The following is a 57671-nucleotide window of genomic DNA, read 5'->3' on the forward strand; positions in this document are numbered from 1 at the left end:
AATCAAATTCTCGCCCTTCTGACGACGCTTTCGAGCTACCGATCAGATGAAGACGCGTTCCATATGACAGATCGATTTTTTGAGGCGCTGCTAGCGTTCAACGAAGCGCCGGAGAGTGCCCGCGATTACACGGAATGGCATTTCGATAATTTTAAGTTCTTCAGCCACGAATTGTTTCTGTCCTTTGTGGCGTTCTTGGTGAGACGCGAGAATTTCGAGTTTGCGGCTCACCTTCTGTCGAATCGATACTATCACCCAAGCCGTCACGGCGGGCCCAAAAGCGCTTCCTTTGCTCATTTCTGGGCGGGTATGCCTTCGCTCAACGGAGGCCGAAATAAGCGATTGGAGTTACGACGAGTGTCTGTGCATGCCGATCTGTTGAAAGAAAGGTGCGTCGGGAAACCGTTCTCTTTTGAGCAGATGATGCAGGCCGATTTCATCCTTTATCTCCGCGACCAGATAGATCGCGCACGGGCAAAGAACGATGGCGGGCGTCGAATGTGGTGGCCGACAACTCTACTCTACCGGCACGATTATGATGGAGCCTTTGAGGTGTTCGCCCGCAGCGAATCGAGCGCCTATTTCGACAGGGCGAAGATGCTACTTGGCGTCCAAAGCAAGGGAGAGTTGGAGCGGTTTATCACTGATCTTCCGGAATCGAGATTGCCTAGGTGGGACTATACAACGCTTGATATTCCGGCTGCTTTTGGCTTGGAGTTGCTCGCCTCGCGGCCTTAGCCGGATCGGTACTACTCCCCTCCGCTTCGCGTATCAAGAGTCCCGCCAGTTTCGGCGCCGGTGCGCGCCAGTCGGCGACGCATCGCCGCCCTGGTCGGCATTTATCGACCGATTGAATTCCGTCGCGCTGCCGATGGCGTTTTCGAGTTCAGCAGTGTTGCGCATAATAGACCCACTGCGCGACGCACTAGAGGTCATTCGACATACAAAATACTGTCTGCTACGTTCGCGCGATGGGGATTCTCATAACGCTCATCCTGATCTGCATCGTCGGAAACGTGCTGTACTTCCTGTTCGGGCCGCTGGCTGAGAGCATCCGTGATCACTGGCGAGTGAAGCGGATGCGCCGCAATCTCAGTGCCTCTGCCCGGCTGGATCGAAAATAGTCCCACCGCTCTCGAGCGCAGATCGCAGCAACGCTTCCGACACGCTGATCTGCGGGCTCCGCTGCGTGGCGGCGCGGATCATCTCCACTGAGCTCGGGCCGGTGAACATGTCCGCCAACGTCTTCAAGTTGCCGTGCCATGCCGCACGCCGTGTAGCATCGCCCGCCCGCGTCAAGTAGCTGGCGCCAAGCGATCTGGCCATATCAAACAAGGCCACCGACGGCGATGCTGTCCCGAGAGATTCCTTAATCGAGTGATTGAACGCCGTGGCACTGCCGACTTGCTCTCGGCGGCCCGTCGCCTGAAGCACGTCAAGAAGTTCCGGCATCGACAGAGATGCCTGCTTGTTCGGCAACTCGCGCAGCACCGCGTCGAGTACTGCCGCGCGTGTGTCGTTGCCGCCGCAAGTTCTACGAACTGCATGCCGCAGGCTCCTCCGTTATCGCCTCGCAGACGGTGGCGCAGATGGCCCCACTGTGGGCCGCCGAGGAGGCCGTACGCGGCCAGGACCCGGCAGTACGGATAACTGCGCGTCAGGAGAAATCCGCCGCCGTCGTTGCCGCTCTCTTTGCGCTGTGGGAAAAGGAGCTGCCGAAGCTGTCGGGAAAATCGAAGCCCGCCGAGGCGATCCGCTATGCGCTCGGCCGGCGTGCCGCGCTCGAGCGCTTCCTCACCGACGGCCGCATCGAAATCGACTCCAACACCGTCGAGCGTGCCAGCCTCTTCGCTGGCAGCGACGGCGGCGGACGGACATGGGCCACCATCGCCACGCTGCTGACCACCGCCAAGATGAACCAGGTCGATCCGCACGCCTGGCTCACCCAGACCCTCGAGCGCATCGCCAATGGCTGGCCAAACAGGGTATCGAGGCGCTCATGCCTTGGAACTACCATCGCTGAACGGCATCAGCTACCCGCTTACGGTAGACGCAGCCGCCTATGAGCATAGGTTCTACGATCACGTGCACCGGGCACACCACCCCGCCCACACCCCCGTGCCTGGTGAACGACTGATCGCCCGCCGTGCCGAAAGGTGCGGCGGGCGGTTCCCGATCGCCGGGTTTTGTCGGCGCTCAGACCAGAGGCACGTCGCAGCGCGAGCGCAGTTTCTACCTAATGGAAGTCAATCTTTTTTGACGACTGCGAGGTGTGTCTTTGGAGACTGATGAGCGCAGGCGTGTCGATCTTCGACGCTATGCGCCTAGCGAGTTCCCGCAATTCGAAAAAGCCGTCAATACTCATTAGGCTCAACGGTTGGCCTGACGAAGTGTCCCACCGCAAAGGTGCTTTGTCTTGCCTGTACGAAGATCCGTTCATCTCGCAAATGGCATCGTAAATCGCCTGTGCGATCGACATTTCGGCGAGGATACGCTCTGCATCTTTTTGGCTATTCACGAAAAGTTCCCCCAAATCCGCGCTCCCCTTAGCCGGTTTCATTAGAAGCCGCTAGATTACCCGGATGTGACACCTCGGATAAAATCGATTGATATGGCGGAGGGAGCACGCCGGGCTTTTTGTCTGGCCGTATGTACGCGATGAAAAATCGACGTTTTTGTTGCTGCAGCCCGGCGCCCGCCGGCTCGAGTTCATCCGCCGATGGAGCCAAAGCTGGTCGCCAAGCCGCCCGGTGGCGAGTGACCTTGCCCCCAGTTTTCTATCCAGTTTTGAGTTCGTTTCCGGCGTGGGTTGTGCCCTGCTGGGCGGGTGAAGCGGCGGGCGCTGGCGCGGAGCCTTTGGCATAGCGCAGCGCGAGCGACCGTCGCAGATTGAAGGTGGTGGCGAACTCGGCCGGTGTCTGCCAGGCGATTTGGGAATGCGGCCGCGCGGTGGTGTACAACACGACGACAGTACACCCACGGGACGGAGGTTCGCGAGCTTTTATATCCGTGGCATCCTTGGTGCGGTCAGCTCGTGCATGTCCATGCCCAGGTGCTCGACTATGTCGGGCGCTATACGTCGATCCGTCGCTGGCGGCTTGCTGGCCTGCCAACCTTCCTGCCACCACAGAAGGTTCAGTTGGTTCTCGATGCCTGCCATCGGACCACGGCAATGGGGCTTCGCGACTATGCGGTTCTGATGGCGCTGGCCAAGCTGGGCTTGCGCGCCAGCGAGGTTGCGGCGCTCAGTCTTGACGATATCGATTGGCAGTCGGGCAGTGTCCTCGTCCATGGCAAGGGACGGCGGCAAGCGATGATGCCACTACGCCACGACGTCGGTGCAGCTATCGTCGCCTACATCCGGCATGGGCGACCGGCTTCAGCGTGTCGCCGGTTATTTCTGCGAATGCTTGCTCCGCACGTCGGCTTTGCCTCAGGCTGCGCCATCACGATGATCGCGAAGGAGGCCCTCGAGCGGGCGGGTATTCACGGCTATGCGCACCACGGCGCGCACCTCTTCCGCCACAGCCTTGCGACCGACCTGCTGCGGTCGGGGGCCAGCTTTGCTGAGATCGGCCAGTTGCTTCGTCACCGGAGCATCGACAGCACGAGGATCTATGCCAAGCTCGACATCGAGAAGCTGCGCGAACTAGCCTGCCCTGGCCGGGAGGTGTCCAATGAGCCGTCTTCGAACAGCGCTCGAGCGCTATGTGGGCATGCGCCAAGGATTGGGATACAAGTATCATGGCCCCGCTCGACGGTTCTCGGATTTCGTCACCTTCATGGAGGCTCGCGGCGCCGAGACCATCACCACGGCGCTGGCAATGAAGTGGGTGACGTTGATCGGCCGACAAGCGAGTTGGTCCATCCGCCTGACCGATGTGCGCTGCTTCGCTCAGCACCTCGCTCATTTCGACCCGATGACGGAAGTGCCACCTCAAGGCGCTGTGCCGCCGGCGCGGCGGGCCAAGCCCTCATCTATACCGATGAGATCACGGCGCTTTTGGCGGCGGCACTGTCGCTGCCGCCGGCCAACGCCCTGCGTCGCTGGACATATCATTGTCTGTTCGGATTGATAGCGGTCGCCGGGCTACGCCATTCCGAAGCGCTCGACCTGCGCCGGGACGACGTCGATCTGGACCAAGGTATCCTCACCATTCGGGAGACGAAGTTCGGCAAGTCGCGGCTGGTCCCGCTCCATGCCACGACGGTCGCCGTGCTGTCGGACTACGCCGCGCGACGCGACGCGCATCTCGTCGCGCCTCGTAGCCCCTATTTCTTTGTCGCCGAGCAGGGCGGCAGATTGCTGCACCAATACGTGCACCGGGTGTTCTGGCAGCTGTCGCGACAGATCGGTCTGCGGCAGCGGGGACAGCGCAATGGTCCGCGGGTTCACGATCTTCGTCACCGTTTCGCCGTCCAGGCCCTGACCAACTGGTATCGTGCGGGCGAAGATGTCGAGCGGGAACTGCCGGTCCTCTCGACCTTTCTCGGCCACGCCAATGTTCGCGACACCTACTGGTATCTATCCGCCGCGCCGGAGCTAATGACCCATGCTGCGCGACTGCTGGATGAGCGGTGGGAGGTTCGCGCATGAGCGCCTCGAACGATTTAGCCGTGCTGATCGAGCGGTGGTTCACCGATCGGCTCATGCGACATCGAGGTGTAAGCTCCAACACCATCGCCTCCTATCGCGACACCTTCCGGCTCCTGTTTGCATTCGCGCAGACACGCCTTGGCAGGTCTCCGACGCAGTTGACACTGCGGGATTTGGGCGCGCCTTTCATCGGCGCATTTCTGGAGGACCTCGAGACACTGCGGTCCGCCTCAGTGAGGACCCGGACCTCCGCCTCACAGCCATTCGGTCTTTCTTCAGATATGCGTCGTTCGAGGAGCCGGCCCATAGCGCTCAGATTCAACGCGTGCTCGCGATCCCGAGCAAGCGATGCGACAAGCGACAGCTTCAGTTTCTCACCAGGCCCGAGATTGAAGCGATCCTGGCCTGTCCGGATCGCAGCACATGGCTGGGACGGCGTGATCACACTCTGCTGTTGCTGGCCGCGCAAACAGGCCTGTGGGTCTCGGGGATCATCGATCTCAACCGGGACTCGGTCATGCTGGGGCACGGTGCCCACGTGCGATGCGTTGGCAAGGGCCGCAAGGAGCGAAGTACGCCGCTCACCAAGGTTGCACAGCAAGCCCTTCGGGGCTGGCTCAACGAGCCCAGGAACGGGGCGCAACGGCTCTCTTTCCGAACATGCACCGCGGCAGGCTGAGCGCCGACGGCGTGCAGGCGCTGCTGAACAAACATGTCGCCAAGGCTCGCGAACACTGCGTCATCCTCCGCTCGAAGCGGGTGTCGCCTCATATTTTGAGGCACAGCGCTGCCATGGAGCTGCTGCAGGCGGGCGTCGATTGTTCGGTCATCGCCCTATGGCTGGGCCATGAGGCGATGGAAACGACGCTGACCTATCTTCACGCACATCTTGAGCAGAAGGAATCCGCACTTGGCAAGTTGAAGCCATACGAACGCGCAAAGGCCGAACGATTTCGGCCAAACGACCGACTTCTTGAATTCCTGAACGCCCTTTGAGCATGAGAACTATGCCGAGTGTCAACGACCGGTTCTCGGTCGAAATGGCGGGCAAAGCGCTTCATACCGCCATGGATCGGAAGAGGCGCTCGGCATAGTTTGGCGGTCGGCATAAACGGCGAAGCTCAACGACGTCGATCCGCAGGCCTGGCTGGCCGACGTCCTCACCCGCGTCGCCGATACGCCGCAGAACCGGCTTCATGAACTGCTTCCGTGGAATTGGCAGCCCCGCCAGATGCTTATGGCCTCGGCCGCGTGAACACGCGCGCGGAACAGTTCCTCCGACCGCTGACCTTCGTCCGTCAGGACCAAGGACTTGGCCTTGTTCGCAGGGTCTGTAATCAGCCCCTTCCGATGCAGCCGATCCGTCACATCCCAATCAAAGCTCTTCCAGGCGCATCGTCCAGGCGGTCTAGGTTTCGCGCTTCGGGCCGAGCAGGAACACTGTCAGGGCGGCGAGGAACGTGGCAACAGCACTGTAGGCAATGGCACTGGCAATCCCAATATTGTCCACCAATAGTCCGCCGAAAATCGCGCCCGCTGCGATTGCCACTTGGAACGCTACGACCATCAGCACACCGGCGCTTTCGGCCTGCTCGGGAGCGGCGCGCCGCACCATCCACGTCTGCAATCCCACTGGCACTGCGCCGAAGGCAAAGCCCCAGGCGGCAATCGCAATCGCCGAGGCCGAGGCCGATGCTCCCGCCGTCAGCAGCGAAACAGCGGCTATCGCTATGAGCAGCGGGGCAAGGGCCGCGACTGCCTTGAGACTGTACTCGGCCAGAAGCCCGCCGGCCAAATTGCCGAAGAATCCGCCGATGCCAAAAGCAAGCAACACAAGCGGGATCATGTCGACATCCAGCGCGGGAATCTTCTCGAGGAAGGCGCGGATATAGGTGATTCCGGCGAAGTGGCCGGAAGCGACCAGCAGGACGACCAAAAGCGCGACCTTGACCATCGGAATCTTGGCCACATCCAGCAGGCTGCGGAAGCTAGCCACTCCGACCGGAGGCAGCCTCGGAATGGTTATGAGTTGCACCAGCAGTGTAGCGGCGCCGAAGACTGCGGCGAGCATGAAAGCGCTTCGCCACCCCCAAATATCGCCGACATAAGCGCCGATTGGAGCTGCGCAAACGGTAGCGACGGAAACGCCGGTGAGGATGATCGACATGGCGCGCGGCAGGAGGTGGCTTGGAACGAGCCGCATCGCCAGTGATGCCGACATCGACCAGAAGCCGCCGAGCGCTATGCCGAGCACGACCCGTGCAGTCAGGAGAACCGCGAGCGACCACGCGCCGGCCGCCAGAACGTCCGACAGGATCAGCAGCAGCGTCATCGCCCACATGACTATCCTGCGGTCCAGGCGCTTTGTGGTGATGGCCACCGTCGGCGCCGAGATCGCCCCGACGATAGCGGTCGCCGTCATCGCCTGTCCAGCCGCACCCTCGGTGATACCGAGATCATGCGCAAGCGGCGTGAGCAGGCTGACAGGCAGAAACTCTGCCGTCACCAGCCCGAAGGTGCCCAAGGAAAGCGAAATAACCGCACCCCATGCGGGACCAGACGGTTGGTCGGGCTTTTCTGGGTCGTGCAGAACAGCGTCCATGTCCTCTGCCGCGGATCGGGTCATGAACGAAGTCTCCACTTTGGAGGCACTGCAACATGGGGTTGGCTGCCTTGACCCACATTAAAGACACAAGCGCATTTCCCGGCGGCGTTGCACGGAGGAGGGGATGTTCATTGCTTCGCGATATTTTGTGACGGTGCGGCGCGCAACATCCATGCCGGTTTCCTTCAGCCGGACAGCGATGTCATCGTCGGAAAGCACGTCGCCGGGAGATTCTGCGGCAATTATCGCTTTGATCCGATGGCGGACAGCTTCGGCGGAGTGCGCATCGCCGCCTTGGCAGGACGCGATCGCGACGGTGAAAAAATACTTGAGTTCGAAGACTCCGCGCGGGGTAAGCATGTACTTGTTCGAGGTCACCCGGCTTACTGTCGACTCGTGCACGCCGATCGCGTCAGCGACGGTTCTGAGATTGAGAGGCCGCAGGTGGGCGACGCCATGTTCCAAAAAGGCATCCTGCTGGCGCACGATTTCAGCCGCAACCTTAACAATCGTCTTGGCGCGCTGATCGAGGCTGCGGATTAGCCAGTTCGCGTTTTGCAAGCATTCGTTGAGAAATGCTTGATCTTTCGAATTTTGGACAGTTTGACGCGACACTTCGGCATAGTAGGTTTGGTTGATCAGCAGCTTGGGCAGTGTGGCCGGATCAAGTTCGATCTGCCACCCGCCTTCCGGCGAGGGCGTGACCCAGACGTCGGGTATGATTGATTCAGACGCACCGGATTGGAACCGGTTTCCAGGCTTGGGATCGAGCGCCCGAATCTCATGCATCATGTCGAGAAGGTCGTCTTCATCGACGCCGCAATGCTGCTTCAGTGCCTGAAAATCGCGTCGCGCAAGCATTTCAAGATTGGCAACCAAAGCTGCCATTGCCGGGTCGAACCGGTCTCGCTGGCGTAACTGGATTTCGAGGCATTCTCCGAGAGTTCGCGCAAAAATTCCCGGTGGATCAAAGTGCTGCAAGGTTCCGAGAACCCGTTCCACATCAGCCTCCCGGACATTCAGGCTCTCGGCCAGCTCCAAAAGGTTTGCCCGAAGATAGCCAGTGTCTTCCAGATCGGCGGCAAGCTGGCCAGCGATCAGCCGCTCCTGTGGTGTGAACGCAGTGAGGGCGATCTGACGAGCGACATGGTCGTGCAATGTCTCGGCGAGGCTGGCAAACTCGTCGAGGGAAGGGCCATTACCCGGCGGGTTGTTGGTCGTGTTGCGAAGTGATTTCCATTGCCCGAGCCGTTCAGGCGAGCCGGCCCCGGTCGGTCCGTCAACGGCGTTTGCGCGTGGACCGACACGCTGATCCGCTCCCGAAATCGAAACATCGCCAAAAGGCCCGCCATCGTTTGACGCAGATTCCAAGAGCGGGTTCTTCTCGATTTCCCGCTCCACGAACTGATGCAGTTCAGTATGCGCCAGTTGCAGCAAGCGAATCGACTCAATGAGTTGAGGCGATGCGACCATGGATTGCTTCTGGCGCTGAAGCAGGCTTGCTGAGGATTGCATGGTGAGCGCGATAGTCCTGTCGAGGAGCCTCTTGGGGCGGGCAATGGCATCAGTGAGACGTTTTCTAGGTCATGCGGCGGCTTTCAGCGTTTCGAGAACGTTTTGCGGGGATGAGACGCCATAGGGGTCGGCCTCGCAGTTGTCGGAGAAACCTTCCTCCTCGAACCACTGCTCAACCACGCCATTGTTGATCAGGGCGGCGTAGCGCCAGGAGCGCATCCCGAAGCCGAGATTGTCCTTGGCGACCAGCATGCCCATCTTGCGTGTGAACTCGCCTGAGCCATCGGGGATGAGCTCGACCTTCTGCAGGCCCAAGGACTTCCCCCATGCATTCATGACGAAGGCATCGTTGACGGAGACGCAGTAAATCGCGTCAATTCCCTCCTTCTCAAACTCATCATAGAGCTCTTCGAACTTGGGCAGTTGGTAGGTCGAGCAAGTCGGGGTGAAGGCGCCAGGCAGCGAGAACAGGATGACGCGCTTGCCGGCAAAGTAGTCCTCAGATGTCTTTTCTTCCCAGCGATATGGATTTGGCCCCTGGACTGACTCATCGCGAACACGCGTGAGAAAGGTGACGAAGGGAACTTTCTTTTGAACGGTCATCAAGTTGCTCCTAAAGAAAAAAACTGGCGCGCTGGATTCTGGCAGAGGCTGGCGCAATACCGAGCAAAGGCTCGTATGCCGGGCATGGAATGAGGACCTCGCGGCTCGCAACCTCCTTTTTCCATCCCGATGTATGGGAACGTCTTGGCTGCTTGTCTTCGCCACCCGAACGCAATCGATCTGAGCGAGCTGGACACCGTCGAGCCGCTTGGGCAACTTTCCACGGCTATGGCGCCGCAAGCGGCATCGATCACTCGCGCTCGTGTCCGGGAAAAAGTGATAGCGGCCGGAAGTAGCCAATGTCGGAAGCGTGTGGAGGCCTCAAATGTGACTTCACGCAACAGACCCGCGTCACTGAACTGGTTCAGCTTATTGTCGATGTTTGCCAGTGGCCCGCTGACCTTGGCTTGGGTGACCCTTTGATGGGGCTCTTGGGCACTCACATGCTGAACAGAACCGGTAAACGGCAATTGCGCGAGCGACACGTGTTGGCGTGCGGGCATCGGACCAGCCATGCGCAAAGCGGCTGCCGAGCACGGACCTCCGGAGGAGACGATGTCCCGATGTTCAGCGGGAACGGGCACCGTCTCCTCAGGCCACGGTCTAGAGCTTCGCGTGTCGGGCATGGTGCAAGTTGCTTTCATCGTGATTTGATGGGCTCTAACCAGGAGCAGCAAGCGGCATGCCATTTCAAATAGGAGATGCTTTTGGACCGCCCCCTTTCTCTCGGAGGCCGTGTCTTCGCCGAGATCGGGCGCGCGCTATAACTGCCTCGTCACCACACTTGACGACGGTGCTGTATGGTGCGGAGATTCGGCGCTTCCGCACCGGCTGGGCGAAAACGAACCGGAAGCCGAGCCGATGCACTACTCACACCGGCGGGGACTGCAGCGATTGCGTAGCGTCTGCCCGCTAGCGTGTTCTTGGGTGCGCAGGCTCGACTTTCGCGAACACGCGCCTGTCGCAGCAACCATGAGCGTGCGGTCTTGGGCAAGCGCCCTGGTTCCGAGAGGGTCGCATTCCCCAAGCGTGTCTATTTGCAACCCTCTATGTTCGAAACTGGACCAGAATGTCGCAAGCCCGACCGAAAGGTCCCCAGGCGCGTACTATCCGATACTGTTCTGTCGCCTTTGTTGGTCCGCGACACCGGCCTATTTCGCCGAGCTCTTGCCCGGCCTCAGGCTAACCCACTGAAAAGCAATCATAATTCTTTTTCTTCTGCTGGTTCGGCCAAATTGGCACGAGTTTTGATGCTCCTTCGTTGCGGGCCGGGAGCTGCCGACCGACCTTCATTTCGTGGATGACACCGCGATCGATGGAACGAAGAAAGAAAAGCAAATTGTCAAATCCGCATCAGATAGCCTTCTATGGGAAGGGGTCCCTCGGCGAAACCGCCCCTACCAAACAGCTTGCCGCCCTTGTCGACCTTTGCGCAGGAAATGTTGATGGCCGGCTGCGACTCAAAGGCCCACCACACCCACCTTATCCTGAACTCGAAGGCGCTGGATAAAGTTCTGCATCTCGCCGCGCGGTATGCCTAGACAGTTACACGTTGGCCGATCTTGATAATCGGGTCGGCCTTCGGAGGACGTCGTCTACATGCCGTCTTGGTCATTCGCTGCCCGCAGCGCCCGCCGGTCACTTTTCGCCCTTCCACCGCTAGAGAGTGAAGTGCCACCATGTCCGAACAACCCTTGCCGACGCTGCCGATGTGGCGCGTCGATCACATCGAGCCCTCGCCCGAGATGTTGGCGCTACGCGCCAACGGTCCGATCCACCGCGTGCGCTTCCCGTCCGGGCACGAAGGCTGGTGGGTCACAGGCTACGACGAGGCCAAGGCGGTGTTGTCCGACGCGGCGTTCCGGCCCTCCGGAATGCCGCCGGCGGCATTCACCCCGGATTCGGTGATTCTCGGTTCGCCGGGGTGGCTGGTCTCGCACGAGGGGGGCGAGCATGCGCGGTTACGCACGATCGTGGCGCCGGCCTTCAGCAACCGCAGGGTGAAGCTGCTCGCGCAGCAAGTCGAGGTGATCGCCGCGCAGTTGTTCGAGACACTGGCGGCCCAGCCCCAGCCCGCCGACCTGCGGCGCCACCTCTCCTTTCCACTTCCGGCCATGGTCATCAGCGCGCTGATGGGCGTGCTCTACGAGGATCACGCCTTTTTCGCCGGGCTGTCCGACGAGGTGATGACGCACCAGCATGAAAGCGGCCCGCGCAGCGCGTCGCGCTTGGCCTGGGAAGAACTGCGCGCCTACATTCGCGGCAAGATGCGGGACAAGCGCCAGGATCCTGGCGACAACCTGCTGACGGATCTGCTCGCGGCGGTCGACCAGGGCAAGGCGACCGAGGAAGAGGCGATCGGCCTGGCGACGGGCATGCTGGTGGCGGGGCACGAGAGCACCGTCGCGCAGATCGAATTCGGCCTGCTGGCCATGTTCCGCCATCCGCAACAGCGCGAACGCCTGGTCGGCGATCCATCCCTGGTGGACAAGGCGGTGGAGGAAATCCTGCGCATGTACCCGCCGGGCGCGGGCTGGGACGGCATCATGCGCTATCCGAGGACCGACGTGACCATCGCGGGCGTGGATATTCCCGCGGAGAGCAAGGTGCTTGTCGGCCTGCCGGCGACGTCGTTCGATGCGCGCCATTTCGACGACCCGGAAATCTTCGACATCGGACGCGACGAAAACCCGCACCTGGCGTTCTCCCATGGGCCGCACTACTGCATCGGCGCGGCGCTGGCCAGGCTGGAACTCAAGGTGGTGTTCGGTTCGATCTTCCAGCGCTTTCCCGCGCTGCGCCTGGCCGTGGCGCCCGAAGAACTGAAGTTGCGCAAGGAGATCATCACTGGCGGGTTCGAGGAGTTCCCGGTGCTCTGGTGATGCGCCGACGCCGCCGGGAATCGCGATCTTCTCCGCAATTTGCCGGCGCGCCTGGCGCGCGCCGGTCAGATCAGCCAGCCAACAGGTAACCAAGATGGACGTGCAAGAAACCACGGCAGCATGCCGGGACGCCTTCGCCGAACTGGCGTCGCCAGCGTGCATCCACGACCCGTATCCGTTCATGCGGTGGTTGCGCGAGCACGATCCGGTGCATCGCGCGGCGTCGGGCCTCTTTCTGTTGAGCCGCCACGCCGACATCTACTGGGCGCTCAAGGCCACGGGCGATGCTTTTCGGGGACCGGCGCCGGGCGAACTGGCGCGCTATTTCCCGCGTGCGGCGACCAGCCTGTCACTCAATCTGCTGGCGTCCACGCTAGCGATGAAGGAACCACCGACGCATACGCGTCTGCGCCGGCTGATCTCGCGCGATTTCACCATCGGCCAGATCGACAACCTGAGGCCGACCATCGCTCGCATTGTCGCAGCGCGCCTGGACGGCATGGCGCCCGCGCTGGAGCGCGGGGAGGCGGTGGACCTGCATCAGGAATTCGCGCTGGCCTTGCCCATGCTGGTTTTCGGCGAACTGTTCGGCATGCCCCAGGACGACACGTTCGGGCTCGTCGCCGGCATCAGCGCCATTCTGGAAGGCCTGAGCCCGCACGCCAGCGATCCCCAGCTCGCCGCGGCGGACGCGGCCAGCGCCAGGGTGCAGGCCTACTTCGGCGACCTCATACAGCGCAAGCGCACCGATCCCCGCCACGACATCGTGTCAATGCTGGTCGGCGCACACGACGACGATGCCGACATGCTGTCGGATGCGGAATTGATCAGCATGCTCTGGGGCATGCTGCTGGGCGGCTTCGCCACCACTGCCGCGGCCATCGGCCATGCGGTCCTGGCGATGCTGGCGTATCCCGAACAGCGGCACTGGCTGAAGGGAGATGCCGTGGGGGTGAAGGCATTCGTCGAAGAAGCCCTGCGCTACGACGCGCCCGCCATGTTCAGCTCCATTCCGCGTATCGCCCAGCGCGACATCGAACTGGGCGGCGTGGTGATCCCGAAGAACGCGGACGTGCGCGTGCTGATCGCGGCCGGCAATCGCGACCCGGACGCCTTCGCCGATCCCGACCGCTTCGATCCCGTGCGGTTCTACGGCACCAGTCCTGGCATGTCGATCGACGGGAAGATCATGCTGACCTTCGGCCACGGCATCCACTTCTGCCTGGGTGCGCAACTGGCCCGAGTGCAGTTGGCCGAGAGCCTGCCGCGGATCCAGGCGCGCTTCCCCACGCTGGCATTGGCCGAGCAGCCGACCCGGGAGCCCTCCGCGTTCCTTAGGACGTTCCGCGCGCTGCCGGTGCGGCTGCATGGGCAGGAGGGCTGAGATGCGCGTCCTGGTCGATCAGGATCTGTGCGGAACTACCGGGCAGTGCGTGCTGACGCTGCCGGGCATCTTTCGCCAGCGCGAACCGGACGGCGTGGCCGAAGTGTGCGTGGCGACGGTCCCGCAGGCGCTGCACGCCGCCGTGCGGCTTGCGGCCAACCAGTGCCCGGTCGCCGCCATTCGGGTGATCGAAAGCGACGCTGGCCATGACGAGCGCGCCAGCGCCGACCCTGCGCCTTCTCCGGCGGAGGCCGAGCGGCATGCTGCGAAAGACCAATGCAATTCAGGAGACACGATGGGACGGTTTGAAGGCAAGGTGGCCGTGGTGACCGGCGCCGGCGCCGGCATCGGCCAGGCATGCGCTCTCGCCATCGCGCGCGGGGGCGGCAGAGTGGTGGTGGCCGACATTGATGGCTCGGCGGCCATCGCCTGCACCGCGCAGATCGCGGCCGAAGCAGGCCACGCGCTGCCCATAGCCATGGATATCGCCGATGGCCAGGCGGTGGCAGGGCTGTTCGAGACGGCGGAGCGGCACTTCGGGGGGGTCGACCTGCTGGTGAACAATGCGAGCGCCATGCATCTGACCCAGCGCGACCGCGCGATCCTCGACCTGGACCTGGCAGTCTGGGACCAGACCATGGCGACCAATCTGCGCGGCACGCTGCTCTGCTGCCGGCAGGCCATCCCACGGATGATCGCCCGCGGCGGTGGCGCGATCGTCAACATGTCGTCGTGCCAGGGGCTCAGCGGTGACACGGCGCAGACGTCCTACGCCGCGTCGAAGGCGGCGATGAACATGCTGTCGGCTTCGCTCGCCACCCAATACGGTCATGCGCAGATCCGCTGCAACGCCGTTGCGCCGGGTCTCGTCATGACCGAGCGTCTCCTCGCCAAGCTGGACGAGTGCATGCAACGGCATCTGCGCCGGCACCAGCTCCTGCAGCGCGTCGGCCGCCCCGAGGACGTGGCCGCGCTCGTGGCGTTCCTGCTCTCCGACGATGCTGCGTTTATCACAGGCCAGGTCGTGTGCATCGATGGCGGCATGCTGGCGCATGTGCCGACATACGCCGACGGTGGCAACAGCTGCGCCGCGCGCCCTGCCGGCGACACCGAATCGGCGGCGGCGGCGCGCTGCTGATGGACATGCTGCTCAACCCACTCAACCGTCGGCACCGGCTGCGATGCGACATCCCGGTCATGCCTGGCGCTTTCCCCCTGGTCGGGCATCTTCCCGCCATTGTCTGCGACCTGCCGCGCCTGCTGCAGCGCGCAGAACGGACGCTGGGCAGCCACTTCTGGCTGGATTTCGGCCCTGCCGGACACCTGATGACCTGCGTGCATCCGGATGCGTTCGCACTGCTCCGGCACAAGGACGTGTCCTCGGCGCTGATCGAAGAGATCGCGCCCGAATTGCTTGGCGGAACGTTGGTTGCCCAGGACGGCGGCGCGCACCGGCAGGCGCGCGATGCGATTAAGGCGGCGTTCCTGCCCAAGGGGCTGACCCAGGCCGGCATCGGCGACCTGTTCGCGCCCGTCATCTGGGCGCGGGTGCAGGCGTGGCGCGAGCGCGGCGACATAACCATCCTGCGCGAAACCGGCGACCTGATGCTCAAGCTCATCTTCAGCCTCATGGGAATCCCCGCGCAGGACCTGCCGGGATGGCATCGCAAATACCGGCAACTGCTGCAGTTGATCGTCGCGCCCCCGGTCGACCTGCCCGGACTGCCCTTGCGGCGAGGCCGCGCCGCCCGCGACTGGATCGACGCGCAGTTGCGCCAGTTCGTCCGCGACGCGCGCGCACACGCCGCGCGCACCGGGTTGATCAACGACATGGTGAGCGCCTTCGACCGCAGCGACGATGGGCTCTCCGATGACGTCCTAGTCGCCAATATCCGATTGCTGCTGCTTGCCGGTCACGACACCACTGCCTCGACGATGGCCTGGATGGTGATCGAGCTGGCGCGGCAGCCTGTTCTGTGGGACGCCCTGGTCGAGGAGGCGCAACGCGTGGGCGCGGTGCCGACCCGGCACGCGGACCTGGCGCAGTGTCCGGTCGCCGAGGCACTGTTCCGGGAGACGCTGCGCCTGCATCCGGCGACCACGCTCCTGCCGCGTCGCGCGCTGCAGGAATTGCAACTCGGCCAACGGCGCATTCCCGCGGGCACCCATCTGTGCATCCCGCTGCTGCATTTCTCGACCTCGGCGCTGCTGCACGAGGCGCCTGATCAGTTCCGCCTGGCGCGGTGGCTGCAACGCACGGAGCCGATCCGGCCGGTGGACATGCTGCAGTTCGGTACCGGCCCACACGTCTGCATCGGCTACCACCTGGTATGGCTGGAAATGGTGCAGTTCTGCATCGCGTTGGCGCTGACCATGCACCAGGCCGGGGTGCGGCCGCGGTTGCTGAGCGGCGTCGAAAAAGGCCGGCGCTATTACCCGACTGCACATCCGTCCATGGCAATCCGCATAGGCTTCTCATGAGCTGGCATCGCATGCCCCGTGTGGCGAGGCAGCGGCGCCGGCGAGGCGCGGCATTGCTGCACTCAGCGCACGCGCTCGGTGCGACGCCGGCAACACCGCGGCGGCTTGGCGCTCGCCGTGGCCATCTCGTGTCAGGTACAAGGACATGAAAAACATGCAGACCGGTTCCACGCTACACGACGACCGAACTGGCGTTTCCGCCCTCGGCGGATTGGGTGCGCCGGAGATCTGGATGCAGGACGGCGCAAAACGGGTCGAACAGGCGCTGGCGCGTCTTCTCTGCGCCGAAGACGACGGTGAGACCGAGCTGATGGCGGCGATGCGCTACGCCACCTTGCATGGCGGGAAGCGCACCCGCGCCTTGCTCTGTCTGGCTGCCGGCGCACTGGCCGACACGCCGGCGCACATGCTCGACGACGTCGGCGCCGCCATCGAGATGATGCACGCCTGTACCCTGGTCCACGACGACCTGCCCGCGATGGACGACGACGTGCTTCGCCGCGGCCTTCCGACCGTGCACGTCAAGTTCGGCGAAGCCACTGCGATCCTGGTCGGCGATGCGCTGCAGGCGCACGCCTTCCTGACCCTGGCGAGCCTGGATGCGCCGGGCGACAACCGTATCGCGCTCGTGCGCGAACTGGCGCAGGCCGTATCCGCCGAGGGTGCCGCAGGCGGGCAGGCCATGGATCTGTCGCTGGTCGGAAAGCACGCCGAGCTGGACAGGATCGTGGCGATGCACCGGATGAAGAGCGGAGCGCTAGTGCGCGCGTCCGTTCGCATGGGCGCGCTATGCTCCATCGCGGAGGATGCCGCGCACGCTGCGCTGTACTGTGCGCTCGATCGGTACACCGCCTGTTTCGGGCTGGCGTTGCAGGTGATCGACGACATTCTCGACGCGACAGCGGATACCGCGACGCTGGGCAAGACCCCCGGTAAGGACGCGGCGGCGCAGAAGCCGACCTGCGCGTCGATCATGGGGCTGCAGGCAGCGCGCCAGTTCGCGCTGGATTTGTTGCGCGACGCCGGGGAGGCCATCGTCCCGCTGGGGCCGCGTGCGGAACGGTTGGCGCAGATGCTGCAGCGGGCCAACGCGTATCTGTTCAAGCACGCGCCATGCGCATGAGCACGCCCGTCCGCATGGAGTCGCCCCTGTGCCGCTTCGATCGGCCGGCGGCAGCGGTGCATGCTGCACTGTGTCCGAGTCCGCGGCGCCGATCGCAGCGATTGCCCGATCCTGGTCCTCGTCAACCGTCTGCAGAAGGAACATCCCGCGTGAACGCGCTGTCCGAACAGATCCTTTCCGAATTGCGCCACCTGCTGAGCGAGATGAGCGACGGCGGCAGCGTCGGTCCGTCCGTCTACGACACGGCGCGAGCTCTGCAGTTCCACGGCAACGTCTCCGGTCGGCAGGACGCATACGCGTGGCTCATCCGGCAGCAACAGGCCGATGGCGGATGGGGAAGTGCGGACTTCCCGCTGTTCCGCCATGCGCCCACGTGGGCGGCGTTGCTGGCATTGCAGCGTGCCGATCCGCTTCCCGGCGCTGCCGACGCAGTCCAGGCTGCAACCCGGTTCCTCGAGCGCCAGCCCGATCCCTACGCGCATGCGGTGCCGGAAGACGCGCCGATCGGCGCGGAGCTGATCCTGCCGCAGTTGTGCGGCGAGGCCGCATCCTTGCTGGGCGGCGTGGCGTTTCCGCGCCACCCGGCGCTGTTGCCGTTGCGGCAAGCGTGCCTGGTCAAGCTGGGGGCGGTGGCGACGTTGCCGAGCGGCCATCCGTTGCTGCACTCCTGGGAAGCCTGGGGGACGTCGCCGACCACCGCATGCCCGGATCACGACGGCAGCATCGGCATCAGTCCGGCGGCCACCGCCGCGTGGCGTGCGCACGCCGTGACACAGGGGAGCACGCCGCAGGTCGGGCGCGCCGACGCGTATCTGCAGGCGGCATCGCGGGCGACGCGCAGCGGCACCGAAGGTGTCTTTCCCAACGTCTGGCCGATCAATGTATTCGAGCCATGCTGGTCGCTGTACACCCTGCATCTGGCCGGTCTGTTCGCGCATCCCGCGCTCGCGGAGGCGGTGCTAGTGATCGTCGCGCAGCTCGACGCGCGCCTGGGCGAGCGCGGTCTGGGCCCGGCCTTGCACTTCGCGGCCGATGCGGACGACACCGCCGTTGCGTTATGCGTCCTGCGCCTTGCAGGCCGCGACCCATCGGTCGATGCGTTGCGCCATTTCGAAATCGGCGAGCTGTTCGTCACCTTCCCCGGCGAGCGCAATGCCTCGGTGTCGACCAACATCCATGCCCTGCATGCGTTGCGAATGTTGGGAAAGCCCGCCACCGGCACCAGCGCCTACGTCGAGGCCAATCGCAACCCGCACGGTCTATGGGACAACGAAAAATGGCACGTTTCGTGGCTGTATCCCACCGCGCATGCGGTCGCTGCGCTGGCGCAAGGCAAGCCCCAGTGGCGCGACGAGCGCGCGCTGGCGGCGCTGCTGCAGGCGCAGCGCGACGACGGCGGCTGGGGCGCCGGTCGCGCGTCCACATTCGAGGAAAGCGCCTATGCGCTGTTCGCGTTGCACGTGATGGACGGGAGCGAAGAGCCGACAGGGCGCCGGCGCATCGCGCAGGCGGTGGCGCGTGCGCGGGAGTGGATGCTCGCCCGCCATGCGGCGCATGCATTGCCGCAGACGCCGCTGTGGATCGGCAAGGAACTGTATTGCCCCACCCGGGTGGTGCGCGTGGCCGAACTCGCCGGGTTGTGGCTGGCGCTTCGTTGGGGGCGGCGCGTCCTGGCCGAGGGAGCAGGAGCGGCGCCATGATCCAGACCGAACGCGCGCTGCAGCAGGTGCTGGAGTGGGGGCGTTCCCTGACCGGGTTCGCCGACGAGCATGCCGTGGAAGCGGTCAGGGGCGGCCAGTACATCCTGCAGCGCATCCACCCGAGCCTGCGCGACACCAGCGCCCGCACCGGCCGCGATCCGCAGGACGAAACGCTGATCGTGGCCTTCTATCGCGAACTGGCGCTGCTGTTCTGGCTCGACGATTGCAACGACCTTGGCCTGATCGCGCCGGAGCAGCTCGCCGCGGTGGAGCAGGCGCTGGGGCAGGGCGTGCCGTGCGCGCTCCCCGGATTCGAGGGCTGTGATGTGCTGCGCGCTTCACTCGCCGCGCTCGCCTACGATTGTCGCGACTATGCTCAGCTTCTCGACGATACCCGGTGCTACTGCGCGGCGCTGCGCGCCGGACGCGCGCAGGCGGCAGGGGCGGAACGCTGGTCCTACGCCGAGTACCTGCACAACGGCATCGATTCGATCGCCTACACGAACGTGTTCTGTTGCCTGTCCTTGCTGTGGGGACTGGACATGGCGACCTTGCGCGCGCGTCCGGCGTTTCGCCAGGTCCTGCGGCTCATCTCCGCGATAGGGCGCCTGCAGAACGATCTGCATGGACGCGACAAGGACAGGTCGGCCGGCGAGGCCGACAACGCGGCAATCCTGCTGCTGCAGCGCTATCCGGCTATGCCTGTGGAGGAGTTCCTCAACGACGAGCTGGCCGGCCATATGCGCATGCTGCACCGGATGATGGAGGAAGAACGCTTTCCCGCGCCGTGGAGACCGTTGATCGAGGCCATGGCGGCCATCCGCGCGCAGTACTACCAGACCTCGACCAGCCGCTACCGCAGCGACGCTGCGGGAGGAGGCCAGCGTGCGCCGGCCTGAACGCACGGGAGGCGGCGGCGTGCGAGCGCTGCCGTCGGTCCGATCCGACGCAACGCCGTCGCCTCATGCGACCGATGGAGCGAGCATGAGCGACACCGCCCTGAGCCGGCGCAAGGACGACCATCTGGACATCGTGCTGGATCGGCGAACGGCGTCGGCCACGGTCGCCGCCGGCTGGGAGTACATCCGTTTCGAACACTGCGCATTGCCCGAGTTGGACCTGACGCAGATCGACCTGCGCGCCTCGCTGCTGGGCAAGACCATGCGCGCGCCGCTGCTGATCAGCTCCATGACCGGCGGCATGCCACGCGCCGAGGCCATCAACCGGCATCTGAGCGAGGCAGCGCAAGCCTTGGGGATCGCCATGTGCGTCGGTTCGCAGCGCGTGAGCCTGCAATCCCGCAACTCCCAGGGGCTGACGCGCGCGCTGCGCCGCCTGGCCCCAGACATTCCCTTGCTGGCCAATATCGGCGCCGCGCAACTGCGCGAGGCCGACGGCCTGGACTCGGCGCGCCGGGCGGTGGATGCGCTGGAGGCCGATGGACTCATCGTCCATCTCAATCCGCTGCAGGAAGCGGTACAGCCGGAGGGCGACCGCGACTGGCGCGGCGTCCTGGCACAGATTGCTCGCGCCGCGCGCAGCGTGGGCGTGCCGATCGTGGCCAAGGAAGTGGGGTCGGGCCTGTCCGCCTCGGTGGCCTGTGCGCTCGTCGAAGCGGGCGTGGCGGTGATCGATGTCGCCGGTGCCGGCGGCACCAGTTGGGCCGCGGTGGAGGGCGAGCGCGCCCGCGATGCCGCCGACCGTGCAGTGGCGATGGCGTTCGCCGATTGGGGGATTCCGACCCCGGCCAGCGTGCAGGCGGTACGTCGGGCGCTGCCAACGGTTAAGCTGATCGCGTCGGGCGGGATCCGCGACGGCGTCGACGTGGCCAAGGCCATCCGCCTAGGCGCGGACATCGCCGGGCAGGCGGCCGGCGTGCTGCGCGCGGCTACGATATCCACCGAGGCGGTTGTCGCGCATTTCGAGATCGTCATCCGCCAGTTGGCCGTCGCCTGCTTCTGCACCGGCTCGGCTGATCTGGCGGCGTTGCGTCAGGCGCGCTTGTTGCCCTCGGCGCATCTGCCCGCCGGTTGATGCCGGCGTCGCCCGCACGTGGCGGCGGGCGCCTAGAACTGGAGAAGCGAAAAAGTGCATTACGACATCATCATCATCGGCGGAGCCATCGTCGGCTCCTCGGTCGCTTATTATCTGCGCGAGGAAGGGTTTTCGGGCTCGATCGCGCTTGTAGAGCGCGACCCGCAGTTTTCCTGCGCCGCGACCACGCTGTCCTGCGCCTCCATCCGCCAGCAGTTCTCGATCCCGGAAAACATCCGGCTGTCGCAATTCACGCTGAAACTGTTCCGGCGGCTCAGGGAAGAGTTTGGCGCGGACGCCGATATCGGCTTTCGCGAAGGCGGCTACCTCATCCTTGCCGGCGAGAACGGGCTGCCGATCCTGCGGGCCAACCACGAGGCGCAGATGGCCGAGGGCGCCGACATCGTGATCGAGGATGCCGAGGCGCTTGTTCGTCGGTTTCCGTGGCTGTCGGTCGAGGGCATTTCCGCCGGCGCCTATGGCCGCAGCGGCGAAGGCTGGTTCGACGCGCATGCGATGCTGATGCTGTTCCGCAAGGCACTGCGAAGCAAGAACATCGATTTCATCACAGCGTCGGTGACCGGTATCGAGCGGCAGGGGAAGCGCGTCGCCGGTGTGACCCTCGACAATGGCGAGCGGCTCGAGGCCGGCACCGTCGTTAACGCCGCCGGGCCGAATGCCGGCAAGGTGGCAGCAATGGCCGGGCTGGCGCTGCCGGTGGAGCCGCGCAAGCGCAATGTCTTCGTCTTCGAGGCGCGCGAAAAATATGACGACATGCCGCTGCTGGTCGACCCGAGCGGCATCTATGTCCGGCCGGAGGGCTCGGTCTACATCACCGGCGGCGCCGAGCCGGAAGAGGGCGAAGGACCGGCCGACCCCGCCGACTTCGACCCCGACTGGCCGCTGTTCGAAGAGGTGATCTGGCCGGTGCTGGCGACCCGCATTCCGGCCTTCGAGGCGATCAAGCCGACGCGCGCCTGGGTCGGCCATTACGACTACAATACGCTCGACCAGAACGCGGTGATCGGCCCGCATCCCGAGGTCGGTAATTTCCTCTTCGCCAACGGTTTTTCCGGTCACGGCCTGCAGCAGGCGCCGGCGGTCGGCAAGGCGCTGGCCGAACTGATCGTCCATGGCGGCTATCGGACGGTGGATTGCTCGGCGTTCGGGTATAGCCGGATCGCCGATGGGCGGCCGTTTCGGGAACTGAATGTGATTTGAGCAGGAAGGGCGGGTGCGCCGCGACGGTCCTTTTGATGCTGGAGGGACAGAGGGGCGCGAAGGAACGCGACAGGCGGTCGATGGCCCAAAGCTGGCGAAAACAGCCGGCCAGGGCCTGCCGCGAACGGAATGATTTTTGTGATGATCGTGGCGCTCGATCCGCCGCATTTCCGGACGATCAGCGACTTCCCCAAGCGGCATTTGAAGGCGCTCGAGGCGCTGTTCGTGCAGGTTCTGAAGCTGTGTGAGACGGCAGGATTGGTCAAACTCGGCCATGTCGCGCTGGATGGCAAGAAGATCAAGGCGAACGCGTCGAAACACAAGGCGATGAGTTATAAGCGCATGAAGAAGCGCGAGCTGGAATTGAAAGCCGAGGTCGCTCGCAGGCTGACGGCGGCCGAGGCCGCGGATGCCGAGGAGGACGTAACTTTGGGCAAGGACAAGCGCGGCGACGCGATGCCGGATTGGGCCGGCGACAAGCAGAACCGGCTGGCCAAGATCCAGCAGGCGATGGCGTCGCTGGAAGCCGAGGCCAAGCTGGTGGCGGCAAGAAGAGCGCCGGACCCAGGCCGAAAAAGAAGAGCAGCGCCAGGCCGCAGGCCGCAAGAAGCCGGGCAAACCGGCGGCAGCGCCATCAGAGGAGCCCGGTGGCCATAGCAGCTGGTCTCGGAGGAACGCCGTTCGCTGTGCGGCGCTAAAGCCTGAGAGATCCTCGAAGAAGGATTGATCTCTTTGCATATCATTATCTTCATATATGATACGCGAACAGATCATAAAAGTTTTGACTTGCTCGCTGGATGAGATACCTTTGCGTATCATCGCGCATTGGAAAAGATCGTATAGGTATCATGATCGACTCTGAGTCGGAAATTCTGCGCGAAATCGGTGGGCTTTTCAGGCAGGCGAGGCTGGCCGCTGCCATGACGCAGGAGCAGGTCGCTGATTTGGCGGGTATATCCCGTCCCCGCTATCGCGACATCGAAAAGGGAGCCGCAGCGGCGCGTGCGACGACGCTCATGAATATCGCTCGCGCGCTCGGTCTGGAAATGATGCTGGTTCCGCAAGTCATGGTGCCGGCTGTCCAGGCTCTATTGCGTCCGCATGATGATGACGATCGACCCGCCTTTGTTTCTCAACCTGACGATGACGATCTTGGCTCCAGTCTTTCGCGCACCTAAGACGATCCCGTCGCTGGACGTGCTCTTGAACGCATTGAAACAATCGTTAGGACGCCGGGCGATTTCAATGCATTCAACTTCGATGAGGCCTACCGCGCGACGGGCGGCTTTCCGGTTTTCAGCCTGTCGTTCCGGGCAGCGACGGGAGGATTGCGGAAAGATCCGAAGCCTCTGGCGGGCGCCTTGCCCGCTTTCTTCGCGAACCTCCTACCGGAGGAGAAATTGCGCGAGGCGATGGAAAAGCGCCACGAAGGCAATGTGCGGCCAGGCCATGATTTCGATCTTTTAGCGGCGCTGGGCGCCGATCTGCCGGGAGCCGTACGGGCGTTGCCCAGTGACAGCGCGATAGCGGTTTCGCAGGATGCTTCAAAGGATAAGCCCAAGGCACGGTTCTCACTTGCCGGCGTGCAGATGAAGCTGTCGGTCATGAAGAACACTGGAAAAGGCGGCGGCCTTACCTTGCCGATGGACGACGAGCAGGGCCGGTACATCGGCAAGTTCCCTTCGACGGCGTTTCCGGGCGTTTCCGAGAATGAATTCGCCAACCTGGCGCTGGCTGCAGCAATCGGCATGGAGGTTCCTGAATGCGAACTGGTCGAGAAGTCCGATTTTGAGGGCGTTCCCGAAGAATTCAACACGCTGTCGGAGGGCAAGGTCCTTCTCGTCAAACGCTTCGATCGCGGCGCCGATGGCGAGAGGATACACATCGAGGATTTCGCTCAGGTCTTCGGTGTCTATCCCTCGCGCAAATATGAGGGCGCCGCTTATCACGACATAGCCTCGGCCCTTGGCGCGGCCGTCTCGCCTACGGCGGCTCTCGAATTCGTCCGCCGCCTGGCGCTGACGGTCATCACTGGCAATGGCGACATGCACCTCAAGAACTGGTCTCTGATTTATCCCGGCAACGGCGACAAGCCGGTGCTTTCACCAATCTACGACGTCCTGTCGACCGTGCCATATATTCCCGCCGACGCCATGGCGCTGTCGCTTGGAGGGGAGCGCTCGTTCAAGGCGCTAGCAGCACAGCGATGGAAAGCATTTGCGAACCGTGCAAGGCTTCCGGAGCCGGCAGTCCTGAACGCAGTGGTCGAGACCGTCGAACTCGTCAACGAGCACTGGTGGCATCTGCCTGAGCGCGACGTTGTCGCAGCGAAAGTGCTCGAGCGGATCGATGAACATGTGAAGGCGATGACGCCGATACTGAACTCCTGCGCCGATAAGTGAGCCGAGTCCCCTTGGGTCGGTGATATGGCGGAATTATCCGCCCGTGGCCCCGGATGGATGGCCGTGGATCGATGGTATGGCAGCGTGGCGCGCAAGTTTCCGCGCAGTGTCGATGAGGACACGCGAGACCAAGCACGTCAGCTCGCCGGAACAGAAGAGTTCGTCCATCCCGCAATTAACGTTAGAGGGTCGAGAAGCTGTTCGCCCACCTCAACACAACGATGCGGTTCGAACGAATGCGGTGACTGAGGATCGCGATCCGACGCTTTGTGTCGCCATTGTCGGATCCGCTACACGGCTTGTGCCGAGGATCCTTTCTTTGGCCTCAAGCTAAATCCCTGAAAAGCAACCATGAAATTATTCTTCGGTTCGATCAGCCAAATTGGCACGAGTCTTGAGATCCTTGGGTGCGAGGCGGCGACAGCTGCCCGACCGGCATTCATGTCGCGGCAGCCGCGATGAATGGAACGAAGGAAGGAAAGCTACATGTCAGGTTTGCGTCAGATCGCCTTTTACGGCAAGGGCGGCATCGGCAAGTCCACCACCTCCCAAAATACGCTCGCCGCCCTTGTCGACCTCGGGCAGAGAATCCTCATCGTCGGCTGCGACCCCAAAGCCGACTCCACCCGCCTGATCCTGAACGCGAAGGCGCAGGATACGGTCCTGCACCTCGCGGCAGAGGAAGGTTCGGTGGAAGACCTGGAACTCGCGGACGTGCTCAAGGTCGGCTACAAAGGCATCAAATGCGTGGAGTCGGGCGGCCCTGAGCCGGGTGTCGGCTGCGCCGGCCGCGGCGTGATCACCTCGATCAACTTCCTCGAGGAGAACGGTGCCTACGACGATGTCGACTATGTCTCCTACGACGTGCTCGGGGATGTGGTGTGCGGCGGTTTCGCGATGCCGATCCGCGAGAACAAGGCCCAGGAAATCTATATCGTCATGTCCGGCGAGATGATGGCGCTCTATGCCGCCAACAACATCGCCAAGGGCATCCTGAAATACGCCCATTCGGGTGGCGTGCGGCTGGGCGGCCTGATCTGCAACGAGCGCCAAACCGACCGCGAGCTCGACCTCGCCGAAGCGCTGGCTTCCAGGCTCAATTCCAAGCTCATCCACTTCGTGCCGCGCGACAACATCGTACAGCACGCCGAGCTCAGGAAGATGTCTGTGATCCAGTATGCGCCAGACTCCAAGCAGGCCGGGGAATACAGGGCGCTGGCCGAAAAGATCCATAACAATTCGGGCCAGGGCACCATTCCCACCCCGATCACCATGGAGGAGCTCGAGGACATGCTGCTCGACTTCGGCATAATGAAGACGGATGAGCAGATGCTTGCCGAGCTTCAGGGCAAGGAAGCGGCGAAGGCAGCCGCACAGTAACGACCGCTACTGACTGGGGCGCGGCCTGACGTGGCGCGCCTTTCAAAGAACGGCGCCTCGTTGGTGAGGCGTCACCCTGAACCTTGAAAGGGGTCCCATGAACCTGGAATACGAGAATGACGGCGCCCTCCATGCGAAGCTTATCGAGGAGGTGCTGTCGCAATATCCTGACAAGGCGGCGAAGCGCCGCAAAAAGCACCTCAGCGTCGCCAAGAGCGGCGACGAGGCTGGCGAGGAAAGCGAGGTCCTTTCCGAATGCGAGGTCAAATCGAACATCAAGTCCATCCCCGGAGTGATGACGATTCGCGGCTGCGCCTATGCCGGCTCGAAAGGCGTGGTCTGGGGTCCAGTCAAGGATATGGTCCATATCTCGCACGGCCCGGTCGGCTGCGGGCAATATTCCTGGTCGCAACGCCGCAACTACTACGTCGGCACCACCGGCATCGACACGTTCGTCACGATGCAGTTCACCTCCGATTTCCAGGAGAAGGACATTGTTTTTGGCGGCGACAAGAAGCTGGAACGGATCATCGACGAGATCGAGGAACTGTTTCCGCTGAACAAGGGCATGAGTGTGCAATCCGAATGCCCGATCGGCTTGATTGGTGACGACACCGAAGCGGTGTCCCGCAACAAGGCAAAGGAGCACGAAAAGACGATCGTGCCGGTACGCTGTGAGGGCTTCCGCGGCGTCTCGCAATCGCTCGGCCACCACATCGCCAACGACGCGATCCGCGACTGGGTGTTCGAAAAGAAGGACGTCGAGTTCGAGGCCGGCCCATACGATGTCAATGTGATCGGCGACTACAATATCGGCGGCGACGCCTGGGCTTCGCGCATCCTGCTGGAGGAGATGGGCCTGCGGGTGGTCGGCAACTGGTCGGGCGACGCTACGCTGGCCGAAATAGAGCGAGCGCCAAAGGCCAAGCTCAATCTCATCCATTGCTATAGGTCGATGAACTACATCTGCCGGCATATGGAGGAAAAGTATGGCATCGCCTGGATGGAGTACAATTTCTTCGGCCCCTCCCAGACGGAAGCCTCTCTGCGCAAGATAGCCAAGCATTTCGGACCGGAAATCGAGGCCAATGCCGAGGCGGTCATCGCCAAATACCGGCCGTTGGTAGATGCCGTCATCGCCAAATACCGGCCGCGCCTCGAAGGCAGGACGGTGATGCTCTATGTCGGCGGGCTGCGCCCCCGTCACGTCGTAACGGCATATGAGGATCTGGGCATGGTGATCGTCGGCACTGGCTATGAATTTGGCCATAACGACGACTATCAGCGCACCGGCCATTACGTGAAGAAGGGCACGCTGATCTATGACGACGTGACTGGTTACGAGCTGGAGAAGTTCATCGAGGGGATCCGTCCTGATCTCGTTGGTTCCGGCATCAAAGAAAAGTACCCGGTCCAGAAGATGGGCATACCGTTCCGTCAGATGCATTCCTGGGATTATTCCGGCCCGTATCACGGCTACGACGGCTTCGCCATCTTCGCCCGCGACATGGATCTGGCCATCAACAACCCGGTCTGGAACCTCTACGACGCCCCTTGGAAGAAAAAAGCCGAGCCGTCGGCGGCGATCGCAGCCGAATGAAAACCTGGCCTCCCGGAAGCCGGGAGGCCGTTGAACGCCTGTGGCCCTTCTGTCCGCGGGAGACCTGAAACGTTTCGACGTCCCTGTGCCGCCGTATGGCGGGCCAGATGGAAAAGAGGTAACCACCCATGCCGCAGTCGGCTGAAAAAGTTCTCGACCACGCGCCCCTGTTCCGCGAGCCGGAATACAGGCAGATGCTCGCCGAGAAGAGGCTGAATTTCGAATGTCCTCACCCGGACCAGGTCGTTACCGACCAACGCGAATTCACCAAGACGTGGGAATACCGCGAAAAGAACCTCGCTCGCGAAGCGCTTGTCGTAAACCCCGCCAAGGCCTGCCAGCCGCTTGGCGCGGTGTTCGCGGCCGCAGGGTTCGAGCGAACCATGTCCTTCGTCCACGGCAGCCAGGGCTGCGTGGCCTATTACCGCTCGCACCTGTCGCGCCATTTCAAGGAGCCTGCTTCGGCAGTTTCCTCCTCGATGACCGAGGACGCGGCAGTGTTCGGTGGCCTGAAGAACATGGTCGACGGGCTCGCCAACACGTACAAACTCTACGACCCGAAGATGATCGCCGTCTCGACCACTTGTATGGCGGAGGTCATTGGCGACGACCTGCACAGCTTCATCGAGAACGCCAAGGACGAAGGCTCGGTCCCGCGCGACTTCGACGTGCCCTTCGCCCACACGCCGGCCTTCGTCGGCAGCCATGTCGACGGCTATGACGTTACGGTCAAGGGCATTTTGGAGCATTTCTGGAAAGGCGAGGAGCGCACGGAAGCCGAGGGAACCATCAACATCATTCCGGGTTTTGACGGCTTCTGTGTTGGCAACAACCGGGAACTTAAGCGCCTGCTCGATCTGCTGGGCGTGTCCTATACCTTCATCCAAGACGCCTCTGACCAGTTCGACACGCCGTCGGACGGCGAATACCGCATGTATGACGGCGGCACGAAGATCGAAGACGTGAGGAAGGCACTCAACGCCGAGGCGACACTTTCGCTACAGCATTACAACACCCGAAAAACACTGGAGTATTGCGAGGCAGTCGGGCAGGCGACGGCCTCGTTCCATTACCCGCTCGGCGTCCAGGCGACCGACGAATTCCTGGTGGAGGTCTCGGCGATTTCCGGCAAGCAAATCCCCGAGGCAATACGCCTGGAGCGCGGCCGACTTGTCGACGCCATGGCGGACAGCCAATCCTGGCTGCACGGTAAGAAATACGCCATCTACGGCGATCCGGACTTTGTCTACGCCATGGCCCGCTTCATCATGGAGACGGGCGGCGAGCCGACCCATTGCCTCGCCACCAACGGCACCTCGGCATGGGAAGCGGAGTTGAAGGAACTGCTTGCATCATCGCCCTTCGGCAAGGATGCTCAAGTCTGGGCGGGCAAGGACCTCTGGGCGATGCGCTCGCTGCTCTTCACCGAGCCGGTGGACCTGCTGATCGGCAACTCCTATGGCAAGTATCTGGAGCGCGACACCGGCACGCCGCTGATCCGGCTGACGTTTCCGATCTTCGACCGCCACCATCACCATCGGTTTGCGCTTATGGGCTACCAAGGCGGGTTGCGCGTCCTGACGACGATCCTCGACAAGATCTTCGACAAGCTCGATCGCGAGACAAGCGAGACGGGCGTGACGGACTATTCGTATGACCTCACCCGCTAAGGGTGCCGGCCGGCTCATCGTGAGGCCGGTCGTCTTCCCGAGGGACTTTGGAGACCGACGCAATGTCCTCGCTCAGAGCCAAAATCCAGGATGTCTTGAACGAGCCCGCCTGCGAGCAGAACCGCGGCAAGGATGCCAAGGCGCGCAAAAAGGGCTGTTCGAAGCCACTGACCCCCGGGGCGGCTGCCGGCGGCTGCGCCTTCGACGGCGCCAAGATCGTGCTGCAGCCGATCACCGACGTCGCGCATTTGATCCATGCGCCGCTCGCCTGCGAAGGCAATTCCTGGGACAACCGCGGTGCGGCTTCGTCCGGGCCAACATTGTTCCGCACGAGCTTCACGACCGACCTCACTGAACTCGACGTGGTGATGGGGCAGGGCGAGCGGAAGCTTTTCAAAGCGATCCGCGAGATCAAGGAAGCGTATGGGCCGCCGGCGATCTTCGTCTATCCGACCTGTGTTACGGCGCTGATCGGCGACGACATCAACGCCATCTGCAAGCGCGCGGCGGAAAAGTTCGGCCTTCCGGTGCTGCCGGTCAATGCGCCGGGCTTCGTCGGCTCCAAAAATCTCGGCAACAAGCTTGCCGGCGAGGCGCTGCTTGATCATGTCATCGGCACGGTGGAGCCCGACGATGCCGGCCCTTACGACATCAATGTCCTAGGCGAGTTCAACCTCTCGGGCGAATTTTGGCTGGTGAAGCCGCTGCTGGATCGACTCGGCATCCGGGTGCGCGCCTGCATTCCGGGCGACGCGCGTTACTTCGACATTGCCTGCGCGCACCGCGCCCGGGCGGCTATGATGGTGTGCTCGACCGCGCTCATCAATCTCGCCCGCAAGATGGAGCAGCGCTGGGACATCCCGTTTTTTGAGGGCTCCTTCTACGGCATAACCGACACCTCGGAAGCGCTCCGACAGATCTCTCAGCTGCTCGTGAAGAAGGGTGCCGATCCGGAGATCCTCGGCCGCACCGAGGCATTGATTGCAGAGGAGGAGTCGATCGCTTGGAAGAAGCTCGCGGCCTACCGGCCGAGGCTCGAAGGCAAGCGCGTGCTGCTCAACACCGGCGGTGTGAAGTCCTGGTCGGTCGTCCATGCGCTGATGGAGATCGGCATCGAGATCGTCGGCACCTCTGTCAAGAAGTCGACCGTCGAAGACAAGGAGCGCATCAAGCAGATCCTCAAGGACGACAACCACATATTCGAGCAGATGGCGCCGCGCGAGCTTTACGCCATGCTCTCAGAACACAAGGCCGATATCATGCTGTCGGGCGGGCGCACGCAGTTCGTCGCGCTGAAGGCCAAGACACCCTGGCTCGATATCAACCAGGAGCGCCAACATCCTTACGCCGGCTATGACGGCATGGTGGAACTCGTACGCCAGATCGACCTCGCCATTCATAACCCGATCTGGCGCCAGGTGCGGCAGCCGGCACCATGGGATCGCCAGCCTGCGGTGAGGCAGGAACTGCCGAGCACGAAAACCGAGACCGCGACCTTGCATGTTGTCCAGGAATTCGCCGGCACAACGACCGACGATTTCGGCGAGTGTTGAGGAAAGCCGATGGTCCGCATCCTTCCCAAGACCAAAGCGGCGGCGGTCAATCCGCTGAAGTCATCGCAGCCGCTGGGTGCCGCCTTGGCCTTTCTTGGCGTCGACGGCGCGATGCCGTTGTTCCACGGCAGCCAGGGGTGCACCAGCTTTGCGCTCGTGTTGTTCGTGCGGCATTTCAAGGAAGCCATTCCATTGCAGACAACGGCGATGGACGAGGTGGCGACGATCCTCGGCGGGGCGGACCATCTGGAAGAGGCGATCCTCAACCTGAAAGCCCGCACAAAGCCAACGCTGATCGGGGTCTGCACGACGGCGTTGGTGGAAACCCGGGGCGAAGACTGCGCAGGAGACATCGCCAATATCAGGCTGAAGCGCACGGAAGAACTCGCGGGTACGGAGGTGGTGCTAGCCAACACACCGGATTTCGACGGCGCGATCGAAGAGGGCTGGGCCAAGGCTGTCACCGCGATGATCGAAAGGATTACACGGCCCGGCGAGCAGGCGCGGCAGTCGAAGAAGATCGTGATCCTGCCTGGCTGGAACCTCACTGTGGCTGATATCGAGCATTTGCGTGAGATGGTTGAAAGCTTTGGACTGAAGCCCGTGATTCTGCCGGACGTCTCCGGCTCGCTCGACGGTACGGTGCCCGACCGCTGGGTCACGACCACTTATGGCGGCACCAGTGTCGAGGATATCCGTGAGCTTGGCACGGCCGAGCAATGCATCGTCATCGGTGAGCATATGCGCCGCCCGGCCGAGCTGCTGCAGAGGTTAACCAGCGTGCCTTACGTGCTGTTCCGGTCGCTGACTGGATTGAAGGACGCCGACCGGTTCGTCTCGCTGCTGTCCGCGGTTTCGGGCGCGGCGGCGCCGGCTGGGGTGCGCCGTCGCCGCGCGCAGTTGCAGGACGCGTTGCTCGACGGACATTTCCACTTTGGAGGCAAGAAAATTGCGATCGCTGCTGAACCAGACCAACTCTACCAACTCGCGAGCTTCTTCATCGGAATGGGCTCCGAAATCGCGGCGGCGGTCACCACGACCGACATGTCGAAAATTTTGGAGGAAGTACCGGCGCAGTCGGTTCAAATCGGCGATCTCGGCGATTTGGAAGCTCTTGGCGCCGGCGCTGATCTTCTCGTCACCCATTCCCACGGCCGCCAGGCGGCGCAGCGCCTCGGCATTCCGCTCATGCGGGTCGGCTTCCCGATCTTCGACCGGCTCGGCAGCCAGCACAAGCTCACAATCCTCTACCAGGGGATCCGCGACCTGATCTTCGAGGTTGCCAACATTTTTGAAGCCAACCGGCACGCGCCGACGCCTGAGGCGCTTGATCCACTCCGTAAGCGAGAAATGCCAGATGAGCTCCGTTCGTCGCCTCTCGCTCGTCACTGACGAGGTCCACGCACTGACACCGAAACGCCAAGCCGGCGCATTGCGCGTGGCGATCGCCACGCAGGACATGAAGAACCTAAACGCCCATTTCGGTTCGGCCAGGCGCTTTGCTGTCTACGATGTGATGCGCGAGGAGTGGAATCTCGTGGAAGCCGTGGCCTTCGATGACGTTTCCGACGAGAGCGGGAAGCATCGGACTGAGGGCGACGACCGCATCACCCCGAAGGTGGAGGCGCTGAAGGGCTGTCATCTGCTGTTTTGTCTGGCTATCGGGGGGCCTTCGGCAGCCAAGGTTGTTTCGGCAAAAATTCATCCGATCAAAGTGCCGCACCCCCAAACCATCCAAGAGGTGCTGTTGCGCACGCAGATGATGCTCAGGACGTGTCCTCCCCCTTGGCTGCGCAAGGTGCTGGCGCAGGCAGGTGTCGCCGAACAGAAACCGTCCTTCGAGGACGAGGACTAAAATGAGGAATGGGCGAAATGTCTGACGCCGTCGTTAGCCCTGCTGTCGCCGAAGACGAGGCGGCCCTTGCCACCCCGTTCATGAAATGCCTCGTGCGGCTGGTCCGGGCTCATGATTCCCACGGGTCTTGGGAAGGCAAATCGGACGCCGAGCTGCTGGCCGACTTCATCATCACCAAGGAACAGCGCCGCGCGATCCCGATCATCGGCGATCCCGATCCGGACGTACTGTGGAGGCTCGAGATTTTTTACGCCGCCGTCGGGCTTGCGATCGAGGAACGCTCCGGCCTGATGGCATCGCCGATGATGGAGGTGAGCCATGAGGGCTTCGGGCGCGTGCTTCTCACAGCCGGGCGGTTGGTCGTTCTGTCGAAGACCCTGCGCGACGTCCACCGGTTCGGCTTTGAGACGTTCCGGAAACTCGCCGCGGCCGGTACCAAACTGGCCGGCGATGCGACCGCAGCCATTGAGGCTCATCCCGAGGTGGCGCGGGCATGATGGAACCGATTTTCGATCAAGGGGATCATGTCAGGCCTTGAGGACATGCGATGGCCAGCCCTCTCAATCGAGGCTGTCGAGGCCGATGTGGTTCTTGGGGTAGCGCTGATGAAGCCACTGGTCCTGATCTGTTCGCAGGATCCGGAGTTCTATCTGGTCCACAGCCACATTCTGGAGGTGGACGGCTTCACGATTCAACTGGCCGGCGGCGTGGAGGAGGCACTTGCATTGGCCAGTGAACGGGAGCCGAAGGCCGTGGTGCTGGACTGCCAGCCAACAAGCGCGACAGGCTCCACAATCTGCGCCCGGTTCAAGGGGGAGCTCCGGACCGGCGGCCTGCCCGTAATTGCGCTGATCGCGCCCGGCGCCGAGAACCAGCACCTGGATCTCTTGAGGGCTGGTATTGACGAGAGCTTTGTGCGGCCCTTCGCGCCGGCCAAGCTGCTCGACTGTCTACGGACGAAGCTGGCGCTGCCGAAACCGGGTTCAAACGGGATTGAAAACGGCGGCTGGATCTCCTGTGGCGACCTTGAGATAAGGCTCGATGCCCACCGGGTTCGGGGTAATGGCCACGAAGTCCACCTTGGGCCGATCGAGTTCAACCTGCTGCGGCTTTTGCTTGAGACTCCCGGCAAGGTCTTCACCAGAGACGAGCTGATCAGCGCGGCCTGGCCGGCCAATATCCATGTCGGTGTACGCACCGTTGATGTCCATATCAGCCGGCTCAGAAGGGCGCTGAAGGCGGCCTCCCCCTCCAGCGTCATTCGTACCGTCAGGTCGGCCGGCTACTCGCTCGAGTGGCCGGACGGCTGAATAGATAACCGATGTGGTGCCACTCCGCATTTCCGCCGTGCTGAGGGCAAGTCTTGCGGCTTCGAAACGCGCCGGCAGGTACGACATATTCAGAAAGAAGCAGTCAAATGGCTTTCAGAAGCGTACTCAGTGTGACCGGAGCTGAGCACTCCGATCAGGATGTCAGAACAGCTGCCAGCTTGTGTGCCGAAGTCGGCGCGTATCTTTCCGTACTGGTGATTTCGCCTCCGCCGATCGTTATGCCGTCTCCGCTGCTCGGCGATGGCATCCCCGAGTGGCCTGGACAACGCGCACAGGCCATCGCCAGACTGGACAAACGGTTTAGGCAGATCGAGAGATTTTCACAGGACATGGCCAGACTGGAAACAACATCCAGGGAAATTCACAAACTGCTGAGAGCCACGTGGCGGTGCTATGATGTCGATATTGCCAACTGCGATCAGGCCAGCATCGGTGACGCGGTGCGACAGCGGGCGCTCTGCAACGACCTGACAATCGTCGGCCCCGCACTTCTCAACGACATTAACGTCGGTCCCCTTGTTATCAACGGCAGCCTGTTCGACACCGGAAAGCCGGTGCTTGTCGTGCCGGAGGGCGCTGAGGCGACTCTGTCTCCACGGCGCGTGCTGGTCGGCTGGGATTCGCGAGTCGAGGCGTCCCGTTCGGTTCGGGAAGCGCTGGATCTGCTAGCCGGTGCTGAGGAAGTTCGTGTCGCACTAGTCGATCCGGAGGCGACCTGCACCGGAAACGGCGCCGAGCCGGGAGCCGACATCGCTGCCTATCTCACTCGGCACGGTGCTCGGGTGTCGGTTGACCGGCTGGCGAGCGCCGGCAAACCGGTGGCTATGGTGCTCGCGCAGCACGCAATCGACACGTCTGCCGACATGATAGTCATGGGCGCTTATGGCAACCGCAGGCTACGTGAGCGACTCTTCGGCGGCGTGACGAGATGGATAGTTGGGAAGCCGTCATTGCCCTTGTTTTTGGCTCGCTGACGGGTTCCAAAGTAGCACCGACGCTGTCCGAAGCTCTACTCCCCTGGGTCACCTATCCCGATGCCAAGTTAGAGAAAGGTCGCGGCAAACGCGCCCAGTTTCGCGCGCCTCCTCGAGCCAATCTGCAATCGCCGTCGCCGAGAAAATCGCGGACGTCTCGCGTTCGGGGTTCTGCTCGCCCGAGATGATCCATAACGCGGAGACCAACACCGGGCAGAGATATGGGCAGTCCTCAATGCAGTGAAGATCACGGCTCGCAGGTCGGCGTCAGGTCAAAGAGAGTCGTTCAGCGCGGCTGGCCGAGTTCCGATCCGTAGCGGCATCGTACGGGCGGTATCATGATCTCTCCTGACTACTGGCCGGGAGCTGAACACCGCGATGACCGGGCCGAGGCCGACGCCCCTCAATTTCGAGTCGGGACGGTCGGGCTCTTGCCGGGTTCGGCAGGAATCGATCGTATCAATCACATTGTCATCATGTGGGATGGTAGCCGGGTTAGCGGCGAGGACGGCCGCGTCCTCAGTGTTTCAGTCGGTCCGGCCGGACCCGCGTGACGACCGAGCGGTCTTTGGGGCTGGTCAAATTCCGACAACGCTCAAATTCGAACCAGGCGGTCCCTGTAGCGCCTGAGCACAGGGAATACAGAAAATATCGGCACAAAGCAGGAATGCCGGAGAGTTCAACGGCCGGCACATGCCGGCACTCGGCTTGGCGTTTTTCGCCACGACATCATCGCGATCTGACGATGGCGGTATTGGCGAGCTACAGCTGGACCGGCTTCGGTCGTGAAGAACTCCCATGAAGCCAGCTAGGAATTCAATCGCAACGCGCAAGGGGGCAGGGCGCAGGCGGCGCTTGGTCGGGATGGAGCGCCTCCCTGCAATCGCAAATGACGAGATCCGCTACCGCCCGAAGGACTGGAACGGCAAAACGCTCAAGCCGGTGGCGTGAGGCGAACGATGGTGACGGGCCTGACGATAGCCAACGCTGTCATGATGTCCATCAGCCTCGTCCCTCGGCCCGAATGCATATTGAGTCGTCCGGGCCACGCTTTTCTGCCGCCGCGAAGCGCGTGATGGTTGTCGAAACCTGACAGCGGCAGAAAACATGTCGGCTTCAATACAACCGGCCATCTTGCCTTTTGGAGGTTTTTCTAGCGATTCATGCGCTTACTGCCCGCTGAGCGCGGTGGCACGGCCTTTGCGAATTGAGATTCAGCAACACTGAGTGAAGGCTGACTGCACGCAGATGCGCAAGACGAGCGATGCTCTCCCTTCGTTGAACCCTAGTGCCCCGTCTCAAAGGGGGAACAAGCTTGCGCATAAGGTCACGCAACCTTTGGCAACAGCTTTGGAGAGCAAAATGATGTTGCGGATGGGGTCACCGGCTCCTTCGATCAAAGTGGAAGACTGGCTGCGTGGCGAGCCCCTTGCGAACTTCCAGCCCGGCAAAGTCTATATTGTCGAATTTTGGGCAACTTGGTGCGAACTATGTGCGGCGGAGATGCTCGATCTGATGCGGCTACAGGAGAAATACAGGGACAGCGGACTTGAGGTCGTCGCAGTCGCGGCTAATGAAGACGCTCCAACGGCCGTTGAGGCTCGCACCAAGTTAAAAGCTTGGTTGACCGAAAAGTGCTCGCATCTGAACTATCGGATCGCGTTCGACCACACAGGTGAAATGAACAAGCTTTGGAGGGACCCCAGCTTTTCTGTTGGGATTCCGACCTCGTTCGTGGTCGACCGAGACGGCCACATCGCCTTTATCGGTCATCCCAGCCAACTCAATGAGGTTTTGCCGAAAGTGCTCAACGGCAGCTGGCGCCTAAGCGATAAAGCTAAAGCCGCCGATACGGAGCGGATCGCCACAAGCGAACCCATGGCGCGCGAACAAGCGTTGAAGCAGCCGATCGATGACAGATTCTGGGCGGCGGTGAAGCTAGAAGATTGGAAGACGGCGCTCTGGGCGATCGAAGAGGGCATCGCCTTGATGCCCGACGACATCAATTTCCGCCTGGCTCATGCGCACCTGTTGCTTCACAAAATACAAGACATGTGGACCGGCTTGCCCGTGATGCGCCAATTGGTCCGCGACGCGATCGACAAGAACTCCCAGGATTGGATGGTTTCGGCGCTAGACCAGCTTTTCCATCCGGCCAATGACCATTCGCGCCTTCCCCCCGCTGAGCGCTTCGCGATGGGCAAGGAGCTGTCCGAACACATTCTGGCACTGAATCCCCCACAAGGCGACAGCCCTAAGTTCCGGTCTTATCCCGCGGTCGCCCGGTACTATTACGAGAACGGCAACAACGATTGCGCGATCGAGTTGGTCGAATTGACACTGAAGTCGCTGGACGGTCCGGAGCCTATCCCGGACGAACTGAAAGAGCACCTTCTACCGGATTTGCTGCAGGCCCTGGCCAACTACAGAGGCGGGAAGGTTTGTTACGGCGCTCTCTGTGCGGCTCCGCAAAACAAGCTTCCCGGAGGTGGCAAAGCGCGGCCGGGCGAGAAGAATACTTAAGAAGGGGGTGGTCGGAATGTTTACTGGGCGGTTCATCCATTTCCCTGGCCTGGCCGCAGCAAGCAGGCCCCATGCAGCACAGGGCGGATCGTTTGCAGCAGGTTCGAGGTTCGTCTCTTGCGATGACCTGCGGCCGCATCGCGGCGGAAGTGATGTTCGACGCGAATTGGGGCCGCAGTGGAAGACCTCGCAGTCGAGGACGTCTTTAAAGTCAACCACAGGGACATCAATTGCGTGGAATCGGCCGCCCCGAGCCGGACGTCGGCCGCGCAAGTGTGCCCGGAGTAGGCGTCCCCGAAAACAGACATCGTGCTTCGAGGAAGAGGACTGAAATGAGGAGAAGGCGAAATGTCTGATGCCGCGGTCAGGCGGCTGTCAACGAGGACGAGGCGGCCATGCCTTTTGTCAGATGCCTTGTGCGGCTGATCCGTGCTCAGGATGCCTCCGGGTCACCGGAAGGCAAATCGGACCCGAACTGCTGGGCGACTTCATCATCACCAGAAAACAGCGCCGTGCGATCCCCATCATCGGCGATCCCGATCCGGACGTGCTGTGGAGGCTCGATATGTTCTACACGGCCGTCGGGCTTTGGATGGAGGAACGCTCCGGCCTGATGACATCGCCGATGATGGAGATGAAATTCACGAGGACTTGGGGCCGCATGCCTTCCATGGCCGGGCAGTTGGTCGTTCTGGCAAGACGTTCATCGGTTCGGCTTCGAGATGCTCCGGAAACTGGCTGAGGCCGGTGCGAAACTGATCGACGATGCGACCGCAGCCACTGAAGCCGGTCCGGGTGTGGCGCCGGCGTGATGAAACCGATTTCGAGGAAGGGTCTATGTCAAAGCTAGATGAAATGGGGAAGAAAGTCCGAAAGCTTCAGCTGCGCGCAGCAGTCGCCAAGATGAAATTGCGCGACCTTGCAGAGGATCTCCCGGGAAAATGGACGGAGATAGAGGACGTCGCCAAGGAAACGTCCGCCGTTTTTGCCGAGTTGGATGGTGCCAAGAGAGAGCTCGCTGCAATGAAGAAGTTACGATGAGGAGCACATTCACCACCCGCGACGGCTCCGGATGGATGCCGGAATATCTCACCGCTATAGACGGCACGACGTGCATCGGCTGCGGCCGCTGTTTCAAAGTCTGCTCGCGCGAGGTCATGCATCTTTACGGCGTCGATGACGCGGGTGAAATCCTCGGCGCCTGCGACGGCGAAGACGAGGATTTCGATGGCGAGCTCAATCGCATGATCATGGTCGTCGACCATCCCGGCCGCTGCATTGGCTGCGGAGCCTGCGCCCGCGTCTGCCCGAAGAACTGCCAGACCCATGTTGCGGCCGACAATGTCGCTGCATGATCTGGTGGACATCCAGGAGAACGGCATTGCCCTTCAGAATCTTCTGCCGCGTCCTGGGAATGGTCCTTTGCAGCACAGCTCTGACCGCCTATTTCGCTTCTCATTCCATCGGCACAGCAATCGTCACGACGCTGGCTTGTTCGCTGCTCCTTCAGCTGGCGTATTTCGCAAGCGTGCTCTTTCTGATCTGGCGGTCTGGCCACGTTAGCCGAGCTGGCCAAAGGGCCGAGCATTTCGACAGTTGCAAGGAAGTTGGATCCGAGCCGCCAGACCTTGATGAGGTAAAGAATGAATCCGCAGAGTTGCTCCAGCGCGGTCAAATGCTGGCCACATCGCTGCTGCTGCCTTGAGGCAACATGACAAGATCAGTGCTCAAGCTGGCGTAAACTTTGGACCAACCCATAAACATTGAGTAGATATTAAAAGGAATACCGTGCTTGAGAAGTTGATGGTGACCGCAACACCGTCATTTCTAATTATCCAGGAGATGCAGTTTTTCATGAAATACGCATTCGTAACCTCTCGCGGTACGCCGGCGTGCGGTTGCAACTCTCAAAGACGAACGAGCTGTGGAAATCGTAATGGGACTCTTCTGGCGCCGGAAATGCAGATGACGTCAAATCAAAGACGCCTCTAGATGAATCGTGAATGGCTCATTCAGCTCCATCGCGTGTTGCCCGAGAGAAAATGCTGCAAGAGTTCGAACGCTATCCGCTCACATTTGGACCTACGCCCATCGAGAAGCTCGACCGCCTCTCCAAGCATCTGGGGGGCAAGGTGGAAATCTACGCCAAACGCGAGGACTGCAACTCCGGTCTCGCGTTCGGCGGAAACAAGCTCCGCAAGCTCGAATACATCATCCCCGACGCGATAGCGTCAAATGCTGATACGCTCGTCACCGTCGGCGGCGTGCAGTCCAACCATACGCGGATGGTCGCCGCGGTCGCCGCCAAGATCGGCATGAAATGTCTCCTGGTTGAGGAGAGCTGGGGACCCTATGAGGATGCCGTCTACGACCGGGTCGGCAACATTCTCTTGAGCCGGATTATGGGAGCAGAAGTACGCCTCGTCGACAAGGGCTTCGATATCGGCATCCGCCGCAGTTGGGAACAGGCGCTCGATGAGGTCCAGTCAAGGGGGCGGCAGGCCCTACCCGATACCGGCCGGGGCCTCAGTTCACAAATATGGCGGGCTTGGATACGTGGGGTTCGCGGAGGAGGTGCGCGCCCAGGAGAAACAGCTTGGGTTTGGCTTCGACTACATCGTCGTTTGCACGGTCACGGGCTCGACACATGCCGGCATGCTCGTCGGGTTCGCCAAGGACGGTCGACAGCGCAACGTGCTCGGAATGGATGCCTCCGCCATCCCCGCCCAAACCAAGGCGCAGGTACTAAAGATTGCCCAACATACATCGGCGCTCGTCGATCTCGGAATGGAACCGGTCGAAGATGATGTGGTGTTGCTCGAGGACTATGCATACCCGTGTTATGGCATCCCGTCCGAGGAAACGATGGAGGTCATCCGCATGTGCGCGCGGCTCGAGGGTATGATTACCGATCCCGTCTACGAGGGCAAATCGATCCAAGGGATGATCGACCTCGTCCAGAAAGGCTTCTTTCCAGAGGGATCGAGGGTGCTCTACGCGCATCTCGGCGGCGGGCCGGCCATCAACGGTTATGGCTACACCTTTCGCAATGGCTGACGCTCGGCAGATTGCGATTGCGCCGCCCTGCCGTGCCAGCGATGCGCTCCAAGTTCGTTCGGGGGCCTACCCGGCAAACCGGGGACTGTTAACTTCCGCCCAACGCGAAGGTGTCCGGGTTCATTCGGAATGTCTTAATTGTGGCTATCTCGATGCAATTCGCTCGGCCCGCTTGCATGACACGCCACCGAGGGAGGCGCGCGCAGGATACCGCGGAATGGGCGACGCAGCTCATCCGTGCTTGGAACGCGGCACGAGTCAACGCCGCATCCCACCAGTCGGCGGCGTCGCGCCCGAGCTCCAGCTGCTCGGCGCGTTTACGCTCGCACCATGGCGCCGGCATGCCGCCAGCGAACCATGACGCATTGCCGCCGCGGCTGCTCGTCAGCAAAGCGCGATAAGCCCTAATGGGCAACCTCATCGGGACCGAAAAGAGCGTTAAACCGGCTGGCTAGATCAATCCAGGGTGCCGCGTCGCCGATCTCTGAAGCTATGCGAACGACCGCCGCCAGATAATCGGTAAAAGCCTTCAGTCTTATGGCGCCTTGCTCAGAGAGGTAGCCAACGGCGTCAAGCCGCTGGTGAACGGCAGCGAGCATGTGTTGCACCAACAACAGTGAGGATGGGCAAGGGCAATCGCTCTCAGTCGCGAGGCGCTTGCACTCGCTGCAAATCGACGGAATGTCCTCTAAGGTTAGGTCGCCGGAAAGACGTTGTATGATATTGTCAGTGGCGTTCCACAAATTCGCTCGCATGCAGCACGGAATGCAGCGCGACGCCATGTTGGGCTAGCAGTGCGGTAGCTCCCTCGTCGCGGTCTACGAGGCAAGCAGCGTCACGCACAATGCCCCCGACGTGGCGAACCTCTTCAATCGCCTTCAATATCGACTTGCCGCTTGTAGCAACGTCGTCTACGATCAGGACGACTCTTCCCTTGAGATCTTCTTTGGGGCCAAGGCCTTCAATGACGTCCCTTGTGCCGTGGGCCTTTGGAGCCTTGCGAACGAAGATCGTGTTTATCGGTTTGTTCATGACCGAGCTGACAGCCGCCATTGATCCGATTACGGGGACCGCGCCCATTTCAAGGCCGCCGACGTACTCCGCTTTCGTTTGCTCAACGATCTTTAGGAACTCAAGAGCGGCAAGTTGCGCGCCGCGCGCCACCATCATGGTAGGCTTCATATTGAAATAGATGTCGCTCTCTATGCCCGACGAGAGCGTGTAGCGTCCGAATCGAAAAGAGCGCTCACGGACAATCTCGCGGAGTTCGTCCTTGTCGTGTTGGCCGGAATCAACTGGTCTGAATTTTGCCAGTGCCGCCATAGATCAGACCTCGCCCCTAGGGAAAAATTGGGTGCGGCATGCCCCTCAGCGACTACCGCTATGCGGCTTATGCAAGTGTTCGCGGGGTGTGTCAATTAAAGTCAATACCGATGCGACCGTTTCGCGCAGATTTTTCCCTTATCGTTATTGCGTGCCTAAAAGGGCGTATTCACGGGTTGGCAGCTCCCATGAGAGCCATCTCCTTGCCGACGCCACTCGCGGCTCCGGTGATCACCGCCACCTTGTCGAGAAGCCGGCCACCGGCTCCGTCGTCGCGCTGGTTCGATGATATCATTCTGAAAGTTCATGGGTTCTTCCTTTCGGATAGCGAGGCTCGGCTTGCGCGAGGTAGTCGTGGACGACCTTCCCGAGCGCGAGCGTGAGATCTGCGACGAGGTGTACGGCCGAGACCACTTCCAGCACCGGCAGTTCGGCGACGGGGGCAAGCGCATGCGACCAGAGGTTCAGGGCTGGCGGGCCGGTCCAGGCGCCCCTCAGATCGATGTCCTCCAGGTGATATTCCACGAGCTCACACATGCGCGGCGTGCCGTCGACATGCGGGACGATTTTTAGGAGGAAGTTCGGTTCGGCGAGCGAGGCCTTCACGCTCGCAAGGTCGTTGGCTCGGTGCTTTTAGCCCATGGTACCCGTCGCGACGCGGACGGGGCCGTAGTCCAGCGTGCCAACAACGGTATCCGTTTCCGTTCGGAGCGTTGGGCTGGCGAGCTTCTTGGGAAAGCCCCACAACTCGCGTCCGCCGGCTATCGGCGGATGGTCATCGAGAAACATGCAGTGGGTGTAGCTCCCCCTGGGGCCACGGAAGGAGACAGGGATGACCTGTCCGCCTTCCGTGTAGTCGCCGAAGCCAGTCGAGTCCGGCATGCGAATGAACTCGAATTTGACGAGAGGCTCGCACACCTGAAGCGGCTCCGGCACCAGGTCGCGCAGTTTCTGCGGATCGGTGCGATATGTGATGGTCAAATACTCCCGGTTTCGGAAGCGATATGGGCCAGCCGGGTAGGCCGGGCTGGTCAGGGGCATGGCGAAAGCTCTCGCCCGGACGGTGTCTTGGTGCATGTCTGAAATTCCTTTGTGCTGGATCAAGCGGCGCTTAGATCGGTCTGCGTGTTAGCGGCGAGGCTCTCCTTGGCGCCGTCGTTCGGCCTCGAATAAGGATGCGTGCAGTAGATCGCGCGCAGCCATTTGCGCTGAGCGATTGCCTTTGGGGGCGCGCTCGTCGCGATGATGCCGGCCAGCATCTGGGCGTGGACGCGGTTCGATGGCTCCGGTTGTGGTCGCGGGACGAGTGGCAAGGTTCGAGGCAAAGTGATTTTGTTCCTCATTTTGAAGGCGCTGCTTCTCGGTTGCCCTCGTTGTAGGAGAAGGTGGATCGGCGGGCAGCGCCGAGCCCGGATGAGCAACCGTCTTCTTGTTGCCAGGACTTGGTCGAGCGTCTTTGGATGCGTCCGGGAGACCCGCGGCGGTGGTATATTTCGGGAGGCGATCATGGGACGATTTCTCCTCATGACGGGGTTTGCGGATAAGCAAGCATTTACCATGCCAAATGAGAAATCGCTTTCAGGCAAAGCGATAGATGTGGCTCAGCTACGCTGCGTAGTCCGACCTTGTCGGATATCGGACAGCGCCGAATGGAACAGCTTGCGGGTTGGGAGGATATCTCGCTCGTGCGGAAAAGGTTGCGGCCTCGAAGGTCTCCGCCGCTCAGGCAAATGGCTCCGACGCCATGCTCCACCCACCATCGGCCCGGAGCTGTACCAGCTCAATCAACGGAGGAGAGGGTGAATGCGCGTCGGCGTCAACAAGGGACAGCGCTGTTAGGCGAATGTCTGGCGAAGGAGTCAGAGCCCGCTATTTTCGGTCGAAGCATAGCCGCATATGTCCAGTTGATAGATGGGTAACACTTTGAACCGGATACATAGTGGAGTGCACCCCTTCGGTGAGACAGTAATCAGTAACAGTTCTCCTTGTTCTGGACGTTTGGTGTCTTTTGCCGTAGTTGCATGAGACTGGTCTCGTATGCGTGCCGCGCTCAGTCAAGTTCTGAGAGGGGATTTCTTGGAGCTGCCGGCGATCGGGCCGCAGAGCCGGCTACCGCCATACCCGTTCCCGAACTGATAGCGAAATAAATCAAATGCAATTGGAGCGCGAAGCGACCATGGACAGCACCGCCGACGAGCCGGCGATGATGATGAGTTCGTGCTTTGACGCCAGGTGTATGTGAGGCAGGACGGGCCAACTTGGAAGAGAAGCCTTCGATGCGCCGGCGGCTGTGGGCGGCCTCCAATCCCAGCAGCAGTGCTCCTTCAGGCGTTCGATCGAAGCGGGCCGCAAGGTTTGCAAGGGGTGTCAATCGCGTTCGGACGATTTCCGCGTCGCACAGCGCATCGCCGACGGCGAGGGTCGCGGCGAGGTGCAGGTACCGGATCGTCGTCAACGCCAATCCCGCGTCGACAGGCGGGACATTGATCACGACCGCAACTATGCGCTAAGTGCGGAAAGCGGTCGAACGGGACAACTGTCGCGCACATCAACGCTGTTCATCCGGGGCGCCGTCGATGATCCAGTCCTTCACAAGTTTTGCTTCCGGAGCCAGGTCGACCGAACGGTTGCTGACGATGAAGAATGCATACCCGGTCGCCCAGTTCGCAGCGAGGGCAGGGACGAGCAATCCTTCGCTCAGCGGATGGTTAATAAGGTGCGCCCAGCCCAACGCGATGCCTTGCCCGCCGATCGCCGCTTGCACGACCAGACTGTAATCATTTAGTCGCAGGCCTTCACCGACGTCGGTGAATTCAACCCCAAAGTGGGCGAACCAGTCCTTCCAGGCCGGGCGCGGCCGGTGGGGCTCGTCAAGGTGGATGAGAGTCCGCCCGGCGAGATCCGGCAAATCCCGCGGCGCGCGGGACTGCGTAAGATAGCTGGGGCTGCAGACCGGGATGAGGTTCTCACCGCCGAACCGAAACGCGCGGTAGTTGGGCCAATCGCCAAGACCCCGTCGTACCCCGATCAGATGGGGGTCAGGGCCTAGATCGGTGTCGCGGTCCGCCGTTTGGATGCGGATTTCGATTTCCGGATGCTGCGCCCGAAAACTTGGCAGCCGTGGGATAAGCCAGTGGCTGGCAAACGCCGTCGATGAAGACAAGACGACATGCTTGTCCTCAGTGCTACGTCGAACAGCTTCGGCCGATCGGGCTATATGGCCGAGACCCATTGCGACATCGCTGTAGAAGCGCTGGCCGGCTTCCGTCAAAATGATCCGTTTGTGCTGCCGCACGAAAAGGTCAACACCGAGGTCTCCCTCAAGGCTTTTTATGGCTGAACTGACCGCGGCTTGGCTAACGCGAAGCTCCTCGGCCGCGTTTGTGAAACTGAGATGCCTCCCTGCCGCCTCAAAGGTGATGAGGCCGGCCGGGCTTGGGATACGCAGACGGGGCATTGCATAAGTTCCATTTATGCAGACATCAGAATAATTGCCGTTTACCTGCACGTTTCTACCAGCCAAACTTATAGCAGGATCAGAAGCGCGGAAGAAGTCCCGGAAACGGACCAGCGGTACGGAGGAACACGTTATGGGAGCGCCGCGCCCTGGAACCGATCATAGCCTTGGAGGGTGGCTGTTCCCCGATAAGATGAAATACGGGCTCACGACTGGACGCCGGGTCCAGCATCAACGGAGAACAGCCATGGAAGAACATATCGGTCTCGACGTGTCGATGAAAGACGGCAGTGTCGATCCGCCGTGACGATGCTGAGGTCACTGCCCGAGCCCTGTATGACCCAGACGGCGCAAAAATGCGGGGCTAACCAGCACATCGCGTCCCGCGACAATGCCTCGCAGGTCATCGCATTGATCTTCCTCACTTCCAGAGCAACAGACCATGCAGATTCGATCGATTACGGCGACCCCGGTAAATATCCCGCTGGAAGCACCAATGTGGTGGACCGGCGGACTGTATCCCGGCACCTCCAAGACCATTGTCCAGCTCTTTACGGACGAGGGCGTTGTCGGACTGGGGGAGGCACCGAGCACCGATATGGTCGACGTAATTACCGCCATGGGCGAGGCCTTAGCAGGTCTTGACCCGCTCGACATCGCGGCGTGCGAACGGGTTTGCGTTCCACCATGGCAGATTGTTCAGAATACGGGTGATTCCCGGGTGGTGAAGGCATTCGGTGCGATTGAGATTGCCCTTTGGGATATCCGCGGCAAGGCATGGAATCAGCCGCTCTACCAACTTCTGGGCGGCAAAGTCCGCAGCGAGATTCCCTTCACCGAGTATTTCGGTTTCCGACCGGGCCGTGAGCAAACCGCGGACGCCGTTGCCGACTATTGCGTGCGGATGAGAGAAGAGCATGGCAGCACGTTCTTTGAAGGCAAGCTCATCCTTGGCGATCCTGACCGCGAGATCGAAACGGTCAGGGCGCTTCGCGAGAAACTCGGCTGGAAGGCGATGTTGCGCCTTGACTCGAATATGCAATGGTCATTGACAACCGCGCGCCATGTACTCCGGGAGCTCGAGCCGTTCAATATCCGGAATTACGAGGATCCGGTGGCCACGTTTGAGGAAATGGCAGCACTTCGACAGCACTCAGCCACTCCGTTCTCAACGCATGTTCCGGATATTCGGCGTGCCGTAGCACTCGGCGCGCCCGATTTTATTGTCACCAATTTTGCGGTGCTTGGCGGCATCGGCCGGGCAATCCGCTTTATCGGCGCCTGCGAGGCAATGGGGGTCGGCTTCTGGTGCTACTCAGGCGACGCCGGGGTCTGTACCGCGGCATACCTGCACGTCTCGGCGGCAACCCAGTGGATCAGCGAGCCGAGCCAGTCTCTGTTCCGTTGGCAGGTGGGGGATGTCATCGAAGGCGGACCATTCCGTCAAAAGAACAATGTGATCCCTGTTCCCGAGGGGCCGGGTCTGGGAGTCACGATCGATCAGACGGCGCTCCGTCACTGGAATCGCCACTTCGCGGATCATGGTCCGATCGACCATTTCCATGACCCACTTTCCCCCGACCGACACCGCAGGGTCCCGCTCAACTAGTCTTGACGACGCCCCCGACAACGCTCCGGGAATAAAATAAGCACCCGCCGGAGTGGCGTTCTGCGTCCGCGTATAATCACGAATCCGTGCCGTATCTACCAGCGCCGCAGCAATTCTAATGTTTCGAATCTCGCTAATGACGACTGCACCCCAATGAACGGCCCCTTCAAACCTGATGCGACAAACAGTCTGGCTCCGCACGAACAGGACGAGCAGCATGGAGTGAATCTTGCCATCCTAGTGTTACCGGGGTTTTCGCATCTTGCACTTCACTCTTATATCGAACCGTTATGCATCGCGAATTCGCTTTCCGGGGACGCGAGGTTTCGATGGCAGCTAGTTGGACTGGACGGCTGCACTGTCATGGGTGCAAACGGTCTTGCTGTTCCTGTCGATACTACAGTCGCCGCATTAGATGCCCGCGGTACGAAAGGCGGCGTCCTCGATCAGCTTATTATCGTGGCTGGCGAGATGATAGAGAAACATTCCCCAGATATCCTCAACAGCTTTCTGCGGAAAATGGCTAGGCTCGGTGTTGGTATCTCCGCAATCGGCACTGCGACATGGATGCTGGCTCGGGCCGGTTTGCTGGCGGACATTCGATGCACCATTCATTGGTCCAAACTTGCTGCGTTCTCGGAGTTGTTCCGTACCGCTCGCATCCAAGACTGTCTCTTCGTCAAGGAAGGACAATATACAACTTGCGCGGGCGAGCTGGCAGCCTTCGACCTAGCGGTGGATTTTATTTGTACCCATGCTGGCGAAATTACCGCCCAGGATGTTTGCAGGCATGCAACCGTAGAAGGACGACGTTCCGGCTCGAATAGGCAGACCGGTTCCTCGGGGCTAGCTTTTGCCAACGTGAGTGCGAAGCTCGTAGCGGCGATAAAGATCATGGAGGAGAATATCGAGTTCCCGTTGTCGCTGGCGAGCTTATCTAACCGGATGGAACTCTCTCGTCGTCAGCTTGAGCGGCTCTTCAAGGCACACATCAGGACTACGCCTGCCAGGTACTATCTCAACCTCAGGGTTGAGCATTCGAAGCGACTGATCGAGGGTACGCAGTTGCCGATGATCGATATCGCAATAGCCAGCGGCTTTGTTTCGTCTTCGCACTTTGCGAAATGCTTTAAGGCCATCCACGGCATCTCACCGCAGCGCCTTCGATCAAATTATCCGGGCGTGGCGCGGCCCCGGCACTGGGTGTGACCTTGTCCAATTCGAATGCGGCATTAAGGTCAGCTTGTTTAGTAATGGGGCGGAGTGATCACCCATACTACCTTCGCCAACTCCGCACCGGAATTCGCGCAGCGGTGAACTTCGGTGCTCTTGAAAGAGAAGCTGTCTCCCGCGTTCAAACGGAAGAACTGCCCAGAGACCCAGAGGTCGAGTGTCCCGCTGATCACCAACCCGGCTTCTACGCCCTCGTGGCTGTAGTCGCCACTGTCGGCACCGGCCGCGATCGTGCTCATTAACATTTCAAGCGGACCGCTCAGATTTGGGGAGAGCAATTCCTCTTCGATTCCTAGTGCTGTGAACGTCAGCTTGCGGCGGTTGTTCGCCCGGACGACGATGGCCTTCTCGTCGGTGGGAATGTCGCTGCCGTGGAAGAACCAATTGATCTGAACTCCAAGAGTTGTGCTGATATTTTTCAGAACCCCTATTGGCAATTTCGATTGGCTTCGCTCAATTTGGCTTAGGTAGCCAACAGAAATTCCTGCCGACTCGGCAACCTCCTTTAGCGTCAGTCCCCTGACCTTCCGCAGTTCGCGGATCTGCCTGCCAACGGCATCCTCGTGCGTCTGCTTATCGGTGGTCGATCCCTCAATCTTCTCGGACGTGCGTACCGCCATAATCACTCCTTCGCTGGCCGTGAATGGTTACCCTCCGTTTGTGGTCGAGACAATAAGTGACTCTGCAGGTCCTTACGCGCCGCAGGTTGGATCCCTTTTCTAAGCGCTTGGCCATGAAAATTCATGTTGGAAATTTCACACTTGTACAATTCGGTATTCTTGAATACACGTGGACGGAGCCAAGTTCTAACCCACCGGTTCGGTGCGGCGCTCGGAGCCCGTCAGGTCCGCCGGACAGGTAAGGACAGAGCCCAGTCACTGGGCTCACTCTAGCATCACGGACATCCCAGTCAGAAACCCAAAGACGCCCGCGAATGCCGGGGTCTACACGATGGAAACAGCCCTATGGCCATCATACCCACCAGCGCCCGTGTTGTCGTAATCGGTGGAGGCATATCGGGATGCTCCGTAGCCTACCATCTCGCCAAACTGGGATGGAAAGATATTGTGCTCCTCGAACGGAAACAGCTGACCTCCGGAACGACTTGGCATGCTGCTGGACTGATCGGCCAACTGCGCGCGTCCCAGAATATGACGCGCCTCGCGAAGTACTCGGCTGACCTGTATGTGAAATTGGAGGCTGAAACCGGCATCGCGACCGGAATGCGGCAGAACGGCTCGATTACAGTCGCGCTGACCGACGAGCGAAAAGAAGAGATTTATAGGCAGGCGAGCCTAGCGAGGGCGTTCGATATTGATGTCCAGGAAATCTCGCCGAACGAGGTCAAGAACCTTTACCCGCATCTCAACATTTCTGACGTACTCGGTGCGGTGCATCTCCCGCTTGATGGCCAGTGTGACCCGACCAATATCGCAATGGCGCTAGCGAAAGGCGCTCGTCAATGCGGTGCCAAAATCTTCGAAAACGTTAAGGTTAGAGCGGTCCATGACCGTAATGGCCGAGTGACCGGTGTATCCTGGGCGCAAGACAATGAGCAGGGAACCATCGCGGCTGAACATGTTGTCAATTGCGGCGGCATGTGGGGCCGTGACCTGGCAGCACGTTCTGGCGTCACCCTGCCGCTGCACGCATGTGAGCATTTCTACATCGTCACTGAAGCGATCGACGGTCTCGCGCGTCTTCCGGTCCTGCGAGTTCCCGACGAGTGCGCCTATTACAAAGAAGACGCAGGCAAGATGTTGCTCGGCGCCTTCGAACCCAAAGCGAAGCCGTGGGGTATGGGCGGCATCAGTGAGGATTTCTGTTTCGACCAGTTACCGGAGGATTTCGAGCATTTCGAGCCAATCCTCGAAAAGGCTGTGAACCGCATGCCAATGCTTGAGACGGCGGGCATACACACCTTCTTTAACGGGCCAGAGAGCTTCACACCCGACGATCGCTACTACCTCGGCGAAGCACCTGAACTAAAGGGCTATTGGGTTGCTGCCGGCTACAATTCTATTGGGATAGTGTCGTCGGGTGGCGCTGGCATGGCGCTTGCGCAATGGATGAATGACGGCGAGCCGCCCTTTGACCTTTGGGATGTCGACATCCGGAGAGCACAACCGTTCCAGAAAAACCGGCTTTACCTCAAGGACCGTGTGTCCGAGACGCTTGGCCTGCTTTATGCCGACCACTTCCCTTATAGACAGATGGCAACCGCCAGGGGAGTGCGCCGCTCGCCTTTGCATGAACATCTGAATGCCCGCGGGGCCGTCTTTGGCGAAGTCGCGGGCTGGGAACGTGCCAACTGGTTCGCCAACGAAGGCCAGGAAAGAGAATATCGTTACAGCTGGAGGCGGCAGAACTGGTTTGAGAACCAGAGGGAAGAACACCTCGCCGTCCGCAACGGCGCTGGTCTCTTCGACATGACTTCCTTCGGCAAGATCCGCATCGAGGGCCGTGACGCGCTGACCTTCCTGCAGCGCCTATGCGCCAATCAGATGGACGTTGCGCCTGGCCGGATCGTCTATACGCAAATGCTGAATGAACGCGGCGGCATTGAAAGCGACCTAACAGTCACCCGACTATCGGAAACGGCCTTCCTCGCCGTCGTTCCTGGTGCCACCCTGCAACGCGATCTCTCCTGGATGCGCAAACACCTGCAAGAGGCAGAGTTCGTCGTTATTACCGATGCGACCGCAGCAGAGTCCGTGCTTGTCCTTATGGGGCCTAAGGCGCGCGAGGTCATCACCCGCATCAGCCCCAATGATTTCTCCAATGAAAGCTTTCCTTTTGGCACAGCCCGGGAGATCGAGATTGGAATGGGCCTCGCTCGGGCGCACCGGGTCACCTATGTCGGGGAACTCGGCTGGGAACTTTACGTCTCGAGCGACCAAGCGGCCCACGTGTTCGAAGCGCTAGAGGAGGCTGGGCGGGAATGCGGCCTCAAGCTGTGCGGCTTGCACGCACTCGACAGCTGCCGGATTGAGAAAGGGTTCCGGCATTTTGGCCATGATATCACCGACGAAGACCACGTCCTCGAGGCGGGACTCGGTTTCGCGGTTAAGGTCACCAAAGGCGCATTCATCGGTCGGGAGGCCGTTCTGCGAAAGCGTGAGGAGGGGCTAAAGCGCCGCTTGCTGCAGTTCCGCCTGCGGGATCCCGAACCCCTGATCTTCCACAATGAAACGCTGGTCCGCGACGGAAAGATCGTCTCGATCATCACGTCGGGCAACTACGGTCATTATCTCGGCGGGGCTATAGGCATGGGATATGTGCCCTGTGCGGGGGAATCTGAGGCCGATGTTTTGGGTTCCCACTATGAAATCGAAATCGCCGGAAAGCGCTATCCAGCCGATGCGTCGCTTCGTCCGATGTATGATCCGGCGGCCGAGCGGACGAAAATGTAGTGCGCCTGGCGGTGACCGCCATGTGAGCACTTGTAGCTTGGCTCCTCACGCACGTTTCGCCGTGACGGGTTTAACGCGGGGTATTGAGACGCTACTGATAGGGTCTGGAGGGAACGTCGATGGAGCAAAAGAGTGAGTTGGGATCTCCGCCACGCGCGAATTTTCATAGCAGTCGCAGAGGAACTTCACTTTAGTAGAGCCGCCCAAAAGCTGCATCTTGCTCAATCAGCGGTCAGCAGGACAGTTCGATGGATGGAGCAGGATCTAAAGGTAACGCTGCTGAATAGGAGTACGCGAAACGTCGCTTTGACATCCGAAGGGGCGCTTTTGCTGGACGAATGTCGCCAAATAGTTGCTCAGTTCGAACGGTCAATCAAACGTACGCGATCGATTGCAACCGGCTTTGCTGGCGAAATAGACCTCGGCTGCAATGATTTCTCATTCATGGCCGAGTTGCCGGTTATCGTTCCACTGTTTCGCCAACGTTTCCCTGATATCACTATACGGCTACACGAGGGAGAACGCTCACAGCAACTCGACGATCTTGCAACTGGAAAACTAGACATCGCCTTCATAATGGGGCCCGTCGATCAATTGAACAACTCTATAAAGACGTTAACTACAGCGAAATATCCTCTGACGGTGCTAATTAAAAAAAATCATCCCCTGAGCAAGAGAAAAACGCTTAACATTAGGGATTTGGCGGACGAGCCATTTATATTCGGCAGTAGGCCGGGGTGGAATACGTATAGAAGATTCATGGACGCGTTGTTTGCTGATATACAATTTGTTCCAAGAATTACCCAAGAGGTATATGGAAGTATTGGAATTTTTGGGTTAGTTGCGTCCGGGCTGGGAGTCTCGATTTATCCCGACTGTCGTGTCCCTATCCAGTACCAAAACCTGATCGTAAGGCCTCTGGTTGATGTTGATAGGCAAGTCGAGACCACAGCCGTGTGGTATCCGAAGACACTCACGCGCGCAGCCTCTCACTTTGTCAGCTTCGTTCAGGAGTATTGCGCGAGTGTTTCGACGACATAGCAGCGACGGATTGACATCCGCTGGGGACGTCTTCAACTGGCTCCGAAACCTCTGGCATGGCGGCTGATGTTCATGTCCAGGCCGCATAATGCGGTGAATCAGGCATCGCGCCCACGTCGCCTAGGCCGAGTCCGCCCCGGTAACTCCATTGGTGCACTACCGGGGCAATATAAACTATAAACTCGACCCCGCCTCAAACGGTCCCTCAGACCCGGAATTCACGCCTTACCACCGATTAATGCGTGGGAGCATAAATCTATGCGAAACTGATATTTGTACAGCAACAACATCGGGCATATCGTTTTTGCAAGCTCGCCAGGCAAAAAGGCGGCGTGGCCACGCGGTGGCTCAACGACAGCGTTAAACAAGGGGAACGTGCAGATGCTAACTCGCCGATCAGTCCTAATTATGGGCGCCGCCTCGATTGCCGCAGGCCCAATGTTGCTCTCGTCCGCAAGGGCCGCCACTCCGAAAAACATTGTTGTGATGGCAATGGCCATTGACGACATCATCGGCGGCTTTGACCCAGCCGAAGCGTATGAACTGTCAAACTTCGAGATTTGCGGCAATATTTATCGGTCATTGGTGACGGTCGATCCCGCCGATTCGACGAAGCTGGTCGGAGATTTGGCCGAGGCGTGGGAGATATCGAAAGATGGTCTCACCATGACATTCCATATCCGCAAGGATGTGCTGTTCTCAAGTGGCAACCCGCTTACGTCTGAAGATGTCATCTTCAGCCTGCATCGCGTGGTAAAGCTGAATAAAGCCGTCGGCTACCTCCTGACGCAGTTCGGGTGGAACACAGGCAACATCGACAAGCTGATCCGGGCAACCGATAAATACACTGTGGTGTTGACGCTGCCGGTATTGCAGGCAAGCGGCATCGTCCTCTCCTGCTTGGCTGGGCTGCCGGGTAGCATCGTGGACAAGGCCGAAACGTTGGCCCATGAAGTCGACGGTGATCTCGGCAACGCCTGGCTGAAGACGCATTCGGCCGGCTCCGGCTCTTACCGACTGGTAGAGTGGCTGGCTAGCGACCGCGTCGTGCTGGAGGCTAACCCGCATGCGGCAGTTGCACCTAAAACCCCGCGCTTGGTAATTCGCCACGTTGCCGACCCGGCGTCGCAACTTTTGCTGCTCAAGAAGGGGGACATCGATATTGCACGGAACCTGGGCTCGGATCAGCTCAAATCCATCAGTGGAGAGGTGGGGCTCAGCATAGACCAGGCCGACAGCCTGACCCTGATATACATGGTGATGAATATGGCATTGCCGCAATTTCAGAAGCGGGAGGTCCGACAGGCCATCAAATGGGCCGTCGACTACGATGCGATCGCCCAGAATATCACGCCAAAACTCTGGAATGCGTGGCAGTCGTTCCTACCCAAAGGCACCCCAGGCGCCATAACCGATCTGCCTTTTAAGAAGGACATCGCTCAAGCGAAGGCGCTGCTCGCAAAAGGCGGATACCCCGACGGGTTCTCAGTCACAATTGACCATCCTAACAGCTGGCCTTACGCGGACGTCGCACAAGCAATCCAGGCGGATCTCGCTGCGATCGGCGTCAAGGGTGAATTGCTCGCCGGCGAGGCAAGCCAAGTGTTTGGCAAGATGCGTGCTAGGCAGCACCAAATGGGGATCGGCTATTGGGCGGGCGATTATGTCGACCCGAACGGCAATTCGGTGCCGTTCTGCTCTGATCCTGACGACTCCGACAACACAACCCAGAAGACAGCCGCATGGCGTAGCCATTTTGCGGATGCGGAACTGACAGCGGCAGTCGCGTCGGCTGCCCAGGAACTCGATGAAGGCAAGCGCCTAAACATGTACACAGAAGTGCAGAAGAAATGGAACGAGCGATCGCCGTTCGCATTTCTGCTCCAACAGGTCGGAGTTGCGGTTGTACAGAGTAACGTAACCGGGCTTTCACTTGGTCTGGCAGCGAATTTCACTCGCTATACGGAGCTGGCCAAGACATGAACCAATCCAGTTCTCCTACAGTCTCGGGGGCGCCGGTAAAGGTTTATCGAATAGCGGGCCGGCTGCGGAAGTCGCTCTCTAATCTGAGTGATGTTGTGGTCACGCTGTTCGGGTTGGTGGTCGTAACGTTCCTGATCGGTCGTACGATGCCGATCGACCCGGTAATAGCGATCGTTGGCGACAAGGCACCCCCCGACGTAGTGGCGCGGGTACGGCTGGAACTAGGGCTCGACAAGTCACTTGTCGAGCAGTTCTGGATCTACCTGCAGCACCTGTTTCGGGGTGATCTTGGCCGTTCAGTGATGACCGGCCAGCCCGTAACTGCCGATATTCTGCATTTCTTTCCGGCAACGTTAGAATTGGCAACCTGCGCAATGCTGGTCGCACTTGTTGTCGGAGTTCCGCTCGGCGTCCTGGCGGCTGCTCGCCAGGGCTCACATTTCGACAGCGCGGTGAGGGTCATCAGTCTGGTCGGTCAATCGGTGCCGATCTTCGTGCTGGCGCTGATTGTCCTGCTGGTGTTCTACGTCAAACTTGGCCTGGCACCTGGCACGGGCCAGCAGGATGTGGTCTTCCAGGGCATGGTCCCGGACCGGACCGGTATGGTGGTTGTTGACGCCGCCTTGGACGGCCAATGGGACGCGTTTTGGGATGCTCTAGCGCATCTGGCAACGCCGGCGCTGCTTTTGGCCTACTATACGATGTCAATCATTACGCGCATGACCCGGACCTTCATGCTTGATGCGCTCGGCGGGGAGTACATTATTGCCGCACGCGCCAAAGGTTTATCGGGTTCACGAATCCTGTGGCGCCATGGCTTTGGCAACATCACGGCCCGGCTCGTACCGGTAATTGCGCTGACCTTTGCCGGACTGCTTGAGGGGGCGGTGCTGACGGAGACGGTATACTCCTGGCCCGGCATTGGCCTCTATCTCACGCGCTCGTTGCTGAATGCCGATATGAATGCGGTGCTCGGCGCCACTCTGGTCATCGGAACCATTTATGTCGCGCTGAACCTGCTGGCCGACATCATCCAGCGGCTGCTCGATCCCCGGGTCACGGAGGAGGTCGGATGAGCGACTCTTCAGCAACATTAGGTGCACCAACCTCGATCCGCTCTTACCTGCTGAGTGAAGCACCCAGCTCACGCCGCCAAGCGGCCTGGGGCGGCGCGTATAGGCGTTGGCTGCAGCTCCGCCGGAATAAGTTGGCGATGACCGGCCTGGTCACGGTCATTGTACTCGTCGTGGCAGCGCTGGCGGCCCCGCTGCTGGCCACGCATGCTCCCGGCGCTCAGGATCTTACCCAAAGACTACAGCCGCCGTCCGCTCAGCATTGGCTGGGGACCGACGAACTTGGGCGCGATCTCTATTCTCGTGTGCTTTACGGCGGCAGGGTGACGCTAGGGATGGTTGTGGCGGTTGTGCTTTTGGTGGCACCTCTCGGTTTAGCCGTCGGGACCATCGCGGGGTACGCCGGCGGCGTCACTGACCGCATCTTGATGCGCATCACCGACATCTTCCTGGCGTTCCCCCGATTGGTTCTAGCCCTCGCATTTGTTGCGGCATTGGGACCTGGGGTGACCAGTGCTGTAATCGCAGTAGCGCTGACCGCGTGGCCGCCGTTTGCATTGCTCTCACGTTCGGAAACACTGGCCATTCGCCGTGCCGACTACATCGCGGTGGTGAGGCTAATGGGAGCCTCTCCTAGCCGTATTATTTTGAGCCACATTGCTCCGCTGTGCGTGTCCTCGCTGATTGTGCGGGTAGCGCTCGACATGAGCGGCATTATCATGACGGCGGCGGGATTGGGGTTCCTCGGCATGGGAGCCCAGCCGCCGATGCCGGAATGGGGCACCATGATCGCGACGACCCGCGGCTTCATTCTCGACCAATGGTGGGTCCCGACCATACCCGGCGTTGCCATCCTTGTTGCTTCGCTCGGCTTCAATCTTCTGGGTGACGGATTGCGCGACGTGCTCGACCCGAAGCAGGAATAGTCATGCAGATCGACATGCAAAATCTGCGAGTGTCGTTTTCGTCCCCGCAGGGTCTGGTTGAGGCGGTGAGGGGGGTCTCTTTGACCATAGGCCAGGAAAAGCTCGGCATTGTTGGCGAGAGCGGTTCCGGTAAGTCATTGACGGCGCGCTCGTGTCTCAAGCTTCTTCCCAAGCAAGCCAAGCTTTCCGCCGATCGCCTCACCTTCGACGGCATCGATGTGCTCCACGCCAGCGAGAGGACTATGCGGCGCCTCCGTGGCAAAAGGGCAGGGCTGATCATGCAGGACCCTAAGTTCTCGCTGAACCCGGTGATGACGGCTGGCGCGCAGATCGCAGAGGCCTGGCGGGCGCATCGTGGCGGCAGCCACCGGCTCGCCCAGGAAGCAGCCGTCGATCTTCTGGGGCAGGTGCAGATCCGTGATCCGCGACGAGTTGCCGAATCGTACCCGCACGAGCTCTCCGGTGGAATGGGCCAACGGGTGATGATCGCCATGATGCTGGCACCCGATCCGGAGCTGTTGATCGCCGACGAGCCGACCTCAGCGCTCGACGCCACAGTACAGGCAGAGATATTGCGGCTGATCGAGGACCTCGTCTCGCGTCGTGGGATGGGCTTGGTTCTCATTAGCCACGACCTACCGCTGGTATCTCACTTCTGCGACCGGGTGCTGGTCATGTATGCGGGCGGTGTTGTTGAAGAATTGCGGGCCGCCGACCTTAACCGTGCAAGGCACCCGTACACTCGGGGCCTGCTTGGCTGCCTGCCATCGCTGATCCACCCAACTGCAAGATTGAAAGTGATGGAAAGGGATGAAGCATGGCTTGTCTGAAGTCTCGACAGGCCGACTCATTGTCTGAGAGGTAAACTGTTGGATTAGTTGCTGAATACACGGCTAAAAGCCTCTGCCCGGCACGGGGTTCGGCCAACGCCGAAGCGCTAGCCTGCCCGATCTTGAAGGACAGTGAAGGACAGCGCGCATAGTTCAGACCGCAAAGAAGCGACCAACCTCATGGTTTGAGGGTGAGCGGGGAAGCGCGACCGGTCCCGTCATCTAATCACATACTTTCGCAAAAGGCTCTTACATGCTCGCAGATAAAATTTTCCGAAATGGAGTGATCGTAA

Annotated in this window: 45 protein-coding genes and 12 pseudogenes (2 of these 57 only partly in view); 43 read left to right on the plus strand and 14 right to left on the minus strand. The window is 61.0% G+C overall.

Features of this window, described 5'->3' with window-relative positions:
• A protein-coding gene (locus NKI54_RS20010; RefSeq protein WP_352692247.1) for a toll/interleukin-1 receptor domain-containing protein crosses the window boundary here: on the plus strand, nucleotides 1-738 show its 3' portion. 720 nt of this gene lie to the left of the window's left edge; the window shows 738 of its 1458 coding nt (coding positions 721-1458); its start codon lies off the left edge, out of view; it ends in the stop codon at nucleotides 736-738.
• A 354-nt stretch (nucleotides 739-1092) separates the two neighbouring features.
• On the opposite strand, the gene NKI54_RS20015 is transcribed toward NKI54_RS20010, so the two are convergent.
• On the minus strand, nucleotides 1093-1491 hold the full coding sequence (locus NKI54_RS20015; protein WP_352646972.1) for a hypothetical protein: 399 nt from the start codon (nucleotides 1489-1491) through the stop codon (nucleotides 1093-1095).
• Between the two features lie 32 nt (nucleotides 1492-1523).
• On the opposite strand from NKI54_RS20015, the pseudogene NKI54_RS20020 reads away from it, so the two are divergent.
• From NKI54_RS20020 to NKI54_RS20040, 5 pseudogenes are all read left to right on the plus strand, one after another.
• A pseudogene (locus NKI54_RS20020) lies at nucleotides 1524-2023 on the plus strand (IS66 family transposase); the annotation flags it as partial.
• A 1149-nt stretch (nucleotides 2024-3172) separates the two neighbouring features.
• Nucleotides 3173-3571, plus strand: a pseudogene (locus tag NKI54_RS20025) (tyrosine-type recombinase/integrase); the annotation flags it as partial.
• 106 nt (nucleotides 3572-3677) lie between these two features.
• Nucleotides 3678-4597 (plus strand): annotated as a pseudogene (locus NKI54_RS20030) (tyrosine-type recombinase/integrase).
• Nucleotides 4594-5593: pseudogene (locus NKI54_RS20035) on the plus strand (tyrosine-type recombinase/integrase). Before NKI54_RS20030 ends, NKI54_RS20035 begins: the two co-directional pseudogenes overlap by 4 nt.
• 115 nt (nucleotides 5594-5708) lie before the next feature.
• Nucleotides 5709-5852 (plus strand): annotated as a pseudogene (locus tag NKI54_RS20040) (transposase domain-containing protein); the annotation flags it as partial.
• On the opposite strand, the pseudogene NKI54_RS20045 reads toward NKI54_RS20040, so the two are convergent.
• The 4 genes and pseudogenes from NKI54_RS20045 to NKI54_RS20060 all read right to left on the minus strand — a co-directional run.
• A pseudogene (locus NKI54_RS20045) lies at nucleotides 5833-5995 on the minus strand (DUF6429 family protein); the annotation flags it as partial. The pseudogenes NKI54_RS20040 and NKI54_RS20045 sit on opposite strands and share 20 nt — an antisense overlap.
• Before the next feature lie 10 nt (nucleotides 5996-6005).
• Entirely contained in the window at nucleotides 6006-7223 is a 1218-nt protein-coding gene (locus NKI54_RS20050; RefSeq protein ID WP_352692248.1) for an MFS transporter, read from the minus strand.
• A gap of 57 nt (nucleotides 7224-7280) precedes the next feature.
• Nucleotides 7281-8717: an RNA polymerase factor sigma-54 gene (rpoN, locus tag NKI54_RS20055; RefSeq protein ID WP_352692249.1), complete on the minus strand. Its 1437-nt coding sequence runs from the start codon at nucleotides 8715-8717 to the stop codon at nucleotides 7281-7283.
• A gap of 69 nt (nucleotides 8718-8786) precedes the next feature.
• Nucleotides 8787-9320 carry a peroxiredoxin gene (locus NKI54_RS20060; protein ID WP_352692250.1) on the minus strand — a complete coding sequence of 178 codons (534 nt, stop codon included), beginning with the start codon at nucleotides 9318-9320 and terminating at the stop codon, nucleotides 8787-8789.
• A gap of 1679 nt (nucleotides 9321-10999) precedes the next feature.
• Between NKI54_RS20060 and NKI54_RS20070 the strand changes: the two genes are divergently transcribed.
• The 28 genes and pseudogenes from NKI54_RS20070 to NKI54_RS20205 all read left to right on the plus strand — a co-directional run bounded on the left by NKI54_RS20070 (nucleotide 11000) and on the right by NKI54_RS20205 (nucleotide 40490).
• Nucleotides 11000-12202, plus strand: coding sequence for a cytochrome P450 (locus NKI54_RS20070; RefSeq protein WP_352692251.1), 1203 nt, complete (start codon nucleotides 11000-11002; stop codon nucleotides 12200-12202).
• Between the two features lie 94 nt (nucleotides 12203-12296).
• The gene (locus NKI54_RS20075) at nucleotides 12297-13586 is read left to right on the plus strand and encodes a cytochrome P450 (protein WP_352491450.1); all 1290 of its coding nucleotides are present in this window, start codon (nucleotides 12297-12299) and stop codon (nucleotides 13584-13586) included.
• 1 nt (nucleotide 13587) lies between these two features.
• Nucleotides 13588-13713 (plus strand): annotated as a pseudogene (locus tag NKI54_RS20080) (ferredoxin); the annotation flags it as partial.
• 168 nt (nucleotides 13714-13881) lie between these two features.
• Nucleotides 13882-14724, plus strand: coding sequence for an SDR family oxidoreductase (locus NKI54_RS20085; RefSeq protein ID WP_352692299.1), 843 nt, complete (start codon nucleotides 13882-13884; stop codon nucleotides 14722-14724).
• Nucleotides 14724-16067, plus strand: coding sequence for a cytochrome P450 (locus NKI54_RS20090; RefSeq protein WP_352692252.1), 1344 nt, complete (start codon nucleotides 14724-14726; stop codon nucleotides 16065-16067). The genes NKI54_RS20085 and NKI54_RS20090 overlap by 1 nt, the downstream gene beginning before the upstream one ends.
• 154 nt (nucleotides 16068-16221) lie before the next feature.
• Complete coding sequence (locus tag NKI54_RS20095) at nucleotides 16222-17190, plus strand: polyprenyl synthetase family protein (protein WP_352692300.1); 969 nt, start codon at nucleotides 16222-16224, stop codon at nucleotides 17188-17190.
• A gap of 149 nt (nucleotides 17191-17339) precedes the next feature.
• Nucleotides 17340-18890 (plus strand): hypothetical protein, encoded by a 1551-nt coding sequence (locus NKI54_RS20100; RefSeq protein ID WP_352692253.1) that lies wholly within the window; start codon nucleotides 17340-17342, stop codon nucleotides 18888-18890.
• On the plus strand, nucleotides 18887-19789 hold the full coding sequence (locus tag NKI54_RS20105) for a terpene synthase family protein (RefSeq protein WP_352692254.1): 903 nt from the start codon (nucleotides 18887-18889) through the stop codon (nucleotides 19787-19789). The genes NKI54_RS20100 and NKI54_RS20105 overlap by 4 nt, the downstream gene beginning before the upstream one ends.
• Nucleotides 19790-19874: 85 nt before the next feature.
• Nucleotides 19875-20924: a type 2 isopentenyl-diphosphate Delta-isomerase gene (gene fni, locus NKI54_RS20110; protein WP_352692255.1), complete on the plus strand. Its 1050-nt coding sequence runs from the start codon at nucleotides 19875-19877 to the stop codon at nucleotides 20922-20924.
• 54 nt (nucleotides 20925-20978) lie between these two features.
• Complete coding sequence (locus NKI54_RS20115; protein ID WP_352692256.1) at nucleotides 20979-22145, plus strand: NAD(P)/FAD-dependent oxidoreductase; 1167 nt, start codon at nucleotides 20979-20981, stop codon at nucleotides 22143-22145.
• Nucleotides 22146-22274: 129 nt separating this feature from the next.
• Nucleotides 22275-22802 (plus strand): transposase, encoded by a 528-nt coding sequence (locus tag NKI54_RS20120; protein ID WP_502898231.1) that lies wholly within the window; start codon nucleotides 22275-22277, stop codon nucleotides 22800-22802.
• Between the two features lie 191 nt (nucleotides 22803-22993).
• Entirely contained in the window at nucleotides 22994-23323 is a 330-nt protein-coding gene (locus NKI54_RS20125) for a helix-turn-helix domain-containing protein (RefSeq protein ID WP_352692257.1), read from the plus strand.
• Nucleotides 23289-24547, plus strand: a pseudogene (locus NKI54_RS20130) (type II toxin-antitoxin system HipA family toxin). The gene NKI54_RS20125 and the pseudogene NKI54_RS20130 overlap by 35 nt, the downstream one beginning before the upstream one ends.
• Nucleotides 24548-25033: 486 nt before the next feature.
• Nucleotides 25034-25927, plus strand: a complete 894-nt coding sequence (gene nifH / locus NKI54_RS20135) for a nitrogenase iron protein (RefSeq protein ID WP_352692258.1) — start codon at nucleotides 25034-25036, stop codon at nucleotides 25925-25927.
• 97 nt (nucleotides 25928-26024) lie between these two features.
• Complete coding sequence (nifD, locus tag NKI54_RS20140) at nucleotides 26025-27527, plus strand: nitrogenase molybdenum-iron protein alpha chain (RefSeq protein ID WP_352692259.1); 1503 nt, start codon at nucleotides 26025-26027, stop codon at nucleotides 27525-27527.
• Between the two features lie 128 nt (nucleotides 27528-27655).
• Nucleotides 27656-29197 (plus strand): nitrogenase molybdenum-iron protein subunit beta, encoded by a 1542-nt coding sequence (nifK, locus tag NKI54_RS20145; RefSeq protein ID WP_352692260.1) that lies wholly within the window; start codon nucleotides 27656-27658, stop codon nucleotides 29195-29197.
• A gap of 62 nt (nucleotides 29198-29259) precedes the next feature.
• Complete coding sequence (gene nifE / locus NKI54_RS20150; RefSeq protein ID WP_352692261.1) at nucleotides 29260-30750, plus strand: nitrogenase iron-molybdenum cofactor biosynthesis protein NifE; 1491 nt, start codon at nucleotides 29260-29262, stop codon at nucleotides 30748-30750.
• A 9-nt stretch (nucleotides 30751-30759) separates the two neighbouring features.
• Nucleotides 30760-32142 (plus strand): nitrogenase iron-molybdenum cofactor biosynthesis protein NifN, encoded by a 1383-nt coding sequence (nifN, locus tag NKI54_RS20155; protein WP_352692263.1) that lies wholly within the window; start codon nucleotides 30760-30762, stop codon nucleotides 32140-32142.
• Nucleotides 32108-32605, plus strand: a complete 498-nt coding sequence (gene nifX, locus NKI54_RS20160) for a nitrogen fixation protein NifX (protein WP_352692264.1) — start codon at nucleotides 32108-32110, stop codon at nucleotides 32603-32605. Before nifN ends, nifX begins: the two co-directional genes overlap by 35 nt.
• Before the next feature lie 17 nt (nucleotides 32606-32622).
• Nucleotides 32623-33102, plus strand: coding sequence for a NifX-associated nitrogen fixation protein (locus NKI54_RS20165; RefSeq protein WP_352692265.1), 480 nt, complete (start codon nucleotides 32623-32625; stop codon nucleotides 33100-33102).
• Nucleotides 33103-33129: 27 nt separating this feature from the next.
• On the plus strand, nucleotides 33130-33915 hold the full coding sequence (locus NKI54_RS20170) for a response regulator transcription factor (RefSeq protein WP_352692266.1): 786 nt from the start codon (nucleotides 33130-33132) through the stop codon (nucleotides 33913-33915).
• Between the two features lie 107 nt (nucleotides 33916-34022).
• The gene (locus NKI54_RS20175) at nucleotides 34023-34910 is read left to right on the plus strand and encodes a universal stress protein (protein WP_352692267.1); all 888 of its coding nucleotides are present in this window, start codon (nucleotides 34023-34025) and stop codon (nucleotides 34908-34910) included.
• 1362 nt (nucleotides 34911-36272) lie between these two features.
• Nucleotides 36273-37433: a TlpA disulfide reductase family protein gene (locus NKI54_RS20180; protein ID WP_352692268.1), complete on the plus strand. Its 1161-nt coding sequence runs from the start codon at nucleotides 36273-36275 to the stop codon at nucleotides 37431-37433.
• A gap of 395 nt (nucleotides 37434-37828) precedes the next feature.
• A pseudogene (locus NKI54_RS20185) lies at nucleotides 37829-38245 on the plus strand (NifX-associated nitrogen fixation protein).
• Between the two features lie 25 nt (nucleotides 38246-38270).
• Nucleotides 38271-38474: a CCE_0567 family metalloprotein gene (locus NKI54_RS20190; protein ID WP_352571114.1), complete on the plus strand. Its 204-nt coding sequence runs from the start codon at nucleotides 38271-38273 to the stop codon at nucleotides 38472-38474.
• The gene (gene fdxB / locus NKI54_RS20195) at nucleotides 38471-38788 is read left to right on the plus strand and encodes a ferredoxin III, nif-specific (protein WP_352692269.1); all 318 of its coding nucleotides are present in this window, start codon (nucleotides 38471-38473) and stop codon (nucleotides 38786-38788) included. Before NKI54_RS20190 ends, fdxB begins: the two co-directional genes overlap by 4 nt.
• Before the next feature lie 26 nt (nucleotides 38789-38814).
• A complete protein-coding gene (locus NKI54_RS20200) occupies nucleotides 38815-39138 on the plus strand; it encodes an exopolysaccharide production repressor protein (RefSeq protein ID WP_352692270.1) in 324 nt (107 codons plus the stop codon).
• Nucleotides 39139-39475: 337 nt separating this feature from the next.
• Nucleotides 39476-40490, plus strand: a pseudogene (locus NKI54_RS20205) (1-aminocyclopropane-1-carboxylate deaminase).
• A gap of 255 nt (nucleotides 40491-40745) precedes the next feature.
• On the opposite strand, the pseudogene NKI54_RS20210 reads toward NKI54_RS20205, so the two are convergent.
• The 8 genes and pseudogenes from NKI54_RS20210 to NKI54_RS20245 all read right to left on the minus strand — a co-directional run.
• Nucleotides 40746-40860: pseudogene (locus NKI54_RS20210) on the minus strand (glycine oxidase); the annotation flags it as partial.
• Between the two features lie 34 nt (nucleotides 40861-40894).
• A complete protein-coding gene (locus tag NKI54_RS20215) occupies nucleotides 40895-41089 on the minus strand; it encodes a hypothetical protein (RefSeq protein WP_352692271.1) in 195 nt (64 codons plus the stop codon).
• Nucleotides 41090-41216: 127 nt separating this feature from the next.
• Nucleotides 41217-41813 (minus strand): orotate phosphoribosyltransferase, encoded by a 597-nt coding sequence (pyrE, locus tag NKI54_RS20220; protein ID WP_352692272.1) that lies wholly within the window; start codon nucleotides 41811-41813, stop codon nucleotides 41217-41219.
• A 169-nt stretch (nucleotides 41814-41982) separates the two neighbouring features.
• Nucleotides 41983-42108: a hypothetical protein gene (locus tag NKI54_RS20225; protein WP_352692273.1), complete on the minus strand. Its 126-nt coding sequence runs from the start codon at nucleotides 42106-42108 to the stop codon at nucleotides 41983-41985.
• A pseudogene (locus NKI54_RS20230) lies at nucleotides 42105-42890 on the minus strand (acetoacetate decarboxylase). The gene NKI54_RS20225 and the pseudogene NKI54_RS20230 overlap by 4 nt, the downstream one beginning before the upstream one ends.
• A 23-nt stretch (nucleotides 42891-42913) precedes the next feature.
• Nucleotides 42914-43156: a hypothetical protein gene (locus NKI54_RS20235; RefSeq protein ID WP_352692274.1), complete on the minus strand. Its 243-nt coding sequence runs from the start codon at nucleotides 43154-43156 to the stop codon at nucleotides 42914-42916.
• A 707-nt stretch (nucleotides 43157-43863) separates the two neighbouring features.
• Nucleotides 43864-44304: a hypothetical protein gene (locus NKI54_RS36515; RefSeq protein ID WP_502898232.1), complete on the minus strand. Its 441-nt coding sequence runs from the start codon at nucleotides 44302-44304 to the stop codon at nucleotides 43864-43866.
• A gap of 57 nt (nucleotides 44305-44361) precedes the next feature.
• Nucleotides 44362-45270 carry a LysR substrate-binding domain-containing protein gene (locus tag NKI54_RS20245; RefSeq protein ID WP_352692275.1) on the minus strand — a complete coding sequence of 303 codons (909 nt, stop codon included), beginning with the start codon at nucleotides 45268-45270 and terminating at the stop codon, nucleotides 44362-44364.
• 442 nt (nucleotides 45271-45712) lie between these two features.
• On the opposite strand from NKI54_RS20245, the gene NKI54_RS20250 reads away from it, so the two are divergent.
• Together NKI54_RS20250 and NKI54_RS20255 are read left to right on the plus strand one after the other, a co-directional pair.
• The gene (locus tag NKI54_RS20250; RefSeq protein WP_352692276.1) at nucleotides 45713-46879 is read left to right on the plus strand and encodes a mandelate racemase/muconate lactonizing enzyme family protein; all 1167 of its coding nucleotides are present in this window, start codon (nucleotides 45713-45715) and stop codon (nucleotides 46877-46879) included.
• A gap of 153 nt (nucleotides 46880-47032) precedes the next feature.
• Nucleotides 47033-48088, plus strand: coding sequence for a GlxA family transcriptional regulator (locus NKI54_RS20255; RefSeq protein WP_352692277.1), 1056 nt, complete (start codon nucleotides 47033-47035; stop codon nucleotides 48086-48088).
• A gap of 38 nt (nucleotides 48089-48126) precedes the next feature.
• Here NKI54_RS20255 and NKI54_RS20260 read toward each other — a convergent pair whose 3' ends face one another.
• Nucleotides 48127-48732: a helix-turn-helix domain-containing protein gene (locus tag NKI54_RS20260; RefSeq protein ID WP_352692278.1), complete on the minus strand. Its 606-nt coding sequence runs from the start codon at nucleotides 48730-48732 to the stop codon at nucleotides 48127-48129.
• A 345-nt stretch (nucleotides 48733-49077) separates the two neighbouring features.
• Between NKI54_RS20260 and NKI54_RS20265 the strand changes: the two genes are divergently transcribed.
• From NKI54_RS20265 to NKI54_RS20295, 7 genes are all read left to right on the plus strand, one after another.
• Nucleotides 49078-51525 carry a GcvT family protein gene (locus NKI54_RS20265; protein ID WP_352692279.1) on the plus strand — a complete coding sequence of 816 codons (2448 nt, stop codon included), beginning with the start codon at nucleotides 49078-49080 and terminating at the stop codon, nucleotides 51523-51525.
• A gap of 132 nt (nucleotides 51526-51657) precedes the next feature.
• On the plus strand, nucleotides 51658-52566 hold the full coding sequence (locus NKI54_RS20270; protein WP_352692280.1) for a LysR family transcriptional regulator: 909 nt from the start codon (nucleotides 51658-51660) through the stop codon (nucleotides 52564-52566).
• Between the two features lie 273 nt (nucleotides 52567-52839).
• Nucleotides 52840-54549 (plus strand): ABC transporter substrate-binding protein, encoded by a 1710-nt coding sequence (locus NKI54_RS20275; protein WP_352692282.1) that lies wholly within the window; start codon nucleotides 52840-52842, stop codon nucleotides 54547-54549.
• Between the two features lie 50 nt (nucleotides 54550-54599).
• Entirely contained in the window at nucleotides 54600-55625 is a 1026-nt protein-coding gene (locus NKI54_RS20280) for an ABC transporter permease (RefSeq protein ID WP_502898233.1), read from the plus strand.
• A complete protein-coding gene (locus NKI54_RS20285) occupies nucleotides 55622-56548 on the plus strand; it encodes an ABC transporter permease (RefSeq protein ID WP_352692283.1) in 927 nt (308 codons plus the stop codon). Before NKI54_RS20280 ends, NKI54_RS20285 begins: the two co-directional genes overlap by 4 nt.
• Before the next feature lie 2 nt (nucleotides 56549-56550).
• Nucleotides 56551-57378, plus strand: coding sequence for an ABC transporter ATP-binding protein (locus NKI54_RS20290; protein WP_352692284.1), 828 nt, complete (start codon nucleotides 56551-56553; stop codon nucleotides 57376-57378).
• A gap of 253 nt (nucleotides 57379-57631) precedes the next feature.
• Nucleotides 57632-57671: the start of an amidohydrolase gene (locus tag NKI54_RS20295; protein ID WP_352692285.1), read on the plus strand. The gene runs 1583 nt beyond the window's last position; the window shows 40 of its 1623 coding nt (coding positions 1-40); it begins with the start codon at nucleotides 57632-57634; its stop codon lies off the right edge, out of view.

This window comes from Mesorhizobium sp. M0663 (assembly GCF_040320585.1).
GTDB lineage: Bacteria > Pseudomonadota > Alphaproteobacteria > Rhizobiales > Rhizobiaceae > Mesorhizobium.

Coding starts and splice junctions, on each gene's coding strand:
- NKI54_RS20285 (WP_352692283.1), top strand. CDS start 55,622: ATGAGCGACTCTTCAGCAACATTAGGTGCACCAACCTCGATCCGCTCT.
- NKI54_RS20225 (WP_352692273.1), bottom strand. CDS start 42,108: ATGATATCATCGAACCAGCGCGACGACGGAGCCGGTGGCCGGCTTCTC.
- nifD (WP_352692259.1), top strand. CDS start 26,025: ATGAACCTGGAATACGAGAATGACGGCGCCCTCCATGCGAAGCTTATC.
- NKI54_RS20095 (WP_352692300.1), top strand. CDS start 16,222: ATGCAGACCGGTTCCACGCTACACGACGACCGAACTGGCGTTTCCGCC.
- nifN (WP_352692263.1), top strand. CDS start 30,760: ATGGTCCGCATCCTTCCCAAGACCAAAGCGGCGGCGGTCAATCCGCTG.
- NKI54_RS20245 (WP_352692275.1), bottom strand. CDS start 45,270: ATGCCCCGTCTGCGTATCCCAAGCCCGGCCGGCCTCATCACCTTTGAG.
- NKI54_RS20105 (WP_352692254.1), top strand. CDS start 18,887: ATGATCCAGACCGAACGCGCGCTGCAGCAGGTGCTGGAGTGGGGGCGT.
- NKI54_RS20060 (WP_352692250.1), bottom strand. CDS start 9,320: ATGACCGTTCAAAAGAAAGTTCCCTTCGTCACCTTTCTCACGCGTGTT.
- NKI54_RS20175 (WP_352692267.1), top strand. CDS start 34,023: ATGGCTTTCAGAAGCGTACTCAGTGTGACCGGAGCTGAGCACTCCGAT.
- nifX (WP_352692264.1), top strand. CDS start 32,108: ATGAGCTCCGTTCGTCGCCTCTCGCTCGTCACTGACGAGGTCCACGCA.
- nifE (WP_352692261.1), top strand. CDS start 29,260: ATGTCCTCGCTCAGAGCCAAAATCCAGGATGTCTTGAACGAGCCCGCC.
- NKI54_RS20215 (WP_352692271.1), bottom strand. CDS start 41,089: ATGCTCGCTGCCGTTCACCAGCGGCTTGACGCCGTTGGCTACCTCTCT.
- NKI54_RS20125 (WP_352692257.1), top strand. CDS start 22,994: ATGATCGACTCTGAGTCGGAAATTCTGCGCGAAATCGGTGGGCTTTTC.
- fni (WP_352692255.1), top strand. CDS start 19,875: ATGAGCGACACCGCCCTGAGCCGGCGCAAGGACGACCATCTGGACATC.
- NKI54_RS20180 (WP_352692268.1), top strand. CDS start 36,273: ATGATGTTGCGGATGGGGTCACCGGCTCCTTCGATCAAAGTGGAAGAC.
- NKI54_RS20250 (WP_352692276.1), top strand. CDS start 45,713: ATGCAGATTCGATCGATTACGGCGACCCCGGTAAATATCCCGCTGGAA.
- NKI54_RS20190 (WP_352571114.1), top strand. CDS start 38,271: ATGTCAAAGCTAGATGAAATGGGGAAGAAAGTCCGAAAGCTTCAGCTG.
- fdxB (WP_352692269.1), top strand. CDS start 38,471: ATGAGGAGCACATTCACCACCCGCGACGGCTCCGGATGGATGCCGGAA.
- NKI54_RS20290 (WP_352692284.1), top strand. CDS start 56,551: ATGCAGATCGACATGCAAAATCTGCGAGTGTCGTTTTCGTCCCCGCAG.
- NKI54_RS20090 (WP_352692252.1), top strand. CDS start 14,724: ATGGACATGCTGCTCAACCCACTCAACCGTCGGCACCGGCTGCGATGC.
- rpoN (WP_352692249.1), bottom strand. CDS start 8,717: ATGCAATCCTCAGCAAGCCTGCTTCAGCGCCAGAAGCAATCCATGGTC.
- nifK (WP_352692260.1), top strand. CDS start 27,656: ATGCCGCAGTCGGCTGAAAAAGTTCTCGACCACGCGCCCCTGTTCCGC.
- NKI54_RS20070 (WP_352692251.1), top strand. CDS start 11,000: ATGTCCGAACAACCCTTGCCGACGCTGCCGATGTGGCGCGTCGATCAC.
- NKI54_RS20120 (WP_502898231.1), top strand. CDS start 22,275: ATGATTTTTGTGATGATCGTGGCGCTCGATCCGCCGCATTTCCGGACG.
- NKI54_RS20265 (WP_352692279.1), top strand. CDS start 49,078: ATGGCCATCATACCCACCAGCGCCCGTGTTGTCGTAATCGGTGGAGGC.
- NKI54_RS20255 (WP_352692277.1), top strand. CDS start 47,033: ATGAACGGCCCCTTCAAACCTGATGCGACAAACAGTCTGGCTCCGCAC.
- NKI54_RS20170 (WP_352692266.1), top strand. CDS start 33,130: ATGTCAGGCCTTGAGGACATGCGATGGCCAGCCCTCTCAATCGAGGCT.
- NKI54_RS20260 (WP_352692278.1), bottom strand. CDS start 48,732: ATGGCGGTACGCACGTCCGAGAAGATTGAGGGATCGACCACCGATAAG.
- NKI54_RS20075 (WP_352491450.1), top strand. CDS start 12,297: ATGGACGTGCAAGAAACCACGGCAGCATGCCGGGACGCCTTCGCCGAA.
- NKI54_RS20165 (WP_352692265.1), top strand. CDS start 32,623: ATGTCTGACGCCGTCGTTAGCCCTGCTGTCGCCGAAGACGAGGCGGCC.
- NKI54_RS20050 (WP_352692248.1), bottom strand. CDS start 7,223: ATGACCCGATCCGCGGCAGAGGACATGGACGCTGTTCTGCACGACCCA.
- nifH (WP_352692258.1), top strand. CDS start 25,034: ATGTCAGGTTTGCGTCAGATCGCCTTTTACGGCAAGGGCGGCATCGGC.
- pyrE (WP_352692272.1), bottom strand. CDS start 41,813: ATGGCGGCACTGGCAAAATTCAGACCAGTTGATTCCGGCCAACACGAC.
- NKI54_RS20085 (WP_352692299.1), top strand. CDS start 13,882: ATGGGACGGTTTGAAGGCAAGGTGGCCGTGGTGACCGGCGCCGGCGCC.
- NKI54_RS20235 (WP_352692274.1), bottom strand. CDS start 43,156: ATGAGGAACAAAATCACTTTGCCTCGAACCTTGCCACTCGTCCCGCGA.